We start from the raw sequence: 56191 nt of genomic DNA, 5'->3' as shown, positions 1-56191 counted from the left end.
CGGCGGAGCGGCATTGCGAACGGCGCGGCAGCAAACTGACCGCATTGCGCCGTCAGGTGCTGGAGTTGGTGCTGCGTTACAGCGGGGTGGTCAAGGCTTACCAGGTTCTGGCGGACTTGCAGCAAGAGCGCGGCGCCGCCGCGCCGCCCACCGTCTACCGCGCGCTGGATTTCCTGGTGGAGCACGGTCTGCTGCACAAGGTGGACGCCTTGAACGGCTTCATCGTCTGCGATCATTTCGAATGCCAGCACGAAGGGCTGATCCTGGTCTGCGGCGATTGCGGCCAGGTGCAGGAGATCGACGCCGCGCCGGCCTTGAGCGCGCTGCGCCAAGCCGCGCAAGCGGTGGCTTTTTCCCTGTGTCCGCAAAACCTGGTGCTGACCGGCCGTTGCCAGTCTTGCAGCGCCTGAATCCAAGAATTCCCTGATCCATGAAAAAAACCATAGTCAATTTGTTCACCGGCTTTCTCGGGGTGGGCAAGACCACGGCGTTGCGCCATTTGATCGATCGTCGTCCCGCGCATGAAAAGTGGGCGATCATCGTCAACGAGTTCGGCGAGGTCGGCATCGACGGCGCGGCGCTGAGCCAGGACGAGCTGGCGGTGGCGGAAATCGCCGGCGGCTGCCTGTGCTGCGTGGCCGGACCGCAGATGACCGCCACGGTGGCGACCTTGCTGCGCCGCGAACGCCCGGACCGTCTGCTGATCGAGGCCAGCGGCCTGGCGCACGCGGCCGGCGTCATCGACGAGCTGCGCGCCAAGCCCTTGGGCGAGGCGCTGGAGGTGGGCGCGGTGCTCACCCTGGTGGACCCGCGCCAGTTCATTCAGCCGGACTATCATCGCCAGCCGCTGTACCGCGACCAGATTTCCATCGCCGACGTGCTGGTGGCCAACAAGATAGACACCGCCGACGTGCCGACGATGGAGGCTTTCCGTCGGCAGGCGGCGGCCTTGTTCCCGCCCAAGTCCTTGGTGGGCGAGGTGCGCAACGGCGAGCTGGATCCGGCCTGGCTGGACGCCGCCGCCGCGCCCAAGCCGCGTTACCGGCCGGCGGTGCCGGACGACGCCGCCACGCAATGGCGTTCCATGGGCTGGACTTTCGAGCCGGAGCAGGCTTTCGACGGCGAGCGGCTGACCCGTTTCTTCGATGAGCTGCCCGCCTTGGTGCCGGGCCTGGTGCGCGCCAAGGGCGTGTTCAAAGTGCTGGACAGCTGGGTGTGGCTGAACTGGGCGGCCGGACAGTGGGGCGCGGCTCAGGTGTCCTGGAGACGCGATAGCCGCTTCGAACTGATCGCCGAGGATTTCGACGCCGCCGCGATCGAGAACACCTTGCAGAGGTGCTTCGAATGACGCCCAAACATCAACACACACACGCGCACCGGCATCTGACGCCGGACAATTTCAAAGCGCCGTTCAGCCTGCTGGCGCTGTCGGCCTGGCAGCGGCTGGGCCTGGCCGGCGCCGCGTTGGCGGTGCTCTGGTTCTTGGTGATCTGGGCTTTGCGGGAGGCGGCATGAGCGTCAGTCTGCAGAACCTGACGGTTTCCTATCAGCGCCATCCGGCGGTGCACCATGTCAGCGGTTGTTTCGCCGCCGGCGACGCCACCGCCATCTTCGGCCCCAACGGCGCCGGTAAGAGCACCTTGCTCAAGGCCATGATAGGCGCGTTGAAGCCGGACTCCGGCTCGGTGCAGTTGGGCGGCTTCCGGCGGCGGGACATCGCCTATCTGCCGCAGCAATCGGAGATCGACCGCTCCTTGCCGGTCAGCGTGCTGGACCTGGTGTGCACCGGGCTGTGGCACGACACCGGCGTGTTCGGCGGCGTCAGCCGCCGCGGCCGCGACCAGGCCTTGCTGGCCTTGGAGCAGGTGGGGCTGGCCGACTTCGCGCTGAGGCCGATCTCGGCGCTGTCCAGCGGCCAGTTCCAGCGCGTGCTGTTCGCCCGCATCCTGGTGCAGGACGCGCGGCTGATCCTGTTGGACGAACCGTTCAACGCGGTGGACGCCAAGACCACTTACGATCTGTTGGAGCTGGTGCGCCATTGGCGCGAGGAAGGCCGCACCGTGGTGGCGGTATTGCATGATTATGAGCAGGTGCGCGCGTATTTCCCGCATACCTTGTTATTGGCGCGCGAAGTGGTGGCCTGGGGCGATACCGCCGAGGTGCTGTGCGACGCCAATCTGAAACGCGCGGTGGACACCGCCGCGCATTGGCAATCCCAGGCCGCGGTCTGCGAAGTGGATGGAGCGCAAGCCTGATGCTGCACTTATACGATTTACTGGTGGCGCCGTTCGCCGAATTCGCCTTCATGCGCCGGGCGCTGGTGGGCTGCCTGGCCCTGGCCTTGGGCAGCGGCCCCATCGGCCTGTTCCTGGTGATGCGGCGCATGAGCCTGATGGGCGACGCAATGAGCCACGCAGTGCTGCCCGGCGCCGCGGTGGGTTTCATGATGGCCGGTCTCAGTCTGCCGGCGATGAGCTTGGGCGGTTTCTTCGCCGGCGTGCTGGTGGCCTTGCTGGCCGGCCTGGCCACGCGTTTCACCAGCATCAAGGAAGACGCCAGCTTCGCCGCCTTCTACCTGCTGTCTTTGTCCATCGGCGTCTTGCTGGTGTCGCGCGGCGGCAGCAATGTGGACTTGATGCACATCCTGTTCGGCTCGGTGCTGGCGGTGGACGACGCGGCGCTGTACCTGGTGGCCGGCGTCGCTTCCTTCACCCTGTTGGCGCTGGCCTTGATCTACCGCCCCTTGCTGCTGGAAAGCCTGGACCCGGTCTATCTGCGCGCCGTGGGCGCGCGCGGCGGCCTGTGGCACATGCTGTTCCTGATGCTGGTTGTGCTGAACCTGGTGGCCGGTTTCCAGGCGCTGGGCACCCTGATGGCGGTGGGCCTGATGATGTTGCCGGCGATCACCGCCCGCTTGTGGACCGAGCGCATCGAGGCCCTGCTCGGGCTGTCGGTGGCCATTGCCTTCCTGGCCGGCCTGGGCGGCCTCTTGCTGTCCTATCACTTCGAACTGCCTTCCGGGCCGGCCATCATTCTGCTGGCGGGCCTGGTCTATCTGCTGTCGCTGCTGTTGGCGCCGGTGGGCGGGGCTTTGCCGCGCTACATCCGCGCCCGGCATCTGGAATCCTGAACCCTTGATAAGGAAGTCGCCGATGAAGAAATCAATCATGGCCCTGCTGTTGCTGGGCCTGCCCTTGTCCGCCTGGGCCAAGCTGCCGGTGGTCGCCAGCTTCAGCATCGTCGCCGATATGACGCGCGAGATCGGCGGCGATCGCGTCGAAGTCTCCTCGCTGGTGGGGCCGGATCAGGACGCCCACGTGTTCCAGCCGTCGCCGGCCGACGTCAAGAAAGTGGCCGCCGCCAAGCTGCTGGTCACCAATGGCCTGGGCATGGAAGGCTGGATGGTGCGGCTGAGCAAGGCCGCTCATTTCAAGGGCGTGCAAGTGGAGGCGGGCAAGGGCATCAAGACCCGCGAAGCGGAAGACGAGGATCACCACGGGCACGACCACGGCCATGCCGGGCATGACCACGGGGCCGTCGATCCGCACGCCTGGCACGACCCCAAGCGCGTGCTGACCTATATCCGCAATATCGAGGCCGGCCTGAGCCAGGCGGACCCGGCCGGCAAGCCGGAGTACGCGCGCCGCGCCGCCGACTACGCGGCCAAGGTGAAGGAGATGGACGCCTGGGCGGCCAAGGCCTTCGCCGCCGTGCCCGCGGCCAAGCGCAAGATGCTGACCTCGCACGACGCCTTCGCTTATCTGGGCGAGCGTTACCAGCTGCAAGTGCTGGCCATCCAGGGCGTCAGCACCGAGTCCGAGGCGTCGGCCAAGGCGGTGGCGCGGCTGGTGCGCCAAGTGCGGCAGGAAAAAGTGGCGGCGGTATTCATGGAGAACATGACCGACAAGCGTCTGTTGGAGCAGCTGGCGCGCGAGGCCAAGGTGGCGATAGGCGGCAAGTTGTACGCCGACGCGCTGTCCGGCCCGTCCGGTCCGGCGCCCAGCTATTTGGCGATGTTCCGTTACAATGTGGACACCATTTTGAAATCGTTCAAATAAGCGCCCGCAGCAACTGCCAGGCGCCGATGCCCGCAACGACCAGTCCCGCCGTCAGGCGGACTGGTCGTTGTTGCATCCAGCGGCGCAAGCTGTCGGCGAAAGCGCCCATCAGCAGGAGATTGGGCAAGGTGCCGAGCCCGAAGGCGAGCATGGCCAGCGCGCCGCCGGACGCGCTGCCGGTGGCCAGTGCCGACAGTGAGGCGCTGTAAACCAGGCCGCAGGGCAGCCAGCCCCAGACCATGCCGGCCAGCAGCGCGGCTTGCGGCGAGCGGACCGGCAGCAGGGGGCCCAGCAGCGGCTGCAAGCGCCGCCAGATCGGCGCGCCCAGCCGTTCGATCAGATTGACCGCGCCGGACAGGCCGGCCAGGTACAGGCCCATGGCCACCAGCATCAGGTTGGCCAACAGCGCCAGCGCCAGTTGCAGGCCGCGGATGTCCAGCAGGGCGAGGCCGGTGGCGGCCAGGCCGCCCAGCAGCGCGCCTATCAGCGCGTAGCTGCCGACGCGTCCCAGATTGTAGGCCAGCATGATGCGCCAGCGGCTGGTCTCGGGGGGCAGATTCAGCGTCAGCGCGGCGACGATGCCGCCGCACATGCCCATGCAGTGGCCGCCGCCCAGCAAGCCCGCCAGAAACAATATCCACCCGCTCGTTTCAATCATGCCGCAACCTGTCTCAGAAAGCTCTATGGTAACAGAGTGGCGGCTCGCGCTTGCGCGCGCGGCGGTCATATTTGCTTTTGGCATTTATTGCCTTTATCAAAATTTTACTTGGCATCTCCTTAAAGAAAGTTATAAAAAAAATGATGGTCTAGCTGGCCGACTACTGGTCAAAAGGTCAGTTTGCAATGAGAATGCTGCTTTGGCTTCGGACCTATGCGCAATGGGTCCCCCGCTGAGGATCCAGGCGCTCGACCTGGTCAAAACATATGCATTAGCGATGTAATCCATGGGGATAGAGTGAGGAAAATATGGCCAAGTATCTGACACTTGAGCGGCTGGGCCAGTCAGCGATCGTGACTCTCAAAAACGCGCCGGCGAATTTGCTGACTACGGAGAGCCTGAATGAGCTGGCTACGACGATGCGGTCGCTGGATGCGGATCCGGCTGTGCGTTCGGTGGTGTTGACCGGGGCGGGCGACGCGTTTTTTTCCGCCGGCGCCGATTTGAAGCAATTCGCGTCCGGCGACGCGGCCGAGGCGGACAAGGTGTTCGACGCCTTCGCCGGCGCTTTGCGCAGTTTGCAGCAGTACCGCGGCGTCACGGTGGCCGCGATCAACGGCTACGCCCTGGGCGGCGGTCTGGAATTGGCGTTGGGCTGTGATTACATGGTGGCCGAGCGAGGAGCCAAGCTCGGGCTGCCGGAAGCCAAGGTGGGCATCATCCCGGCGGCGGGCGGCACCAAGACGCTGGCGGACAAGGTGGGCGTTTCCTGGGCCAAGCGCATTATTCTGGGCGGCGAAGTGGTGACGGCGGAGAAGGCCCTGACCATTGGGCTGATCGAGGAAGTGGTGGACCAGGGCTTCGCTAAGATCGTGGCGATCAGCCTGGCCAACAAAGTGGCGAACCAAGCGCCGGGCGCGGTGGCCGCCGCGCGTAGGCTGATCGAGGAGAGCGGCAATCTGACGCTGGCTCAGCATCTGGAGCGCGAGCGCGCCGCGGTGCGCCAGCTGATGGGCAGCGCGGAGCAGATCGAGGGCGTCAGCGCCTTCATCGCCAAGCGCAGCCCCAGCTGGGTCGAGTCCGGCGATGATTGAACGGTCCGCGTCCCATGCAAAACCGCCTGCCGCCGTTTCGGCCGCAGGCGGTTTGTTTTGATGCCCGCATCTGTTCCGCCGGGCCGGGCGGGTCAGCGCAGTTGGCGCAACAGGAAGGCGTATTCCATGGCCGCGATATCGGCTTCCTGTTGATGGTTGGCGGCGGCGCCGTGCCCGCCCTCGGTGCGCTCGAAATACTGCACCGGGGCGCCCATCGCCTGCATGGCCGCGAACATTTTGCGGGCGTGGCCGGGATGAACCCTGTCGTCCAGCGTCGAGGTCATGAACAGGGTGGCCGGGTAACGCGCGTCCGCTTTCAGGTTCTGATAGGGCGAGTAACGGCGGATATAAGCCCAGTCTTCCGGTAAATCGGGGTTGCCGTACTCGTCCATCCAGCTGGCGCCGGCCAATAAGCGGTTGAAGCGGCGCATATCCAGCAGCGGCACCTGGCAGACCACGGCGTTGAACAGCTCCGGACGCTGGGTCAGCATCACCCCCATCAACAGGCCGCCGTTGCTGCCGCCCTTGATGCCCAGATGACGGGCGTCGGCCACGCCGCGTTTGGCCAGGTCTTCCGCGATGGCGGCGAAGTCGTCGTAGGCGTTCTGGCGCAGCTGTTTGCGCGCCGCCTCGTGCCAGGCCGGACCATACTCGCCGCCGCCGCGGATATTGGCCAGCGCGTAGACGCCGCCGCGTTCCAGCCAGGCCTTGCCCAGCGCGCCGTTGTAGCGCGGGGTCAGCGACACTTCGAAGCCGCCGTAACCGTACAAGAGCGTGGGGTTGGAGCCGTCCAGCTTGATGTCTTTGCGGCTGACCAGGAAATAGGGCACGCGGGTGCCGTCGCGAGAGGCGGCGAACCACTGTTGGATGCGGTAGGGGCCGGCGTCGAAAAAGCCGGGCTGCTGTTTCAGCGTCCGGCGCTCATCGCTGCCGGTCTCGGCCAGGGCCAGCGTCGGCGGCGTCAGAAAATCGGTGAAGCTGTAGAAGTAGCGGTTGTCGCGGTCGGGATCGACCGCGCGCACGCTGATGCTGCCGAAGCTGGGCGTGGCCACCGGGCGCGACCGCCATTGGCCGTCCACGACCTTCCATTCCATTAAGCGACTGCCGACATTGTCCAGCATGGTCAGCAGCAAGCTGTCGCGAGTGGACGTCTGCTCCGCCAGCGAGACGGCGGCGCTGGGCTCGAACAGAGGGCTGAAGCCGCGTTCGCCGGCCAGGTAGGCGTCGGCCTTGATGGCTAGCAAGGAGCCGCCGCGCCAGGTCTTGCCGCCAGCGGTCCAGTCTTGCTTGGGCGTCAACAGCAGCCAGTCGCCGAAGAAATCGACGCCGACATGGTCGGGCTTGTCCAGCTTGCGCCATTTTCCATCCACCAGCAGCCGCGCCTCGGTGCTGAAGAAAGTGGGCGCGCGCGTGATCAGGTCGTAGCGGCGGCCTTGGGCGTCTATCCTGGCCGCGTGCACGGCGACGTCGGCCTGCTGGCCTTCGAACACGGTTTGCGCTTCGGCCAGCGGCTGGCCGCGGCGCCAGGTCTTGACGATGCGGGGATAGCCGGAGTCGGTCAGCGACCCGGGGCCGAAGTCGCTCATCACATAAAGGGTGTCGCGGTCCTGCCAGCTGACTTCGCTCTTCGCTTCGGGCAGTTGGAAGCCGTCCTTGACGAAGGCCTTGGCGGCCGGGTCGAATTCACGCACCACCGCGGCGTCGCCGCCGCCGCGGCTTAAGCGCAGCAGACAGCGTTCCTGATCGGGGCGCAGGCAGTCGGCCCCTTGCCACACCCAGTTTTCCCCCTCGTCCTTGGCCAAGCGGTCCAGGTCCAGCACGGTTTCCCATTGCGGTGCGGCCTTGCGGTATTCGTCCAGCGTCGCGCGTCGCCACAGTCCGCGCGGGTGGTCTTTGTCGCGCCAGAAGTTGTAGTAGAGCCCGCCTATCTTCTCCACGGAGGGGATGCGGTCGTTGGAGTCCAGGATGGTCAGCAGTTCGCGGCGCAGCGCCGGGTAGTCGGTTTGCCGGCCGAGGTCCTGGCGCGTGTTTTCGTTTTGGCGGCCGACCCAGGCCAGCGCTTCCTTGCCTTGAATCTCCTCCAGCCACAGATACGGGTCTTGCGCGGCGTTCGCCGCGGCGCAGAGCGCGAGCAGGGCGAAGGACAGTGGGGTGCCTAAGGTTTTCATCCGGACGGGTTCCCCTTAATTCAGCCAATGGCTGTAGACAGTGGATTTGTTTTGATGTGTCCGAATACTGTAACGTCCGAGAATTTGTTTGTCATCAAGCGCCGCGCAGGCGGAGAAGACGAACGGCGGCCATGTCCAGATGTGGCCGCCGTTGGCGGGGAGGGCGGGGGGCGGCGCCTTGGCAGCCGTTCACGGTAGGCTGCGCGGCCTAGGGCGCGACTCGGTGCGTGCCGCATTCGGAATGCTCATGCGTCCCATGAGCAAGGCCGCTTTTTCAGCGCTTGCTTTCACCAGGTCGCGCCCCTGCGCGCGGCTTTGAACAGGCGCTTAGCAGCCGTCCAGCCCGCACATCGGCGGCAGCTCGGCCGAGCCTGAGAGGGTGGCGGCACCGAGTTGCGCCAGGTGCTGGCTGAACATGTCCGGCTTGCCCAGATAGGAGCCCAGATCCAGGGCTTGGAAGCGGCCGTCCACTTCCAGCGCCGCGGACGGGAAGCCGCGCAAGCCCAGGCGGGTCATCAGCCGGCGGCTGTGGTCTATATGCTCGACGCTGCGCGCCAGACCGCCGGCGTAGGCGTCGGCGAAGCGGTCGGCGGACACGCCCAATTCGGCCGCTAGCCGGGCGAGCACCGCGACGTCGGCGATCTCAAGCCCGTGCAGGTAATGAGCGGCTTGCACGCGGGCCAGCATGGTCTGCGGCGCAATGCCCAGTTCCGGCGCGGCCAGGACGGCGGCGATGGGCGGCGTCGAGTCCAAACGCGCCTCGCTGCGCAGCAAGCCGTCGAAGTAGGCGTCGCCGAAGGGCTGGCCGCTGAGGGCGGCGATTCGGTGATCGTGCGGCATCACGTAGCCGCGCCACTCCAGGTTCACGCGGCGGTTGTGCGGCGCGCTGAGCATGCCGCCGCCGTGCAGCGCCAGTTCGACTTCCGGCCGCGCCGCGGCCGCCAGCAGCAGCGGCGAAGCGCCGTAGCACCAGCCGCACAGCGGATCGTAAAAGTAGTGCAGCCGGATCGTGGAGGCGCTTACCATTTCATCTCGCCCTTATTGACCTTGGCGCCGATCTCCAGCGACATGTCTTCGCCCGCTTGCGGGAAGGCTTGCTTCATCGCCTGGATCAACTGGGCGCTATTGGCCGATTTGGCCAGATTCAGTTCGAACTGCTGCAAGTACCGGCGGGTGAAGCGCACGGCGCTCAGATCGGTTTTGTCGCCCGCCTGCATGTGGCCGGGGACTACGATTTCCGGTTGCAGCGCTTCCATTTCGTCCAGCTGCTTGATCCAGGCCTGGCGTTCGGCCGGGCTCTGGGTGTCCGCGGTCCAGACGTGCATGCTGGGCGCGGTGACGCCGACATTGCCGACAATCGCGCGCAGGGACGGAATCCACACATAGCCGCGGTGCGCCAGCACGCCGCGCGCGCTCTTGATTTCCAGCGCCTTGCCTTCCAGTTCCAGACGTTCGCCTTTCAGCGCTTCGGGCAGCAGCGGCGCGCTGGGCGCGTTGACGCCCATTTGCGGGCCCCAGTAAGCGAGCTTGCCCTGGATATTGGCCTTGATCTTGGCCAGGGTCGGGCCGTTGCTGAGCACTTGGGCCTGAGGGAAGATCTTCTTCAGTTCGGCGGCGCCGAAGTAGTAGTCGGGATCGGCCTGGCTGATATAGATGGTTTTCAGTTGCTTGCCGCTGTCCAGCACCTTGGCGGCGATGCGGTGGGCGTCGGCGCGGGTGAAGCCGGTGTCGATCAGGATGGCGTCTTTCTCGCCGCTGACCAGGACCGAGCTGACATTGAAGCTATTGCCGTCGGCGTTGTAGATGGACAGTTTCAGCGGCGCGGCGACGGCGGCCGTTGCCGCCAGGGTCAGGGCGCCAGCGATCAGGGTTTGGCGGAACATCGATTCATTCTCCATATGGTCCGGCTTCTATCGCCGGCGGTGAGTAGGCTGGATTTCGACGCTCACTATAAAACGCGCGCTTAATGGGAATAAACCATCTAAATCGCAATAAATTGTTGCTTGTTTCGATCTAATTGGTCGGAGCCTCAGGGGCTTTCCGTCGTCTACTCAGGCGCTGGGCCACGACGGGGGAGGGGATGGACGCTTGTTCAGACCGGCTCCAGGGATCGCGAGCAAGGGCGAGAGCTTGGGCGGCGTCTTAGACAGTTGCAGCCAAGACGGACTGAATGGGCTATGTTTCAGCCATAAAAGCGCGGAGGCCGGAATGTCGGATGGGCGCTGTAGGCGATGGCCCTGTTCTTGCTTGATGTTTGATGCGCCGCGACATGCAATTTTTGTCGACTTGGGGCCTTATTTTGGGAGATTGTATCCATTCGAATCGCGAAAGCGAGCGAATGTTGTAATGCGAATTCTTTGATGGGTGTCTTTTCGAAAGCGAACATATTTTGCGCCGAAGCATGATCAAAATCTGAAAAACGACCTGCTGGCCCAGGGTTTTCCTTTATCCGGAGAAATTCAAAATTTCTTTGGCCGGTTTCGTCTTGTTTTTTGAAAAAACACATGAAAAACAATGTGTTGTATTGTTTTTAAATGGGCTTGATTTGGTGCCGTTTTAACCAATCTTTAAGATTGACAGTCGCTGGAATCCGCCTACATAATCCGTTCGCCTGTCTGACAGAATCCAAATAATCAAGGCTCGTCCGGGCACTCAAGAACAGGCAGCAGCCAATAAGAGGGGAAACCCCGCAAGCTGCCGGTCGTCAATACAAAGGAGATCTCCCAACGTGGACATTTTTCTGCAACAAATCCTGAACGGTCTCGTTCTGGGTAGCATTTATGCGTTGATCGCATTGGGCTACACCATGGTGTACGGGATCATGGGGCTCATCAACTTCGCCCACGGCGAAGTGGTGATGTTCGGCGCCATGGTCACCATCTCCGTCGTCAACGCCTTGTCCGGTTCCGGCCTGCCCGGTCCCGCCCTGGTGCTGATCGGATTGCTGGTGGCGATTGCGGCCTGCATGCTGCTGGGCTTCACCGTAGAGCGCATCGCTTACCGTCCGCTGCGCGGCAAGCAAAGACTGGCGCCGCTGATCACCGCGATCGGCCTGTCCATCGTGCTGCAGCAGGTGGCCATCCTGATCTGGGGCCGCAACTACATTCCCTTCCCGCAAATCCTGGACCACGACGTGGTGTCCTTCTTCGGCGCCAGCATCACCAAGCTGCAGATCACCATCATCGTGCTGTGTCTGGTGATCATGGCCGGCCTGCTGCTGATGGTGGAGCGCACCAAGCTGGGCCGCGCGATGCGCGCCACCAGTCAGAACCCGGCGGTGGCCGGCCTGATGGGCGTCAACGTCAACACCATCATTTCCGCCACCTTCGTCATCGGCTCCAGCCTGGGCGCGGTGGCCGGCGTGATGGTGGCCACCAACTACGAGCAAGCTCATTACTATATGGGCTTCATGATTGGTCTGAAGGCCTTCACCGCCGCGGTGCTGGGCGGCATCGGCAATCTGGGCGGCGCGGTGGCCGGCGGCTTGCTGCTGGGCATCATCGAAAGCCTGGGCGCCGGCTATATCGGCACGCTGACCGGCGGCTTCCTCGGCTCCAACTATCAGGACATCATCGCCTTCATGGTGTTGATCATGGTGCTGATTTTCCGTCCGTCCGGCCTGCTGGGCGAAAAGATGGCCGACCGTGCCTGATCCTGGAGACGACATATCATGACCATGGCACTCAATATCAACAAGATGGACACCGGCAAGAAAGTCGGCCTGTTCGTGCTGTCCGCGGTGGCGATGGCGGTACTGCCTTTCCTGGTGGGCGGCCTGCTGGGCAACTCCTGGGTCCGCATCGTCGACTTCGCCTTGCTCTACGTGATGCTGGCGTTGGGCCTCAACATCGTGGTGGGCTTCGCCGGCTTGCTGGACTTGGGCTTCATCGCCTTCTACGCGGTGGGCGCCTACACCTTCGCCTTGCTGGGCTCGCCGCATTTCGGCCTGCATCTGCCGTTCTACATCACCATCCCCTTGGGCGCGGTGCTGGCGGCTTTCTGCGGCATCTTGCTGGGCACGCCGGTATTGCGGCTCAAGGGCGACTATCTGGCCATCGTGACGCTGGGCTTCGGGGAGATCGTGCGCATCTTCATGAACAACCTGAACACCCCGGTCAACATCACCAACGGTCCGCAGGGCATCAACCTGATCGATCCGATCAAGGTGGGCGGCGTATCGCTGGGCGAGACGATGGAGCTGTTCGGCCTGAGCTTCCACAGCGTTTATCTCTACTACTATCTGTTCCTGGCCCTGACCGTGGGCGTGGTGATCATGGCCTGGCGCCTGCAGCATTCGCGCATCGGCCGCGCCTGGGTGGCCCTGCGCGAAGACGACATCGCCGCCGCGGCGATGGGCATCAACATCCGCAACATCAAGTTGCTGGCCTTCGCCTTGGGCGCCTTGTCCGGCGGCGTGGCCGGCGGCCTGTTCGCGTCCTTCCAGGGCTTCGTGTCGCCGGAATCGTTCAGCTTGCTGGAATCCATCATGATTCTGGCGATGATCGTGCTGGGCGGCATGGGTCACATCCCGGGCGTGATTCTCGGCGCCGTGGTGCTGACCATTGCGCCGGAGATCCTGCGCGAAGTGATAGGCCCGCTGCAGATGAAAACCTTCGGCAAAATGCTGATCGATCCGGAAAACGCCCGCATGCTGTTGTTCGGCTTGGCGATGGTGGTGATGATGCTGGTGCGGCCGGAGGGCATGTGGCCGTCCAAGCGCCGTAAAGCCGAGTTCCGTGACGATAGAGAAGCCGCAGGGCAGAAAGGTTGAGCCATGGCTGAAGTTTTGCTGAAGATAGAAGGCATCCATAAACGCTTTGGCGGCCTGCACGCGCTCAACAACGTGGCGCTGACCATCAACAAGGGCGAGATTTACGGCCTGATTGGCCCCAACGGCGCGGGCAAGACCACGCTGTTCAACGTGTTGACCGGCTTGTACGTGCCGGACGAAGGCGCGTTCGAGTTCGACGGCCACAATCTGTTCCAACAGAAGCCGCACGTGGTGGTGGCCGCCGGCATCGCCCGCACCTTTCAGAACATCCGTCTGTTCGCCGAAATGACGGCCTTGGAAAACGTGATGGTGGGGCGTCACATTCGCTCCAAGGCCGGCGCCTTGGGCGCGGTGCTGCGCGACAGACGCACCATGGCAGAAGAAAGGGCGATCACCGACAAGGCCTGGGAACTGCTGGAATACGTGGGCATCGCCGATGTGGCGCATGAGCGCGCCCGCAACCTGTCCTACGGCCATCAGCGCCGACTGGAAATCGCGCGCGCGCTGGCCACCGAGCCCAAGCTGCTGGCGCTGGACGAGCCGGCCGCCGGCATGAACCCGCGCGAGACCGAGGAACTGAAGACCCTGATGTCCAAAATCCGCGCCGGAGGCGTGACCGTGCTGCTGATCGAGCACGACGTCAAACTGATGATGGGCTTGTGCGACCGCATCGCGGTGCTGGACTACGGCAAGAAGATTGCCGAAGGCGTTCCCGAAGAGGTGCGCAAGAACCCGAAAGTGATTGAGGCCTACCTGGGAGCGGCACACGCATGAGCATTTTGGAAGTCAAAGACCTGCAAGTGGCCTATGGCGGCATTCAGGCGGTCAAGGGCGTCGATTTTCACATCGAGCAGGGCGAGTTGGTGACCCTGATCGGCGCCAACGGCGCCGGCAAGACCACCACGCTGAAAACCCTGGTGGGCATGGTGAAAAAATCCGGCGGCAGCATTCACTACGACGGCAAGGACATTTCCACCATCGCGCCGCACAACTTCGTGCGCCACGGCCTGGCCATGGTGCCGGAGGGCCGCGGGGTGTTCGCCAAGCTGACGGTGGAAGAGAACCTGCTGATGGGCGCTTATTATCGCGACGACAAGGCCGCGATCCTGAGCGAAGCCGAGCGGGTGTACGAGTTGTTCCCGCGCCTGAAGGAGCGGCAGAAGCAACTGGCCGGCACCTTGTCCGGCGGCGAACAGCAGATGGTGGCCATGGGCCGCGCCATGCTGTCCAAGCCCAAGCTGCTGCTGCTGGACGAACCGTCCATGGGCCTGGCGCCCATCATCGTGGAGAAGATCTTCGAGATCATCCAGATGGTGGCCAAGGAAGGCGTGACCATGCTGCTGGTGGAGCAGAACGCCAAGCTGGCGCTGGAGGTGTCGCAGCGCGGCTATGTGATGGAAAGCGGCCGCATCACCATGAGCGGCCAGGCCAAGGATCTGCTCAACGACGAGCGCGTGCGCAACGCCTATCTGGGCGAGTGAGTTCGCCGCGCGTCGCCAAACCCCGGACTTGTCCGGGGTTTTTTGTTTTCAGAGCGCGGCGTCGATGGCGGCTTGCAACATGGCCTGCACGCCCGGGTGCTGCATCCGGCGGCGGTTGGCGATGGCGTAATAATGCTCCCAGACCCCGTCGACCTCGCCCAGCGCCTGCGGCGCGTTCGCGTCGCCGGCGCTGGGCGCCGTGCTGGGAAACAGGCCGAAGCCTTGACGGCCGAAGGCGTCCAGCAAGGCGCCGTCGTCGAACTCCGCGACGATGTCCGGCTTGATCCGGCGCTCCTCGAACCACTGGTCCAACTGGCTGCGCAGCACATGGTGGCGGCTGGGCAAGAGTATGGGCGCCTGGTTCAGGCTGGCGGGGAAGCCTTCGGCGTAGCGCCGCCACAGTTCGGCCGCGCCGGCTATCATCACCGGGCAGCGCATCAGCAGCCAGGATTGAAAAGGCTGCGATCCGCCGGCCGCCATCGGCCGGTCCGCCAGCACCACGTCCAGCCGGTGGCGGGTCAGGTCGGCCAGCAACTCGTCGAAATCGCCCTCGCCGCATTGTAGCCTGACCTTGGCGTCCAGCCGCAGCGCCGGTTCCAGCAGCTTGAGCGCGATGGCCTTGGGCAGCACGTCCGAGATGCCCGCCGCCAGGCGAATGGTCTTGTCCAGCTGCGCGTCTTCCAGCGTTTCCTGCAATTCCTCGCCCAGCATGAAGATCTGATCGGCGTAGCGCAGCGTCACATGGCCGGCCTCGGTCAGAACCAGCTGGCGTCCCTGTTGTCGGAACAAGGTTCGCTCCAGGCTCTGTTCCAGCCGCGAAATCTGGCCGCTGACGGTTTGAGCGCTGACGCCCAATTGTTCCGCCGCGCGGGTGACGCCGCCGGCGTGGGCGACCGCCCAGAAGTAATGCAGATGCTTGAAGTTGATCCGTTCGGACATAATGGTTCGAAAAAACTTGATGTATTTTCTGATTATATTTGATTTTTTCCGAGGGACGCAGCGTCTAGAATGCACTGTGTCGGGCGTTCCTCGGAATGCCGTCGAATTCAACGCAAGGGCCAACACCATGAAACGAGTCATCCTATTAATCGCCACCAACATCGCCGTGATGGTGGTGCTGAGCATTGTGGCCAGCTTGTTGGGGCTGAACCGCTTCATGACGGGCAACAGCCTGAACCTGGGCACGCTGCTGGGCTTCGCCGCGGTGATGGGTTTCGGCGGCGCCTTCATCTCGCTGATGCTGTCCAAGACCATGGCCAAGTGGAGCACCGGCGCGCGCGTGATCGAAACCCCGAGCAACGACACCGAACGCTGGCTGGTGCACACCGTGCAGAAGCTGGCCAGCCGCGCCAATCTGCCGATGCCGGAAGTGGCGGTGTACGAGGGCGAGCCCAACGCCTTCGCCACCGGCCCGAGCAAATCCAACTCGCTGGTGGCGGTGTCCACCGGCCTGCTGGCCTCGATGACGGAAGAAGAAGTGGAAGCGGTGCTGGCGCACGAAGTCGCCCACATCCAGAACGGCGACATGGTGACGCTGACGCTGATCCAGGGCGTGGTCAACACCTTCGTGTTCTTCCTGGCGCGCGTGGTCGGCTATCTGGTGGACAACTTTTTGCGCCGCAACGACGAAGAATCCAGTGGCCCGGGCATTGGCTATATGGTCACTGTGATCGTCTGTGAGATCGTGTTCGGCATCCTGGCCTCCGCCATCGTGATGTATTTCTCGCGTCAGCGCGAATTCCGCGCCGACGCCGGCGCGGCCACCCTGCTGGGCGGCGCGCGTCCCATGGTCAACGCCTTGCGCCGTCTCGGCGGCGTCGCCGCCGGCGACCTGCCGCAGAATATGGCGGCCTCCGGCATCTCCGGCGGGCGCGGCGGCCTGATGGCGCTGTTCTCCAGCCATCCCAGCATCGAGGAGCGCATCGGCGCGCTGGAACACGGTCGTTAAGCTTTGATCCGCCTCCGCGGCAGCGGAGGCGGCTGATGTGAATTCAGGCCCCGGGGCGGCTCGCTCGGCCCGGGGCCTTTCTATTGCCTAAAGGAATGCTTATGGAATGGTTGAGCGCCGGCTTCGCCGGCTACCCCTTGTGGGTGTGGTTGATGTTCATGGCGATCGTGCTGGCTCTGCTGGCTTTCGATCTGGGCGTGCTGCACAAAGAGGAAAAGGAGATCGGGGTCAAGGAAAGCCTGATGCTGTCGGCTTTCTACATCGGCGTCGGCCTGGCTTTCGGTGGCTGGATCTGGTGGTATCAGGGCGCGGACGCCGGCATGCAGTACCTGACCGGCTATGTGGTGGAGAAGTCGCTGTCCATGGACAACGTCTTCGTGATGTCGCTGATCTTCTCCAGCCTGGCGGTGCCGCGCTTGTACCAGCACCGGGTGCTGTTCTGGGGCATTCTCGGCGTGATCGTGATGCGGGCCTTGATGATAGGCCTGGGCGCGGCGCTGGTGGCGCAGTTCCAGTGGGTGCTGGTTTTGTTCGGCCTGTTCCTGATCGCAACCGGGATCAAGATGCTGTTTTCCGACGACGAGCACGCGCCCATCCAGGAAAACCGCATGTACCAATGGCTGCGCGGCCACCTGCGGCTGACGCCGGACTTGCACGGCAAACAGTTTCTGGTGCGCGGCGAGGCGCATGGCTTGGCTCGCGGCTGGTGGGCGACGCCGCTGCTGTTGGCGCTGATCATGGTGGAGAGCGCCGACCTGGTGTTTGCGGTGGACAGCATACCGGCCATCTTCGCCATCACCCAGGACCCGTTCCTGGTCTACACCTCCAACATCTTCGCGATCCTGGGCCTGCGCGCGCTGTACTTCGCGCTGGCGGCGATGGTGCATCGCTTCCATTATCTGAAGTACGCCTTGTCGCTGGTATTGGTGATGATAGGCGTCAAAGTGGGTCTGGTGTTCTTCAACGACGTGGGCTGGGTGACGTTCAAGATCCCCACCGCCTGGTCCTTGGCGGCGACGCTGGGTCTGTTGCTGGCGGGGGTGCTGTATTCGCTGCACAAGACGCGCGATCAGAACCCCAACGATTGAGGCGGACGCATAAGTTCGCGCCGGAGCAGGGCTCCGGCGGGCAAGGGAAACCGGCCATGCGCGATGCGCGTGGCCGGTTTTTTGTAAACCTTCTGTAAACCTCTCTCATTTGGCCACGATTTCTCCCTCAGCCTGGCGGGCGGGCGCGGTATCCTTAGAGCCGCTAACCAAACCTCGCAGAGAAGCTGAGCCAAGGCGCGCCGACGCAGGCAGTACAAGTCGTACGGCCAGGAGGCGCAAGGCAGGGTCAGGGCTTGGGTTAGCGGGTCTTATAATAAAGCCGCAATGGAGGTGAGCTGTTATGACTGTCGAAGTGCCAAGATTGCTGGTGGTGGATGACGACCCCGACCTGCGCGACCTGCTGCGCGACTACCTGGGCAAGCAGGGTTTCGCCGTCGACGCCGTCGGCGACGGCCAGGCCATGCATCAGGCGATTGCCGCGCAGAACTACAATATGTTGATTCTGGACCTGATGTTGCCGGGCGAGGATGGCCTGACCCTGTGCCGCAATCTGCGCGAGCGCTCCTGCATGCCCATCCTGATGCTGACCGCGCGCGGCGACGAACTGGACCGCATCATCGGCCTGGAAATGGGGGCCGACGATTATCTGACCAAGCCGTTCAGCCCGCGCGAGCTGCTGGCGCGGATCAAGAGCATTTTGCGCCGGGTGTCGGATCAGCCGGCGAACGCGGCCAGCGTGCGCCGGCTGCGTTTCGCCGGCTGGACGCTGGACCTGAACGCCCAGCATCTGCTGGACGAGGCCGGGGTGGTCACTCCGCTGTCCGGCGGCGAATTCAAACTGCTGCAGGCCTTGGCGGAAAACGCCAACGCGGTGATGTCGCGCGATCAACTGATGGAGGCGATGAACGGCAAGGAGGCCGGACCGTTCGACCGCACCGTCGACGTGATGATAGGGCGGGTGCGCCGCCGGCTGGGCGAGGACGCGCGCGAGCCCGTGCTGCTCAAGACTATACGCAGCGGCGGCTATATGCTGGCCTGCGAGGTGGAAGCCTTGCGATGAGGTGGTTGCCGCGCACATTGTATGGCCAGATTTCGCTGACGCTGGTGGGGGGCTTGCTGCTGGCCAACGCCTTGGGCATTTATTTCATTCTCAGCGACCGCGACCGCTTGAGCAATTCCTTGCGCGTGCAATACACCGCGCAGCACATCGCCGACATCGTCAATCTATTGGACGAGTGTCCAAGCAAATATCGGGAACAGGTGATTTCCGCCCTGAACCAGCCCACGCTGCTGGTGCGCATGGACCGGTTCTGGGAGCAGCCAGAAAATACGCTGAGCCGGCATGGCCGCTCGTTTCAGCAATTGATCAAGCGCGACCTGATCAAGCCTTATCAGCTGCAGGTGTTGTCCAAGCAGCAGGACTCGTCGGCAGGCGGCCGCGCGGCCTTGATCGATAGGGTGGGCGGGCTGGGGATGAAAAATTTCACGCCCACGCGGGACGCCGGCCTTGCCGGCTCCATCGTCGGCGAAGAACTGACCGCCCTGGGCCCGCTGGCCGAATTCAAGACCCATCTGGCCACGGTGCAGGCCAGGCTGAGCGACGGCACGGTATTGACCTTCAACGCCTCGCGGCCCATTTCGCTGGCCGATCAGCCCATCCGCATCCTGGCCTGGCTGCTGCTGGTGGCCTTGACCGCCGCTATTCTGGGCGCCTGGGCGGTGCGGCAGCTGATCCGGCCGCTGGGCCTGTTCGCGCAGGCGGCCCGAGGCCTGGCCAGCAATCTTAATCAGGCGCCCTTGCCGGAAACCGGCTCCGAAGAAGTGGCGGAAGCCGCCCGAACCTTCAATCGGATGCAGACCGAGCTGCAGCGCCTGCTGAAAACCCGCAATCAGATGCTGGCCGGCGTGTCGCACGATCTGCGTTTGCCCATCACCCGTATCCGTCTGCGCCTGGAAGGGCTGGCCGAGTCGTCGGAAAAGCAGGCGATAGAGCGCGACCTGCTGGAAATGGACCAATTGATCAACGACTCGCTGACCTATCTGCGCGGCGGCTGCGGCAGCGAGCAGGTGGTGAAGCTGAATCTCAACGCTTTGCTGGAAAGCGTGGTGGAGGATATGGAGGCTTTCGGCGCCGACATCCAACTGCACAGCGAAGCGGTGGCGCCGGTCGCCGGCAAGGTCGGCGCCTTGCGCCGTTGCCTGGGCAATCTGCTGGAGAACGCGCGCCGTTACGGCGGCGCGGGGATCGAGGTCAGCCTGCGGCAGCGGGGAGACTGGGTGGAAGTGCGGATTCAGGACCAGGGGCCGGGCATCGCCGAGGCGGAGCTGGAACGGGTGATGGAGCCTTATGTCCGCTTGGAGGATTCCAGGGCGCGCCATACCGGGGGCAGCGGCCTGGGCCTGGCCATCGCGCGGGCGATTGCGCGCGACCATGGCGGCGATCTCAAACTGAACAACCGGCCTCAGGGCGGTTTGTGCGTGAAACTGAGTTTGCCGGCTGGACATTGAACGCATTGATCTTGTGGCGAGCCGCGCTAGCGCGGCTTTTTTTGTCCGTTCGCCGGGTTGCGATGAGAGAGGGGGCGGGTGAGCGGCTTTGTATCTGCCGAATTCTCAAAATTTACGATGTATTCACACTCTATTTACATTAAAGCCGTATTGTAAATGGACATTTACAAAGTGATTGATTACAATCAGTGTCAGAATTCACTGATACAGATTCTTTTTCGCTTCTTTGAATTCGAGTCAAGTCTATCCAATCTTCAGCCCGCCGCGTGCGGGCATTTTTTTGCTCAAATGCTTGTGGTTAATGAATTTTAACAAGTTGAGAGTGAAACTTCGCCTGAGTGTTTCAGTCTGATTGCCTGAAGTCTGATGTTGTTTTTTTGACACTACTGTTGTTTAATGACCACAAGTTTGCATGGCTAGTTGCAAATGTGAAACACAGCAACTAGTATTCGCTCACTTCCTAAGTAAACAAGAAGGATAGCCACATCATGAAAAAAAGTCTGATCGCTCTGATGGTTGCCACTCTGCCGGCAGCCGCTTTCGCCGACGTAACCGTGTTCGGTACCATCAAAGGTGGTGTTGAGTACGTTGATAACGCCTCCAACAAGCAAACCAATATCGACGACCTGGGTTCCCGTATCGGTTTCAAAGGCAATGAAGATCTGGGCAATGGCCTGAAAGCCATCTGGCAAGTTGAAACCGGCTTCGGCATCGACGGCCAGAGCCGCACCGGCGAAAGCAGCGGCACCTTCGGCAGCCGCGAATCCTTCGTGGGTCTGTCCTCCAACTTCGGTACTTTCCGTCTGGGTCACCTGGCCAACTACGGCGAGTCCGACATGGCTCAAGTTAACCCGTGGGAAAGCAGCAGCAACGCGCTGCAACTGAACGCCTTCACCCGCGGCGACGGCTATGTTAAGAACGCCGTGCGTTTCGACACCCCGGAATTCGCCGGCTTCCAAGCCGCCTTCCTGTACGGCACCAAGGAAGACAAGAGCAACGCTGCTGCTAACAAAGACCGCGAGACCTACAACCTGGGTCTGTCCTACGAGAACAGCGGCTTCTTCGGCAAGTACCAGTACATCCACGAAAGCCCGGTTACCGTTGGTCTGAACGCTAGCAGCAAGGCCAACAACAAGCACCGCATCGAAGCCGGCTACAACGCCAACAACATCTTCGTGGCGCTGGGCTACCGTAACGACAAGGGCGACGCTACTGTTACCCCGGGTTACTTCCTGTCCAATTCCGAGGCTGCTACCGATGGTCGCAAGTACGAATCGCAAGAATACGCGCTGACCGCCGGCTACCAGATCGGCGCCTTCATGCCCAAGTTCACCTACGCTCAGTCCAAAGACGTGAAGATTGACGGCGTGAAGCAAAACGATAGCGGCTACAAACAGTACCTGCTGGGCGTTGATTACAGCCTGTCCAAGCGCACCGTGGTTGGCGCTCAGTACGGCGAAATCAAGATGGACGGCAACGCCAAGGCTATGGTCAGCAACGGTGTTAACACCGACAAGATCAAGGCCTTCGGTCTGAACGTCGTACACAAGTTCTAAGCGTTACGGGCTAGACGTAAAGCTGCGAACAGTTTGGAATGCCGCCCCTGGCAACAGGGGCGGCATTTTTCATGTCCGGCGCTCGGCAAGCGGCTCGCCGTGGGCGGCGACGAGGTCGGCGACGAAGGCCTGCAGCGTCGGATTGGGATGGCCGCGTTTGCGGGTGACCAGTTGGAATTCGGCCAGATAGCGCCAGCGCGCCGGGTCCAGCGCTCGCAGCAAGTCCCGCTCCGCCAGCGGCGTGGCATAGTGTTCCGGCAAAAAGCCCAGATGATGGCCGGACAGAATCAGGGCGGCGATCGCCTCCATATTGTCGGCGCGGGCGCTGATGCGCCAATCCGCCACCGGCAGCCCGGTATCCGGCAGCGGATAGCTGCGCCAGGCCCAGTCATGGGCGGCCAGCTCGGCGGGGCCAAGCGCGCCGGCCTGCGGGAACAGCGGATGGTCGCGGCCGCAGTAGGCCAGCTGCCGTTCGACGAACAGCGGCCGGTACTCCAGTTGGGGCGCGCGATGCCAGCAATAGCCGATGCCCAGATGAATCCCGCTCGACAGCAGCGCTTCCTCCAGGCCGCCCGGCGGCAACATGGACAGAATCAACTCCACCGCTTGCGGCCGCGTGCGAAAGCGCCGGATCGCCGCCGACAGCCGCGCATTGGCGCCCAGAGCGGTGTGGCCGATCACGCCGATGCGCAATTGCCCGACCAACTGCCGGTCCAGCTGGCGGGCTTCCCGACAGAACAATTCCATCGATTCGGACAACTGCCGGCTGGCGGCCAGCAGGCGCTCGCCCTTGGCGGTCAGCGCGAAGCCGCCGCGGCCGCGCTCGCATAGCCTATAGCCCAGCCGGGTTTCCAGCGCCGCCAGCTGATTGCTGATGGTGGACTGGCTGATGTTCAGCGTGCCCTGCGCGGCGGAGACGCCGCCAGCCTCGACCACGGCCTGAAACACGCGGATCAGCCGCAAATCCATATTGCTTAAGGTATTGAGCATGGGCCTCCGCGCCGGCGGCGCAATGAGTGGGCACCCGCTGATTAATACATTCATTTTCATCCATGTAAACCGTGGCGTTTGGTGATGTTAGCCGGAGAGGCGGCCGCATAGACTGCGTGATCCCATCCATCAAGACGCAGGAGGTCTTATGTCCGCCCCTTTGCTCAACCAACCGCTGAGCGGCAATGTGATGCCGCGTTTCGGCGGCGTCGCCAGCATGATGCGCCTGCCTCTGCGCGACAGCGCCGCCGGTCTGGACGCCGCCTTCATCGGCCTGCCGCTGGATATCGGCACCTCAAACCGCAGCGGCACCCGCTTTGGCCCGCGTGAAATCCGCAGCCAGTCGGCGCTGCTGCGCCCCTACAACCTGGGCAGCGGCGCGGCGCCGTTCGAACGGCTGCAAGTGGCGGACCTCGGCGATGTCGCCACCAATCCCTATAACCTGGCGGACAGCGTGGCGCGGATCGAGGCCGCCTATGATCTGGCGCTGCGGCACCCGGTGCGTTTGCTGGGCATGGGCGGAGACCACACCGTCACCTTGCCGGCGCTGCGCGCGCTGGCGCGCAAGCATGGCCCGCTGGGCTTGGTGCACGTGGACGCTCATGCCGACGTCAACGACGAGATGTTCGGCGAGAAGATCGCGCACGGCACCACCTTCCGCCGCGCCTGGGAGGAGGGGCTGCTGGCCGAGGGGCGGGTGGTCCAGATTGGTCTGCGCGGCAGCGGCTACGGGGCGGCGGATTTCGACTGGTCACGCCAGCGCGGTTTTCGGGTGGAGACGGCGGAGCAATGCTGGCATCGCTCGCTGGTGCCGTTGATGGCCGAGGTGCGCGCGCAGCTGGGAGCGGCGCCGGCGTATCTGAGTTTCGATATCGACGGCATCGACCCGGCGTTCGCGCCCGGCACCGGCACGCCGGAAGTGGGCGGCCTGAGTTCGGCGCAGGCCTTGGAAATCGTGCGCGGCTGCCGGGGCCTGGATCTGGTGGGCGGCGATCTGGTCGAGGTGTCGCCGCCGTATGACGCCAGCGGCAACACCGCTTTGCTGGGCGCCAATCTGCTGTTCGAAATGCTGTGCGTTTTGCCCGTGCCGGCGCGCTAAGCCGCGCTGATTCCATGCCCGCGAGCGCCGGAGAATGCGCCGCGGTCCCGAGAACAAGAGGAGAACGAGATGAGTCTGGATCTATTGACGGTGGCCGCCTATATCGGCGCCATGTTGTGGCTGGGTTGGCTGGGCATGCGGCGGGCCAGCGACCGGGAGCAGTACCTGGTGGCGGGGCGCAATCTGGGGCCGATGATGTATATGGGCACCATGGCGGCGACGGTGCTGGGCGGCGCCTCCACCGTGGGCACGGTCCGGCTGGGCTATGTTTACGGCATTTCCGGCTTTTGGTTGTGCGCGGCGCTGGGCAGCGGCATCGTGGTGCTCAATCTGTTTCTGGCCAAGCCGTTGCTGCGTTTGCGGGTTTTCACGGTCACCCAGGTGCTGGAGCGCCGCTATCATCCGCTGGCGCGCAAGGCCAGCGCGCTGGTGATGTTGTCGTACGCGCTGATGATCTGCGTGACTTCGGTGTTGGCGATAGGCACGGTGATGCAAGTGCTGTTCGAGCTGCCGTTTTGGCTGGCCGTCGTCATCGGCGGCGGCGTGGTGGTGATTTACTCGGCGATAGGCGGCATGTGGTCGCTGACTTTGACCGACATCGTGCAATTCGTCATCAAGACGGTTGGCCTGATGCTGGTGCTGCTGCCCATCTGTCTGTGGCGGGTGGGCGGTTGGGAGCAGCTGGCCGTCCGGCTGCCGGCGTCCGCGTTCAGCTTCGAGGGCCTGGGCTGGGGCACGGTGCTGACGTATTTCCTGATCTATTTCTTCGGCATCCTTATCGGTCAGGACGTATGGCAGCGGGTGTTCACCGCGCGCGACGACAAGGTGGCGCGCTATGCCGGCAGCGCCGCCGGCCTGTATTGCCTGTTGTACGGTTTGGTCTGCGCGCTGATCGGCATGGCGGCGCGGGTATTGCTGCCGGAGCTGGAGAACCCTAACAACGCTTTCGCCGCCGTCGTCAAAGGGGTGTTGCCGGACGGCGTGCGCGGCTTGGTGATCGCGGCGGCGCTGGCGGCGATGATGTCCACCGCCAGCGCCGCCTTGCTGGCCGCGTCGACCACCTTGACGGAGGACTTGTTGCCGGGAGGGCGCGCCGGTTTACGCCGCAACCGGGCGGCCACCTTGCTGGCCGGGGTCTTGGTCCTGCTGCTGGCGATGCGGGTGAATGACGTGATCCAGGCGCTGACCCTGGCCTACAACCTGCTGGTGGGCAGCATGCTGGTGCCGTTGTTGGCGGCGATCTGCTGGCCGCGGGCGACGACCGCCGGCGCGGTGAGCGCCATGCTGGGCGGTTTGGGCGCGGCGGTGTTTTTCATGCTGCGGGACGGTCTGGACGCCAATACGCCGATTTATTTCAGCTTGCTGACCAGCGCCGGCCTGATGCTGGCGTTCAGCCTGGCGGACGGACGCGCGCGGCCGCGCCCGGCACGGGGGTAGCCGCCGGTCGTCGGCCGTTCAGGCTAGCAGCTTGGCCACCGCGCCGATGGCTTTGGCGGTCAGCTTGATGGCGTCGCCCACGCGTTGCAGCTGCCGCCCGGCGTGATCGGCCGCCTCGGTCGCCGCTTGCAGCGCGGCGATCGCGTTGCGGAAGTCGTCGGTGTCGGCGTTCAGATCCCGCGCGATCAGCGCCAGGGTCTGGTTGGCCAATTCATCCTGTTGCGCCAGCAAGGCGCGGCTGTCCGCGCCCAGGCTGGCGACGGCCAGATTGTTGATGCGGGATGCCAGGCCGCTGACAAGCTCGGTGACTCGGTGGCTGTCCATATGCTGCCTCCTTTATTTGGCGGGCAGGTCGCGATAAAAATTGCGCAGCCGCCTGGCTTCGGCGGCGAAGTCGCGCAGCGCTTGCAGCTTGGACTGGGGTGCGTCCAGGCTTTGCAGCAACTGGCGGTTGGTGTCGGGAAAACCCTGAATCGCCTTGTCGCTGGCTTGCAGCGCGGCCTCGATCTGCTCGAATTCGCGCAGCCGGTCGGAGATGGCGAGGTCGAATTGGTAGCGCTCCCAGCTGCCGTAGGGCGGTCGGCTGAAATTGGCGTGACGCAGCAGGCTGTCCCTGAGCACGCTCAGATAGCCGGGCAGCGCGCTCAAGACGCGGTGGCTGCTGACGGCCAGCCGGTCCAGTCCGGGCTGGGCGGTGGCCATGGTGTCGCGCAGCGCGTTCTTGCGTTGCGCGGTGGTGAGCTGGCGGCCCAGCGCATCGGCCGCGGTGGCCAGAATCTTGGCGGCGGCCTCGTCGCCGCCGCGCAGTTTGAGATCCTGAACGCTGTCGGCCAAGTCCTGGGCGGCGGCGTCGACCCGGGCCTCGGCCTCCCGGTCTCCAGCCAGGCTGCGCAGAGTTCGGGCGTATTTTTCCAGCGCGTCCAGCGTCGCCTGCAACTGCGCCAGCGCGGGGGCAAGATCGTAGCTGGCGCCGTTGCCGGCTTGCGGGCGGAAAGTGTCCGCGCGCAGCGGCGCGTTGGGCGCGGTGAGCACCGCGTTGAGCCGCGCATTCTGCTGGATGCGCGCAAAGGTGCCGGCGGAGCTTTGCGTGACGCTGCGGGCGGCGTTGTCGAAATCGGCGAATGGCGTGTCAGGGGCGTTGGCGCAGGCGGCCAGCAGCAGCGGCAGCAAAGGCAGCAGGCGGAAGAAGGGACTGTCGGACATGGCGCGGCTCCATCGGCAGGCGGGCGCTGGCGCGACCGCGCGGTTTGCGGGATGAAACGTGCGCGGACGCTATGGCGGGCGCATGTCCTTGTATAGACGATCCGCCGCCGCCGCATGCCTGTACCAAAGGCATGGGCAATGAAAAAGGGAGCCCTTAGGCTCCCTTCGATCTGGCATGTGAATGGCTTATACGCCGGCCTCGTGCGCCTGCACGTCGGCGTGGTAGCTGGAGCGCACCATCGCGCCCACGGCGGCATGGACGAAGCCCATTTCATAGGCTTTTTTCTCGAACATCTTGAATACGTCCGGGTGCACATAGCGCAGTACCGGCAGGTGGCCGTCGGACGGCTGCAGATACTGGCCTATGGTCAGCATGTCCACATTGTGGGCGCGCAGATCGCGCATCACTTCCAGGATCTCTTCGTCAGTCTCGCCCAGGCCCACCATCAGGCCGGACTTGGTGCGGACGTCGGGGTTCTTGGCCTTGTAGTCCTTCAGCAATTGCAGCGAGTGCGCGTAATCCGAACCCGGACGCGCCTGCTTGTACAGCCGCGGCACGGTTTCCAGATTGTGGTTCATCACGTCCGGCGGGGTCTGGCTCAGGATGTCGACGGCCACGTCCAGGCGGCCGCGGAAGTCCGGCACCAGGGTTTCGATCTGGGTGTTGGGCGACATTTCACGCACCGAGTTGATGCAGTCGGCGAAGTGCTGGGCGCCGCCGTCGCGCAGATCGTCACGGTCCACCGAGGTCACCACCACGTACTTCAGCTTCATCGCGGCCACGCTCTCCGCCAGGTGGCGAGGTTCGTCCGGATCCAGCGGATTGGGGCGGCCGTGGCCCACGTCGCAGAACGGGCAGCGACGGGTGCAGATATCGCCCATGATCATGAAGGTGGCGGTGCCTTTGCTGAAACATTCGCCGATGTTCGGGCAGGTGGCTTCCTCGCACACCGTGTGCAGCTTTTGTTCGCGCAGAATCTGCTTGATCTCGTGGAAGCGCTGGCCGTTGGGCAGCTTGGCGCGGATCCATTCCGGTTTTTTCAGTTTTTCGTCCAGCGGGACGATCTTGATGGGGATGCGGGCGGTTTTGGCCGCGCCCTTGTGTTTGACCCCAGCCTGGTTTTCCGGCTTCATGTCAGTTCCTTGGTGCTGTTCAGGAGGCGCTCCAGATGCGGCAGCAGCGTATCGGCGGCGGCGGCAAGGCTCAGCTCCACTCCCAGTTGTTTCAGGTCGGTCACCTTGAGGTTGGCGTAACCGCAAGGATTGATGGAATCGAAAGGCGCCAGGTCCATGTCCACATTGAAGCTGAGGCCATGGTAGACCGCGTGGTTCTTGATGCGCAGGCCCAGCGAGGCGATCTTGGCGCCGGCCACGTAAACGCCGGGCGCGTCCACATCGCCGTTGCCGTGTATGCCCAGTTCCGCCAGCGTGTCTATCACCGCCTGTTCGATGCGGCGCACCAGCTCGCGCACGCCTATGCCCATGCGCTTGAAATCCACCAGCAGATAAACCACCAACTGGCCCGGCCCGTGATAGGTGATCTGGCCGCCGCGGTCGGTTTTCACCACCGGAATGGCGGTGGCGTGCAGCAGGTGCTCCGGCTTGCCGGCCAGGCCCTGGGTGTAGACGGGCGGATGTTCGACCACCCACAGTTCATCGGGGGTATCGACGTTGCGGGCGTCGGTGAACGCCTGCATGGCGCGCCAGGTTGGTTCGTAATCCACCCGGCCCAGATGTTTGACGATGCGCGACACGGCAATCTCCAGGCGCTTAAAGCACCATTTTCACCATCGGATGGCCGGTCAGCGACAGATAGATATTGTCCAGCTGTTGACGCGAGGTGGCGGTGACGGTGACGGTCAGCGCGTAAAAGCGGCCGTTGGCGCTTTCGCGCAGCGTCACGTCGTGGTCGGCCAGGTCGGGCGCGTTGACGCGGACGACCTCGGTGATGGTGAGGACGAAATCCTCGTGACGCTCGCCCATCACCTTGATGGGGAAGCGACAGGGGAATTCCATGAGTTCCTGTTTTTCAGACATATTCAATCAAATCCGCTAAGAACGTGTTTACGATTGCGCGAGCATAGAGCGAGACAAGGCGAAAACAGTTGAGAAAGCGGAGTGTACACACGGTACATGAGCATTTCGAAGCGGTTTTCAACGCGGTATCGCCGAAGCGCAGCAGATCGTAAACAGGTTCTAAAGACGCCGAACCCGAAACGGGCAAAGGCGCAGCAGCCAGTTGTACTGCAAACCGGGCCGCCCGCGCCAATACATTTTACGGTCGTCTTTATTACTAAAACGTCACATCATAATACAGCCGCGGCGTCCGGGCGATGCCCGGCGCAGCGATTAACGGCAAACGCCGTTTATTTCCAGCCCAGCATCAGCTTGATGCTGTCCCACAGCCGGCTGAAGAAGCCGCCTTCTTCCACCGCCTTCAAGGCCACCACCGGGCGCTCGAACAGCGGCTTGCCGTCCAGCGACACCACCAGCTTGCCCACCACCTGGCCGGCTTTGACCGGGGCGATCAAGGGCTGCATGGTGGTCAGATCGGCCTTGAGCTTGGCGGCCTGGCCCTTGGCCACGGTGGCGTAGACGTCGCTGGCGAAGCCGACGGACACGGTTTTGGCCGCGCCCTTGTAGATGGGCAGCTCGGACACCGGCTTGGCGCCGCTATACAGTTTGGGCGTATCGTAAAACTGCAAGCCGTAGTTGAGCAGCTTGGAGCTTTCCACCGCGCGCGCCTCAGGGCTGGCGGTGCCCACCACCACCGAAATCACGCGACGGCCGTCGCGGTGGCTGGTGGTGATCATATTGTAGCCGGCGCTGTCGGTGTAGCCGGTCTTCATGCCGTCGACGTTGGGGTCGCGGTAGAGCAGCAGGTTGCGGTTGGGCTGCTTGATGTTGTTGTAGGTGAAGGACTTGATCGAGTAGATCGGGTAGAACTCCGGGAAGTCGCGGATCAGCGCGCCGGCCAGGATGCCCAGATCGTGCACGGTGGTGTAATGCTCGGGATTGGGCAGGCCGGTGGCGTTGCGGAACTGGGTGTTCTTCATGCCCAGTTTCTGCGCCTGCTGGGTCATCACCTGGGCGAAGACTTCCTCGCTGCCGGCGATGGCTTCAGCCAGCGTCACGCAGGCGTCGTTGCCGGATTGCACGATCATGCCCTTGATCAGGTCGTCGACCTTGGCCGGCACCTTGGGATCCAGGAACATGCGCGAGCCTTCGGTTTTCCAGCCTTTTTGCGACACCGTCAGCGTCTGTTCCAGAGTCAGCCGTTTTTCCTTCAGCGCCTTGAAGGTGAGGTAGGCGGTCATCAGCTTGGTCAGCGAGGCCGGCTCCACGCGGGAGTCCGGGTCGCGCTCGGCCAGCACTTGCCCGCTGTTGAAGTCGGTCAGGTAATAAGCCTTGCCGGCGATTTCGGGCGCAGGCGGCAGAAAGGCGGCGGAGGCGAAAGAGACGGACGGCAGCGCGATCGCCGCTGCCGTGAGAATGCTGGTGAATGTTTTCATTGTTCCTATGGGCAACGCTGGGGGTTGAGGTCCAAATAGTAGCCGTTGATTATACACGCGGATTGCCGTCCGGTTGCCGCGAAGTGGGGATTTTCTGCGGGCGGGGCGGGCGGAGCCGTTGCGATACCGCAATGCAACAATCCAATATTATCAAGGCTTCCCGTCTGCTTGGAGTTCCTGCTACTCTGGCAGTTCAAGCAAAATAATGATCGGGACAAAGGCTTTGCCATGCAAGAGAAGCAAGACTATCTGGAACGCATCCTGACGTCGCGGGTTTACGACGTCGCCATCGAAACGCCGCTGGAGCTGGCGCCCAATCTGTCGCGCCGCTATCGCAACACGATTCTGCTCAAGCGCGAGGATCTGCAGCCGGTGTTCTCCTTCAAGCTGCGCGGCGCTTACAACAAGATGGCCAAGCTCAGCGCGGAACAGCGCGCGCGCGGCGTGATCACCGCCAGCGCCGGCAACCACGCGCAGGGCGTGGCCTTGTCCGCCAGCCGGCTGGGCTGCGCGGCCACCATCGTGATGCCGGTGACCACGCCGCAGATCAAGATAGACGCGGTCAAGCAATACGGCGGCCAGGTGGTGCTGCATGGCGATTCCTTCAACGAAGCCTTCCACCACGCAACTGAATTGGCCGCGCAAAACGGCATGACTTATATTCCGCCGTTCGACGACCCGGACGTGATCGCCGGCCAGGGCACCATAGGCATGGAGATTCTGCGCCAGCACCCGGACGGCTTGAACGCCGTCTTCGTCGCCATCGGCGGCGGCGGCCTGGCCGCCGGCATCTCCAGCTTCATCAAGCGGCTGAAGCCGGAGATCAAGGTGATAGGCGTGCAGCCGGTGGATTCCGACGCCATGCGCCAATCCATCGCCAAGGGCGAGCGCGTGGAGTTGAAGGACGTGGGCCTGTTCGCCGACGGGGTGGCGGTCAAGCTGGTGGGGGAGGAGACTTTCCGCATTTGCCGCGAGCTGCTGGACGAGATCATCCTGGTGGACACCGACGCCATCTGCGCGGCGATCAAGGACATCTTCGAAGACACCCGCTCCATCGTGGAGCCGGCGGGCGCCTTGGCGGTGGCCGGCGCCAAGGCTTACGTGGAGCGCGAAGGCTGCGTGGACCAGACCCTGGTGGCGATTTCCTGCGGCGCCAATATGAATTTCGACCGCCTGCGCCATGTGTCCGAGCGTTCCGAACTGGGCGAGCGGCGCGAGGCCGTCATCGCGGTGACCATTCCGGAAAAGCCGGGCAGCTTCAAGCGCTTCTGTACCGTGATAGGCGGCCGCAACATCACCGAGTTCAATTACCGCTTCGCCGATCCCGGCACCGCCCATGTCTTCGTCGGCGTGCAGATCAGCGGCAAACAGGACCTGGAGAACATACTCTCCAGCCTGAACGCGCATGAGCTGGACAGCATCGATCTGACCGACAACGAATTGGCCAAGCTGCACATCCGCCATCTGGTGGGCGGTCACGCGCCGCAGCTCAAGGACGAGCGAGTGCTGCGCTTCGAGTTTCCGGACCGTCCGGGCGCGCTGATGCGTTTCCTGGAGGCGATGAGCGTGGACTGGAACATCAGCCTGTTCCATTATCGCAATCACGGCGCCGATTACGGCCGCGTGCTGGTGGGCATACAGGTGCCGGCCAGCGACGACGCGGAGTTCCAGCGCTTCCTCGACAATCTGGGCTATCCCTATGTCGAGGAAACCCAGAACCCGGCTTACAAGCTGTTCCTGGGCAAGACCATACGTTGAACCGGGCCGGCGGGCTGCTCGTGGTCGGCAGCCTGACGCCGCGCTCCTTCTTTGAAGCGAATCATGATCAAGGCAGTTCTATTCGATCTGGACGGCACCTTGGCCGACACCGCGCGCGATCTGGGCGCCGCGCTCAACCGCCTGCTGGCCGAGGAGGGGCTGCCGCCGCAGCCGTACGCGGCGGTGCGTCCCATCGCCAGCCACGGCGCGCGCGGGCTGGTCAGCCTGGGCTTCGGCATCGACCGCGAGCACCCGCGTTTCGAGGAATATCGCTTGCGCTTTCTGGATCACTACGAGCACAGCTTCGCCGACGAGACCGTCCTGTTCGACGGCGTCAACGGCCTGATCCAGGGCTTGATGGACAAGGGCTTGCTGTGGGGCATCATCACCAATAAGCCGATGCGCTTCACCGACCGTCTGGTGCCTTCGCTGCCTTTCATCGCGGCGCCGGCGGTGACGGTCAGCGGCGACACGGTGGGCGTGCCCAAACCGGACCCGCGGCCGATGCGCTTCGCCGCCGAGCGGATAGGCATCGCGCCCGAGCATTGCCTGTACGTGGGCGACGCTGAGCGCGACATCGCCGCCGGCCGCAGCGTGGGCATGAAGACGGTGTTGGCCAATTGGGGTTACATCGCCGACAGCGACCGGCCGGCGGAGTGGGGCGCCGACATCGCCATCGATCATCCGCTGCAATTGCTCGACCACGTTTGAGCGACGGCGGGCATGAAAAAAGCCACGGTTCTCCGTGGCTTTTTTGGTTTCGGCCTGGTGGTTCTCAGGCGCGCAGGTTCTGCGCAATCGCATAGATGGGCGACAAGGCCGCCTCGCCCAGGCGCAGGCTGCGCTGGCCGCTCCAGCCGAAGTCGTCGTCCGGCAGATTGGCGTTGTCCTTGAACGGCATCTCCAGCGTGAAGGCGAGACAGCCGAAGTGTTCGCATACCCAGTTGGTGGCGATGGTCATATTGGCCTTGCCCGGCGCGTTGCGCGGGTAGCCGTGTTCGGTCTGGTAGTCCGGGCTGGCCAGCAGCAGGTGGTGGCGGAACTGATCGGCCAGGGTTTCCAGGCGCTCGTTCCACGACGGCACGCCTTCGGTGCCGGCCAGGAACACATAGGGAATGTTCTCGTCGCCGTGGATGTCCAGGAACAGGTCCACGCCGATTTCCTGCATCTTGTTGCGCACCGCCAGCACTTCCGGGCTGGTCTCCGCGCTGGGGGCCGCCCATTCGCGGTTCAGGTTGGCGCCGGCGGCGTTGGTGCGCAGATTGCCCAGCACCGAGCCGTCCGGGTTCATATTGGGCACCACGTAGAAAGTAGCGCGGTCCAGCAGCGCGCGGCTGGTGGGGTCCTGCGGGTCCAGCAGGCGGTTGAGCAGGCCTTCGATGAACCATTCGGCCATGGTTTCGCCCGGATGCTGACGGGCGATGATCCAGATCTTGAGATCCGATTCCACCTCGTGGCCTATGGTCAGCAGATTGATGTCGCGCTGCTGCACGGTAAAGCCCAGGTCGCTGACCTGGCACAGGCCGGAGCCCTGCGCCTGACCGATCAGGTTCAGATGCTGGTCGTAGGAATAGGGTTCGAAATAGGCGTAGTAGATGCTGCCGGACAGCGGCACGTGATCTATCGTCATCACGCCGTTTTCGTAGTGGGTGGGCACGCGGAACCAGTTGATGCGGTCGTAGGAGGCCACCGCCTGGTAGTCGACCCAGCCGTCCGGATAGGCGCTTTCGCCGGCGTTCAGGAAATTGAAGGTGCAGTGCTGATAAGCGGCGCCTTGCACGCGGAAGTAGAACCACTGGGCGAAATCGGCCGCATTGTCGCGGCGGATGCGCAGTTGGATGTCTTCGTAGTTGTCGGCGGAGACGATCTCGATGCTGCCGGCGTCAAAATTGCTGCTGATTTTCATGCGCTGAACCTATTGGTTTCCTGAAACGTGCTTAAGGCGGAGATTGTAAACCTGTCGCCGCTCACATGCCATCCTCAGGCGCAAGGCAAAGAAAAACCCCGTCGGCTGGACGGGGTTGCGCTTTAGCCTGAAACTGGACTTAAGCGGTGGGCGCGCGCTTGCTGGCGGTCTTCACCGCGTCGGCGGTGGCGCTGGTGGCGGCCTTGACGCTGCTGTCGGTGAACTCCACCACTTGCTGGGCGGCTTTGCTGAAGGTGTTGACCGCGGCGGCGGCGGCGGCTACCGAGCTTTTCACCGCGTTCAGCGCGGCGTCGGAGCCGGCCGGAGCGTTTTTGGCTGCGGATTCGATCGCGCCGATCAGCGACTTGTTGAAGCTGCCCAGGTTTTCTTCGGCCAGCTTGGTCAGTTCGCTTTGAGCGGAGGAGACGATGTCGTACAGATTGCGGGAATTGGCCAGAGCGGTATCGATGTTCTGGGTGGCCAGCTTGTTCAGGTGGCTAACCGCTTCTTGCGGGTCGGTCACGCCGCTCAGCTGCTTGGCGATTTTGACGTTTTCTTCCAGCGACTGCTTGGAGATTTCCAGGTTCAGCTTGACCAGGCGCTCGGCGCTATCCAGAGTGATTTGCGAAAAGCGGAAAATGGTTTCCAGACCGTTCAGGGACAGCTTGTTCAGTTGCTCATTGCTGATGGACATAATGTATTCCTCCGCTGTGGGGTGAGACCTTAAAAGGAGATAGTCTGAATCAAAAATTTTGCACTGCACAATGACGAGTAAATGTATCATGCATTGCAGCAAAATTGGGAGCACTGACTGAAGATTTACTCTAGCGTGTTGTATTTATGATAAATTGCCGGCACACGGCACACCGTACCAAAATAAACCGGGAGCGTTACATGAGTGTTGAAAAGCGGGTCATCAAAAAGTACCCGAACCGCCGGCTGTACGATACCGCCACCAGTTCCTACATCACCTTGGGGGATGTGAAGCAATTGGTGCTTGATAATGTGGACATTCAAGTCGTCGACGCCAAGAGCCAAGAGGACATCACCCGCAGTGTGCTGTTGCAGATCATCCTGGAGGAGGAGAACGGCGGCATGCCGATGTTCAGCTACGAGGTGCTGACCCAGTTTATCCGCTCCTACGGCCAGGCCATGCAGGGCATGATGGGGCCCTTCCTGGAGAACAATCTGCAACTGTTCGCCCAGCTGCAGCAGAAAATGCAGGAACAAACCCGCGCGATTTACGGCGACAACACCATGTTGAACGCCAATCTGTGGGGCGAGTTCATGAAATTTCAGGGGCCGGCGGTGCAGAACATGATGGCCAACTACATGGAACAGAGCACCAGCATGTTCCTGGACATGCAGAACCGGATGCAGGAACAGACCAAGCAACTGTTCGGCGGTTTCGCCTTCCCGGCTTACAAGCAGGGCGAGGACGACAAGGACCCGTCCTAAAGAGCGCGTGTACGATCTCGCGAGCCAGCGAGACAAGGCGTTTTCAACGTCGTATCGCGCGCAGCGCAGCAGATCGCAAACAGACTCTAAGGCGCAGGCGGCCGGTTGGAACGGCCGCCTGTCCGTTTCCATCCGCCGCTTGCCCCCGGAGGGCTTGCCATGCCGATTCCCGCATGTTGGATGCCGGGCGCCGTTAGCGGCGCCCGCTACTCTTGCACGGCGTCCGCCGTGTTTCGATTTTTCCCATTTCCCATTGACGACTCTAGCCGGCCGGGCCGGCAAGGCGCCGCGCCATGTCCGCCGAAGCGCTGAGCGCCCGCCTGCGCGCGGCGCAGCGCAGCCATCTGGACGGCGACTGGGCCGAGGCGGAGCGGGCTTATCGCGCCTGCCTGCGCGATTGGCCCGCGTGCGCCGCGGCCAAATCCTTTCTGGCTTTCCTCTTGCTGCAGACGCAGCGCCCGGCCGAGGCCGAAGTCTGGCTGAGCGAGGCGATCGCCGCGGAGGCGTGCCATGCGGACTGGCATTTCAGCCTGGGCATGGCGCAGGCGCGGCAGGGCCGTTCGGGCGACGCGCGGCGAGCTTTCGCCGCGGCCGCGGAGCTGGACGGCGGCCAGCCCATGTATTGGACCAATCTGGCCGCCGCCTGCGAGCAGGACGGCGATTTCGCCGCCGCGGAACAGGCGTGCCGGCAAGCGCTGAGCGCGGACGCCGGCTGCGCCGACGCGCACTTCCTGCTGGCCGGCCTGTGTTTGCGACAGGAGCGCCATGCCGAGGCGCGGCGCCACAATGCGTTGGGCATTGTGGCCCAGCCGGCCGCGCATGGGCCGATCGCGCGCATCGAGGCGCATTGTGAGCTGGATCAGCGCGACGCGGCCCTGGCCTTGTTGCATGACTGGCTGGCGCAAGCGCCGGACGATCCGGTGGCCTTGCATCTGTTGGCCGCCTGCGGCGGCGCGGAGCCGCCGCCGCAGTGCAGCCCGGAATTCATCCGGCGGACTTTCGACGCCAACGCCGAGGCGTTTGACGCCACCCTGACCAACCTGCATTACCAGGGGCCGCAGTGGCTGGCGCAATGTCTGGAACGATTGGCGCCGCCGCCGGCCGCTCTGGACGCGCTGGATCTGGGCTGCGGCACCGGCCTGGCCGGCGGGGTCTTGCGGCCGTATGCGCGTCGCTTGCTGGGGGTGGATCTCAGCGGCGAAATGCTGGCGCGCGCCGCGGACAAGGGCGTGTACGACGTCTTGACCCAGGGCGACATCATCGAATTCCTGGCGACGGCTCCATTGCCGGTCGATCTGATCTGCTGCCTGGACACGCTCAGCTATTTTGGCGATCTGGAGCCGGCCCTGAGCTGGATGGCGCGTGCGCTCAAACCGGGCGGCTTGCTGCTGTTCAGCATAGAGCGCGCGCCGCGGGCTTTGCCGGGCGGCCACCGGCTGCAGCCCTGCGGGCGCTATCTGCACGATCCGGACTGGGTGGAGGGGCTGCTGGCGGCGTGCGGGTTGGCGTTGCGGGAGCGCCGGGACATGATGTTGCGGGAGGAGGCGGGGTGTCCGGTGCCCGGCGCTTTCTATTGCGCCGAGCGCATGCCTTAGTCAGGCCTCTGCGGGCGCCGGCGCTCAGTGCTTGCTTTGCATCAGCTTGTCGGTCCAGGCCATCACCAGAGCGGACAGCAGGAAGGTGCAATGGATCACCACCTGCCACATCACGCCCTGCTCGGTGAGCGGATTGCCGGGGCTGCCCAGATTGGACGCGCTGATGAAGGTTTTCAGCAGATGGATGGAGGAGATGCTGATCAGCGCCAGCGACAGCTTGGTCTTCAGCACGCCGGCGTTGACATGGGACAGCCATTCCGGCCGGTCCTCGTGGCTGTTCAGACTGTCGATCTTGGAGACGAAGGTTTCGTAGCCGCCCACCACCACCATGATCAGTAGATTGGCGATCATCACCACGTCGATCAGGCCCAGCACGATCAGCATGATCTGGGTTTCCGTCATGCTGGAGGCGTCGGCGACCAAGTGGATCAGTTCGAGCAGAAACTTATAGACGTACACCCCCTGGGCGACGATGAGGCCAAGGTAGAGCGGAGCCTGCAGCCAGCGGCTGGCGAAAATCAGGGACTCCATGCGTGAAACGAGAGTTTTCATATTGGTATCGTGTGAGGGGTTGACGGCTCAGAAGCTGTTCAAAGTCTGCGGCACGGCGGCGGGATTTTAGACCAGGGCGTTGAAACCGGCTTCGAAATGCTCATGCATCACTGCCACATTCCGCTTTACAGCCGTTGTCGCCTTGTCTCGCCCCAGCTCGCGAGACTTTGAACCGGCTCTCAGGCCTATATGGAGGCGTCGGATTTTACTATCAAGTGAGGTCTGAAAGGAGAGCGTCGCTCGGCGGCGTCCGCATCCGGCCCTGCGCCGGCGGGGTGAAAACGAATCGGGGAGCCCGCGGCGCAAACCCCTCCGAACGCTGCGCATCGCCTGTCAAATCGTTGTATACTCTCGCGTTTTTCTTCAGCAAGGCCATCATCATGGCAGACAAGATTCCAAGCATCGGCTTCGTGTCGCTGGGCTGTCCCAAAGCCTCCAGCGACTCCGAGCAGATCCTGACCCGCCTTCGCGCCGAAGGCTACGATATTTCCGGCAGTTACGCCGGCGCCGACCTGGTGGTGGTCAACACCTGCGGCTTCATCGATTCCGCCGTGGCCGAGTCCCTGGACGCGATCGGCGAAGCCCTGAACGAGAACGGCAAGGTCATCGTCACCGGCTGTCTGGGGGCCAAGGGCGATGTGGTGCGCGACGCGCATCCGTCGGTCTTGGCCGTGACCGGCCCGCACGCCACCGACGAGGTGATGAGCGCGGTGCACGCGCATCTGCCCAAGCCTCACGATCCCTTCGTCGATCTGGTGCCGGACATCGGCGTGCGGCTGACGCCCAAGCATTACGCCTATCTGAAGATTTCCGAAGGCTGCAACCATCGCTGCACCTTCTGCATCATCCCGTCCATGCGCGGCGATCTGGAAAGCCGGCCGATTCACGATGTGCTGCGCGAAGCGGAGAACCTGGCCAAGGCCGGGGTCAAGGAAATCCTGGTGATCTCGCAGGACACCTCGGCTTACGGCGTGGACACCAAGTACAAGCTGGGCTTCCACAACGGCCGTCCGGTGAAGACCCGGATGACCGAGCTGTGCGAGGAACTGGGCCGCCACGGCATTTGGGTGCGTCTGCATTACGTCTACCCGTATCCGCATGTGGACGAGGTGATTCCGCTGATGCGCGACGGCAAGATCCTGCCCTATCTGGATATCCCGTTCCAGCACGCCAGCCAGAAGGTGCTGAAGCTGATGAAGCGTCCGGCCAATAGCGACAATGTGTTGGCGCGCATCAAGAAATGGCGCGAGATCTGTCCGGAACTGGTGATCCGCTCCACCTTCATCGTCGGTTTCCCCGGCGAGACCGAAGAAGACTTCGAAGAATTGCTGAGCTTTATCCGCGAGGCGGAACTGGACCGCGTAGGCTGTTTCACCTATTCGCCGGTGGAAGGCGCCACGGCCAACGATTTGCCGAACCCGGTGCCGGAAGCGGTGAAGGAGGCGCGCAAAGAGCGTTTCATGGCGGTGCAGGAAGAGATCAGCGCGCGTCGCCTGGAGCGCCGCGTCGGCCAGACCATGCAGGTGCTGGTGGACGAGATCGACGACGAAGGCACGGCGATTTGCCGCAGCTACGCGGACGCGCCGGAGATAGACGGCCTGGTGTTCGTCGAGGACGCCGCCGGCATGCGCGCGGGCGAGTTCTATTCGGTGAAGATCGTCGATTGCAGCGAGCACGATCTGTGGGGCGAGCGCCTGTCGTCCTGATTCGCCGACAAGAGCCGATCCACGCGGCGCGTCGCTTTCTGGCGACGCGCCGTTTTCATTTCAGCTCCGGCGCAGCAGGCGCTGGCGCGCCACCCAGGCCTGGCCCAGGCTCAGGCCGCCGTCGTTGGGCGGCAGCTGCTCCGCGGTCAGTGGACGCAGGCCGGCCTGCTCCAGCAGCGGCAGCAGTTGCGCCATCAACTGGCGATTGCCGCAGCAGCCGCCGGCCAGCGCCACGATGCGGGTGCCGGTGGTGCGCGCCGCCTTGATCGCCCAGTCCGCCAGCGCGGCGGCCAGCGTGGCGTGCCACAGGCTGGCGATGGCCTGGTCGTCGTCCAGCCCGCAAAGATGGCGCGCCAGCGGCATCAGGTCCAGCAGATTGGCGCGGGTGCGCCAGCCGCCGGCCAGCGGCTCGGCCGGTCCGGCCTGAGCCTCCAGTCTTTGCGCGGCTTCGCTTTCGAAGGTTTCCACCCCGCATTGGCGGGTCAGGCCGGCGATGGCGCCGAACCAGCGGCCCAGACTGGTGCTGTCCTGGCAATCGCGGCGGATGGCGAGCTGCTTCTCCAATTGCTGGGCGCCGGGCTGGGCCGCCAGCCGCGGCGGCAGCGGTCCCAGTTCCAGGGTTTGCCACAAGGCCACGGCCAGCTTCCACGGCGGCAGCCGGCTGCGTCCCACGCCGGGCAGCGGCAGCGGCGAGATGTGGCCGATGCGCTCGCAGCTGTCGCCGTCCACCAGCATCATTTCACCGCCCCAGGCGCCGTTGTTGTGGCCTAGGCCATAGCCGTCCAGCGCCAGGCCCAGCGCCGGCTCGGTCACGCCGTGTTCGGCCAGCACCGCGCCCAGGTGGGCGTGATGGTGCTGGACCCGGATCAGCGGCACCTCCCATTGCTTGGACAGGTGTTCGGCCAACAGGCTGGAATAGGTGCCGGTTTCCAGATCGCAGGCTACCGCCTGCGGGGCGACGCCGGTGAGGTCGAGCAGATGGTCGGCCGCCTGCTGCAGCGCTTCGCAGGTCAGCGGATGGTTGAGCGCGCCGATGTATTGCGACACGAAGGCGTCCTTGCCGCGCAGCACGGTGGCGGTGGCCTTCATATAGGCGCCCAGCGCCAGCACCGGCGGGCCGTCCAGCGCCAGCGGCACCGGGTCCGGCACGAAGCCGCGCGCGCGGCGGAACAGCAGCGGCCGCCGCCGTTCCAGCGACACCACGCTGTCGTCGCAACGGGTGACGATGGCGCGGTTGTGCAGCAGGAAGACGTCGGCGACCTGGTTCAGCCGCTCGCGCGCTTCCTGGTTGCCGGTGACGATGGGCTCGCCGGACAGATTGGCGCTGCTCATCACCCACAGCCGCGAGCAGGGCTGGCGCAGCCAGCTGGCGCCGCCCGGGCGGCCCAGCGCTTCGTGGAACAGCAGCCATTGCAGCGGGGTGTAGGGCAGCATCACGCCCAGCGCGGACAGGCCGGGGGCGATGTCCGGCAGCAGCTGGTCGGCTTCGGGCTTCTTGTTCAACAGCACGATGGGGCGTTCCGGGCGCTGCAGCCAGGCGGCTTCTTCCTCGCTGACGTGGCAGAGCGCGCGGATGGATTCCACGTTCAAGGCCATGATGGCCAGCGGTTTGCCGGGGCGATGCTTGAGTTGGCGCAGCCGCGACACCGCCGCCGGGCTGGCCGCGTCGCAGACCAGATGGAAGCCGCCCAGGCCTTTCATTGCGATGCTGCGGCCCATATTGAGGATTTGCACCGCGCCGACGATGGGGTCGCCGTTCAGGCTTTGGCCGAAGCGGTCGGTCAGTTGCAGCTTGGGGCCGCACACCGGGCAGGCGGTGGGCTCGGCGTGAAAGCGGCGGCTGTTCGGGTCCAGGTATTCCTGGCGGCAGACCGGGCACAGCGGAAAGGCCAGCATGCTGGTGTTGGCGCGGTCGTAAGGCAGCCGGTGGGTGACGGTGTAGCGCGGCCCGCAATCGGTGCAGTTGATGAAGGGAAAGCGGTAGCGGCGGTCGCCGGGGGTGAACAACTCCTCCACGCAGCGCGGACAGGTGGCCACGTCGGCCGGCAGCCGGGCGTGGGTGACCGCGCCGCTGCTTTCTTCTATTTGAAAGCGTTGTTCGGCGTCGCGCAGCGGGATGTCGCGTTCTTGCAGCGCGTCGATGTGCGCCAGCGGCGGCAGCCGGGTTCGCAGCGCTTGCCGGAAGGCGCTCAGCGCCTGCGGTTCGCCCTGCAGTTCCAGCGTCACGCCTTCGCCGCTGTTGCGGACAAAGCCGGTGAGGCCGCATTCGCTGGCCGTGCGCCAGATGAAGGGACGGAAGCCGACGCCTTGAACCCGGCCCTGAACCGATAGGTGGATGCGTTGTTGGCTCATGGTGCTTGTGTCGCTGTGTGGGTGGTAGGGCAGGTCATGCGCAATGCCGCCAGTCCGAGAGGCCGTTCACGATCCGCTGCGCGGTGAGTGCTGCGTTGGGAATGCCGATGTGCTAAGCATGCATTCCGCTGTCTCCGCCGCAACGCCTGGTCCCGCTCCGGCTTGAGGGATCGTCAACAGGCTCTGAGAGGTTTTGCTGCGATGCGCAATACCTTTGTCATTTCCTTGGCGAATTTAAATTCGCCGATTCTGTTGCCAGCCTAGCAGCGCTCCCCGGTCTCGCGCTTTGTCCTAGATCATGTATATGAGTATTTGACGATTTACTGAATGCAAAGGGAATGCGCTGCGGCAGAGCGGGGCGGGAGCGGAGCGGAGATCTCGGGTCTCGACGCCGCTGCGGGGCGGGGCTGTTGCAATCCGACTACATGACGGCGGTTTGCATCGTTATAATGCCATTTGGAATTTTTACGTGAACAGCCCGGCTTGGATTGTTAATGTATTACTTAAAACAGTGTATAAAAGAAATCTCTAGCCCTGACATCCTGGCGTGCGCGGCGGATACGCCGCTGGCGGAAGCGGCGCGGCGCATGTTGCTGGCGGGCTGCGGCTCCATCGTGGTGCAGGATGAGGCGGGACGGCCGCTGGGGATTTGGACCGAGGCCGACGCGCTGGCGCTGGACCGGCTGGACGGCGCGGCAGGCATGCGGCCGGTGGGCGGCGCGATGAGCGCGCCCTTGGTGGTGCTGCCGCATGACCTGCCGGTGAGCGAGGCGGTGGCGCTATTCCGCGAGCGCGGCATCCGGCATGCGCTGGTGGAACAGGCCGGCAAGCCGTGCGGCGTGGTGTCGCTGACCGATATCGTATTGAGTCAGGGCAGCGAATCCTTTCTGGGCGTGCGGCGGGTGGTGGCGGACCGCGCGGCGCCCTTGTGCCAGCTGGGGGCGGCGGACTCGCCGGAGCAAGCGCTGGCCCTGATGCGGCTGCAGGGCGCCACCGCCTTGGCGGTGCGCTTCGACAACGGCGACTACGGCATCCTGACCCTGCGCGACCTATTGCGGCTGCTGGCCGAGGGGCGCGCGCCGGCGACCTTGGCCGAAGCCTGCTCCTGGCCGCTGTTGGGCGTGCGCGACGGCAGCAGCCTGCTGCAGGCCAGGCAGTTGATCCTGCAGCACAAGATCCGTCATCTGGCGGTGTACGACGCCGACGGCGTTCTGCTGCAGCTGCTGGGTTTTCGCGACATCATCCAGATGGTGGAGCAGGAGTTTCTGCAGGAATTGCACTCCGCCTTGCGCGAGCGCGACGACGCGCTGCTGCATTCGCGGCGCAGCTTGTTGCTGGCGGACAAGGTGTTCGAATCGACGCTGGAAGGCATTCTGATCACCGACGGCAACGGGGTGATCCAGATGGTGAACCCGGCGTTCAGCCGCATCACCGGCTATAGCAGCCAGGAGGCGCTGGGCCGCACGCCCGCCTTGCTCAAGTCCGGCCGACAGCCGGCGGATTTCTACCAGAAACTGTGGCAAAGCCTGAAAGAGAGCGGAGTCTGGCAAGGCGAGGTGGTCAACCGCCGTAAGGGCGGCTTGCTGTACACCGAGCATCTGAGCATTACCGCCATCCGCGACGCGGACGGCGAATGCCTGCATTACGTGGCGGTGTTCTCCGACATCACCCAGCGCAAGCAGTCCGAGGAGCGGCTGCATTTTCTGGCCAATCACGACGCGCTGACCGGCTTGCCGAACCGGACGCTGTTTCTGGAGCGCTTGCAGGAGGCGATAGAGCGGGCGCCGCCGACCCAGGTCCAGTTCGCCTTGTTGTTCGTCGATCTGGACCGCTTCAAGCTGGTCAACGACACCCTGGGCCATCACGCCGGCGACGAATTGCTGGTGCGCATCGCCTCGGTGCTGTTGCAGCACGCGCCGCCGCACTCCACCGTGGCCAGGCTGTCCGGCGACGAGTTCATCCTCTTGCTGCCGACGGTGGAACGGGTCACCCAGGTGGCGGCGCTGGCGCAGCAACTGCTGGACGGCGTCACCGAGCAGTCCGGCCTGACCGGCCACGAACTGTTCATCTCGGCCAGCATAGGCATCAGCATGTATCCGGAGGACGGGGTCAGCGCGGACGCCCTGTTGGTGAACGCGGACTCGGCGATGTACCAGGCCAAGGAGCGCGGCAAGAACAATTTCCAGTTCTACACCTCGGACATGAACGCGCGGGCGATGGAGAGGCTGAAGCTGGAGTACAGCCTGCACCGCGCGCTGGCGCAGGAAGAACTGGAAGTGTGGTATCAGCCCAAGGTGGAATTGGCCACGCGGCGGGTGGTGGGGGCCGAGGCCTTGCTGCGTTGGCGTCATCCTGAGCTGGGCCTGATGGCGCCGGCCAAGTTCATCCCCATTGCCGAGGACGGCTCGCTGATGGTGCCGATGGGCGAATGGGTGCTGGACACCGCTTGCCGGGACTGGGCGCTGTGGCGGAGACAGGGCCTGACCCCGGGGCGGATCGCGGTCAATGTGTCCGGCCGCCAGCTCAAGTACGGCAGCTTCGCCGACACGGTGGCGCACACGCTGCGCCGGCATGGCCTGGATAGCGGCGAACTGGAGCTGGAAATCACCGAGAGCGTGGCGATGGATGAGGACTGCGGCATGGTGGAAGCCTTGCAGCGGCTGCGCGAGCTGGGCGTCTATCTGTCCATCGACGATTTCGGCACCGGCTATTCCTCGCTGTCCTATTTGAAGCGGCTGCCGGTCAAGGGCTTGAAGATAGACCGCTCCTTCATCATGGATTTGCACCATGACGGCGACGACGCCGCCATCACCCGCGCCATCATTTCCATCGGCCGCAGCCTGGGCCTGGAGTTGGTGGCCGAGGGGGTGGAGCTGGAATCGCAGCGAGACTTTCTGTTGCAGCAGGGCTGCCGTTTGGGACAGGGTTATCTGTTCAGCAAGCCGCTGCCGCGAGCCGAATTCGAGGCGTTGTTGGCGGCGCGGGCATGAAAAACGGCGCCCATGGCGGGCGCCGTTGTCTTCCTGCGGCGGAGGGTCAACCGGGGCTTAGCCGCCGATCTTGTCGCGGCCGCCGAAGTAAGGCCGCAGCACGGCCGGAATGGTCACGCTGCCGTCGGCGTTCTGGTAGTTTTCCAGCACCGCCACCAGGGTGCGGCCCACCGCCAGGCCGGAGCCGTTCAGCGTGTGCACCAGCTGGTTCTTGCCGTTTTCGTCCTTGTAGCGCGCCATCATGCGGCGCGACTGGAAGGCCTCGCAGTTGGAGCAGCTGGAGATTTCGCGATAGGTGTTCTGCGCTGGCAGCCAGACTTCCAGATCGTAAGTCTTGGCGGCGCCGAAGCCCATGTCGCCGGTGCACAGCGTGATCACGCGGTAGGGCAGTTCCAGCGCCTTGAGGATGTTCTCGGCGTGGCCGACCATGTCTTCCAGCGCGGCGTAGGAGTCTTCCGGCTTCTCGATGCGCACCATCTCCACCTTGTCGAACTGGTGCTGGCGGATCATGCCGCGGGTGTCGCGGCCGTAGCTGCCGGCTTCCGAACGGAAGCAGGGCGAGTGCGCGGTCAGTTTCAGCGGCAGCTCCTCGGCCTTGAGGATGCTGTTGCTGACGGTGTTGGTCAGGGTGATTTCCGAGGTGGAGATCAGGTACTGGTCCACATTGCCTTCTTCGCCGCCCTTGGTCACCTTGAACATGTCTTCGGCGAACTTGGGCAGTTGGCCGGTGCCCAGCAGCGCGCTGTCGTTGACGATGTAGGGGGTGTAGTGCTCGACGTAGCCGTGATCGCCGGTATGGGTGTTCAGCATGAACTGGGCGATGGCGCGGTGCAGCCGGGCGATGTCGCCCTTGAGCACGGTGAAGCGCGCGCCGGACAGCTTGGCGCCGGTGTCGAAATCCAGGCCCAGCGGCGCGCCCACGTCGACATGGTCTTTCACTTCGAAGTCGAACTGGCGCGGCGCGCCCACGCGGCGCACTTCCACATTGTCGTTTTCGTCCTTGCCCGCCGGCACCGATTCGTGCGGCAGGTTGGGGATGGACATCAGCCAGGCGTCCAGCTGTTTTTGCACCGCGTCGAAACCTTGTTCGGCGGCTTTCAATTCGTCGCCCAGCGTCGCCACTTCGGCCAGGATGGCTGACACGTCTTCGCCCTTGCCCTTGGCCACGCCGATCTGCTTGGAGGAGGCGTTGCGCTTGGCTTGCAGTTCCTGCATGCGGGTTTGCAGGGATTTGCGTTCGGACTCCAGCTGGTTGAAGGCTGCGGTGTCCAGGGTATAGCCGCGGCCGGCCAGACGGGCGGCGACGGCTTCGATGTCGTTGCGAAGCAGATTGATGTCGAGCATGGTTAGGTTGGTCCTGTTTCTTTCACTTATTCGGAGTCTTGCCGGGCGTCGTCGTCGAGCTGACGCAGGAAATCCAGCTTGTCCCTTATTTTGCTTTCCAGTCCGCGCGGAGTCGGCTGATACCAGCGCATGTCTTCCAATCCTTCCGGCAGATAGGTCTCGCCGGCGGCGTAGGCATGGGGTTCGTCATGGGCGTAACGGTATTCGTGGCCGTAGCCCAACTCCTTCATCAGCCGAGTGGGCGCATTGCGCAAGTGTACCGGCACCGGCCGGGATTTGTCCTGCTTGATGAAGGCGCGGGCCTCATTATACGCCTTGTAGCCGGCGTTGCTCTTGGCGGCCACGGCCAAATACAGCGCGGCTTGAGCCAGCGCAAGTTCGCCTTCCGGGCTGCCCAGGCGCTCGTAGGTGGCGGCGGCGTCGTTGGCGATCTGCATCGCGCGCGGATCGGCCAGGCCGATGTCCTCCCAGGCCATGCGCACCAGCCGGCGCGCCAGATAGCGCGCGTCGGCGCCGCCGTCCAGCATCCGCGTCAGCCAGTACAGCGCCGCGTCCGGATTGGAGCCGCGCACCGATTTGTGCAGCGCGGAGATCTGGTCGTAGAAATCGTCGCCGCCCTTGTCGAAGCGGCGCGCGTTGACGGTCAGCACCTCGGACAGGAAGTCACGGTCTATCTGGCCGGTCTTGCGCGCGTAGGCGGCGGTGCGGGTCTGTTCCAGCAGGTTGAGGAAGCGGCGGGCGTCGCCGTCGGCGTAGCCGGTCAGGGTGTCGATGGCGGCGTCGTCGAAGCTCAGCCCCTCCAGCGCGCCGTTGGCGGCGGCGCGTTCGAACAACTGGCGCAGCTCCTCCTCGTCCAGGCTGTTGAGCACATAGACCTGGGCGCGGGACAAGAGCGCGGAATTGACCTCGAAAGAGGGGTTTTCCGTCGTGGCGCCGATGAAGGTCAGCAGGCCGGATTCGACGAAGGGCAGGAAGGCGTCCTGCTGGCTCTTGTTGAAGCGGTGCACCTCGTCGACGAACAAGATGGTGTGGCGGCCGGAGCGCTGCAGCGCGGCGTGCGCGCGCTCCACCGCCTCGCGGATGTCCTTGACGCCGGAGAACACCGCCGACAGCGGGATGAATTCAGCGTCGAAGCTGGCGGCGAGTATGCGCGCCAGCGTGGTTTTGCCTACGCCGGGTGGGCCCCACAGAATCATCGAGTGCGGGGTGCTCGCTTCCACCGCCAGCCGCAGCGGCTTGCCGGGGCCGATCAGGTGCCGCTGGCCGATCACCTCGTCGAGGCGGCCGGGACGCAGCGCTTCAGCCAGCGGTTTTTTCGGTTCATTGGCAAACAGATCGTTCATGGCGGGGTTCTGCGGCGGGGAAAATCAAAGCGACAGTATATCAGTTGATCTGTCGGGCGCGGCTGTCGCGCGGATTTGTTGCGGCGCAAAAAATCTGGCGGGGACGGGGGATTGCTGGCAAATTGTTTCCATCGTCATGAGACGGGGAACAAAGGGGATAAACAATGCAAGCCATGGATACCGGCCGCCTGATTCTGCGGCCCTTCGACGAAAACGACCTGGACGCTTTTTACCGGCTCGGCACCGTGGCCGAGGCCATCCGCTATGTCGGCAATACGCCCTTCGGCTCGCGCGAACAGGCTTTGCAAGCGATGCGCGACGGCCCGCTGGCGGACTACGAAAAACACGGTTTCGGCCGAGTGGCCTGCGTGTGGAAGGACAGCGGCGAGGTGATCGGCTTCAGCGGTCTGAAATACATGGCGGCGGTGGACGCGGTGGAGCTGGGCTATCGCTTTCTGCCCGAGTACTGGGGCCTGGGCCTCGCCACCGAGTCCGGCCGCGCCTGTCTGCGTCTGGCGCGGGACGTCTACGCGCTGGATAGGCTGGTGGGCCTGGTGCACCCCGACAACGCCGGGTCCGCGCGCGTGCTGGGCAAACTGGGTTTCGCGGTGGAGGGGAGGGTGAGTTTGGACTTCATTCCGGACACGCCGGTGGAGGTGTTCGCCAGGCGCTTGCTGGCTGACGAGGCCTTGTGAAGCGAGCGCCCGAAGATCTGACCCGAATTCTGCAACCCGCCGCGCCGGCGGGTTTTTTCATTGGGCGCCGCCAGGGTGGAATCTGGCGGTTTTGCCGAATTTGACGCGCGTCAAATGCGCTCGTGGTTGCGCATGACATGGGTGAAATCTGATGCATAGAATCTCGCCGTGATAATTTTTTTGTCATCGCCATGAAACTGCATCTAGACGCCGAAGTGCTCGCCGACTTCGTATCCGCCCTGTTGGGGCCGGACAGCGAGGTGGCGGTGCACGATCTGTCCAATCCCAGCGCTTCGCTCAAAATCATCCGCAACGGGCATGTGTCCGGCCGCAGCGTCGGCGCGCCGGCCACCGATCTCGCCTTGAGCATGGCGCGGGAGTGTTCCGGCAAGGGCGGCGAGGATTACCGGCTGAACTACCGCAGCAAGACCCGGAGCGGCGTATCGCTGCGCTCGTCCACCCTGGTGATCAAGGACGAGGCCGGCCGCGCGCAGGCCATGCTCTGCGTCAACTCCGACGACAGCCGCTACAAGCGCGCGCTGGAGGCGGTGCAGGCGCTGCTGCCGGCGGAACTGTCTCACGATCCGCACCAGGAAACGCTGTCGCAGGGTATCGACGATGTGGGCGTGGGCATCATGCAAAGCGTGTTGGAGCAATACGCGATCGATCCGGCGCGCTTGTCCGGCGATGAAAAATTGGAGGCGATCCGGGAATTGAATCAGCGCGGCTTGTTTTCCGTCCGCGGATTCGTCGGCAAGGCCGCGCAGGCGCTGGAGATTTCCGAGCCCACGCTTTACCGCTATCTGAAGCAGTGTCGTGACTGAGGGCTTCTGATTCGCGTCCGTCGTCCCTTCCCGCGCTGTTGGCGCAGCGCGGCGGGGACATCCAAGCATCCGGTTGGCGCCGGAGCGCTTGGGACAGCAATGAAACCACTAAAGGATCAACGAGTATGGACATCACCCAGGTGGGCGTCAAGCCCAGGGCAAGCGCTGCCGAGCGCGCGGGAATGAGCGAGGCGGAGTGGCGGGAGGCGGTGCGTTTCGACGGCATCGACCGCGGTTGGGTCGTGATGAGCATAGGCATGGCGATAGGCGCCGGCATTGTGTTCCTGCCGGTGCAGGTGGGGCTGATGGGCTTGTGGGTTTTCCTGTTGTCGTCCGTCATCGGCTATCCGGCGATGTATCTGTTTCAGCGTCTGTTCATCAACACCCTGGCGGAGTCCCCCGAGTGCAAGGACTACCCTAGCGTGATCAGCGGCTACCTGGGCAAGAACTGGGGCATTTTGCTGGGCGCGTTGTACTTCATCATGTTGGTGATCTGGGTCTTTGTGTATTCGACCGCCATCACCAACGACAGCGCCTCCTTTCTGCACAGCTTCGGCGTCACCGAGACCTTGTTGTCCGCCAACCCCTTCTACGGACTGGGCCTGATCTGTCTCTTGGTGGCGCTGGCCTCCCGCGGCGAGCAACTGCTGTTCAAGATTTCCACCGGCATGGTGTTGACCAAGCTGGGCGTGGTGGCGGTGCTGGGCCTGGCCATGGTGTCGGAATGGAAGCTGGTCAATGTGGGCGCTTTTCCGTCCGTGGGCAGCCTGATCAAGGACGCCATCATCATGCTGCCGTTCACGCTGACCTCCATTCTGTTCATCCAGAGCCTGAGCCCGATGGTGATTTCCTACCGCGCGCGGGAAAAGTCGCGCAAGGTGGCGCAATACAAGGCGATGCGGGCGATGAACATCGCCTTTGGCATCCTCTTCGTCACCGTCTTTTTCTATGCGGTGTCCTTCACTCTGGCGATGGGGCATGAGCAGGCGGTCAAGGCCTCGCATGAAAACATCTCGGCCCTGGCCATGGTGGCCAGCAGCATGCCGGGCGATATGGTCAAGCTGTTCAGCCTGATCCTGAATATTTTCGCGGTGATGACCGCGTACTTCGGCGTTTATCTGGGCTTCCGCGAGGCCTGCCAGGGCCTGGCGATGAATCTGCTGCGCCGGGTGATGCCGGAGGAGCGCATCCGTCCGGATTGGGTGGCCAAGGGCATCATGGTGTTCACCGTTTTGCTGTCCTGGGGCGCCATCGTGCTGAACGCGCCGGTGCTGAGTTTCACCTCGATCTGCAGCCCGGTCTTCGGCCTGGTGGGCTGCTTGATCCCGGCCTACCTGGTCTACCAAGTGCCCTTCCTGCACAAATACAAGGGCGGCGCGCTCAAGATCATCATCGCCACCGGCCTGCTGCTGTGCGTGTCGCCCTTCCTGGCCTTCTCCTGAATTTCCGCCGCCGTTCCATTTTGCGGGCGGCGGCAAGACTTTGATTTAATTTGATTGGAAAGCGTAATCACCATGTGTACATCGACTCTCAACACTGATCTGTGGCCGAAGTTCGTCAAGGCGGCGCGCGCGGAAGTGGCGCCGGCGCTGGGTTGCACCGAGCCGATTTCATTGGCCTTGGCCTGTGCCATCGCCGCCAAGACGCTGGGCCGCGCGCCTGAGCGCATCGAGGCGCGGGTATCGCCCAATCTGATGAAGAACGGCATGGGCGTGACCGTGCCGGGCACCGGCGCCGTGGGCCTGCAGATCGCCGCCGCGGTGGGCGCGCTGGGCGGCGATCCGGACGGCAAGCTGGAAGTGCTCAAGGGTTTGAGCGGTGAAACGGTGGACGCGGCCAAGCGCATGCTCGCCGAGCATCGCGTGACGCTGAGCATCGCGGACGTGCCCAACATCCTCTATTCGGAAGCCCGGGTTTTCGCCGGCGAGGAGACGGCCCGCGTCTGCATCGCCGATTCGCACACCCATGTGGTGCTGATCGAACGCAATGGCGCGGCGTTGTTCCGCGCCCAAGCCGACGCCTTGGGCCAGGCCGGCGCCGCGTACGATTTTTCCGACGCGACGGCGCGGGATGTCTACGATTTCGCCACCCAGGCGCCGCTGGAGACCATGGACTTCATCCACGAGGCGGCCACCTTGAACGAGGCGCTGTCGCGGGCGGGCATGGGAGGGCAGTTCGGCCTGCATATCGGCGCGACCTTGCACAAGCAGGTGAGCGCCGGCTTGCTGTCGGATAATCTGCTGACCCGCATTCTCACCCGCACCACGGCGGCGTCCGACGCCCGTATGGGCGGCGCCACCCTGCCGGCGATGAGCAATTCCGGTTCCGGCAACCAGGGCATCGCCGCCACCATGCCGGTGGTGGTGGTGGCCGAGCACGTCGGCGCCGACCGGGAAACCCTGACGCGGGCGCTGATGCTGTCTCACTTGATGGCGATTTACATCCACGCCCGCTTGCCCAAGCTGTCCGCGCTGTGCGCGGTCACCACCGCGTCCATGGGCGCGGCGGCGGGCATGGCCCATCTGTTGGGCGGCGGCTACGCGGTGGCCGGCATGGCCATTTCGAGCATGATAGGCGACCTGGCCGGCATGATCTGCGACGGCGCGTCCAATAGCTGCGCGATGAAGGTGTCCACCTCGGCCGGCTCGGCCTACAAGGCGGTGTTGATGGCGCTGGACGGCGTGTGCGTGGCCGGCAGCGACGGCATCGTCGAGTGCGAACTGGACGCCTCCATCGCCAACCTGGGCAAGCTGGCCAGCCAGGGCATGGTGCAGACCGATGTGCAGATTCTGAAAATCATGATGGACAAGCAGGCGGCCGCCGCGAGCTGATGCGGCGGCGGGTTTGCGCGCGGCCGGCGTCCGGCTTGACGCCCTCGAAGCGTAACGGTTTCGGGGGCGTTTCTCATGGCGTGGCGTGTTTGCGTTTGCAGCGTCCAGCACGCGAATCGGGCAGGCGATGGCGCAAAACGACAGTGTCTTGCGGCGCGTGCGTGGTGATTCCGGACGCGGGAAATCGCCGCTGTGCGGGTTTTTAAGGGGAGGGCCGCGGCGCTGCGCCGCTAGGAGCTAAAACCAGGAGATGGTGCGAAAGGAGAGACTCGAACTCTCACGCCTTGCGGCGCTGGAACCTAAATCCAGTGCGTCTACCAATTCCGCCACTTTCGCTTTGATGCCGCTTGCAAATCCGGCCAGAAGCCCTAATTTGCAAGGGAGTGCAAGAATACCCGAAGCGCTTTCCCGGCGCAAGCCGGCCCGCCTGGAAACTTATTGCCACGGCGGCGGTCACTGTCGGTACAATTTGATAAAAATCCCTTTGGAGAAAGGCTTAATTATGCACCCGAACCTTGAGACGGCCTATCAGACGACCGGTATGGCCGAGGTACGCCATAAGGTTCTTCGCAATACTTATGGTTTGCTGGGCTTGTCGATGATCCCCACGGTGATGGGGGCCATCGTCGGCACCAATATGAATTTCGGCTTCCTGGCCGGCAGCCCCATCATCGGCATGCTGGCGATCCTGGCCGTGTTTTACGGCCTGGTGTTCGCCATCGAGAAAAACCGCTACAGCTCGGCCGGCGTGTTCCTGATGCTGGGCTTCACCTTCCTGATGGGCTTGCTGTTGGGGCCCTTGCTGCAACTGGCGTTCAAGTTTTCCAACGGCGGCCAGCTGATCATGACCGCGGGCGCGGCCACCGCGCTGGTGTTTTTCGTGATGGCGGGCATCGCCACCACCACCAAGCGCGATCTGAGCGGGCTGGGCAACTTCCTGACCGTGGGCGCCATCGTGCTGATGGTGGCGGTGGTGGCCAACATCTTCCTGCGCATGCCGGCCTTCCATCTGATGATCTCGGCGGCCTTCGCGCTGTTCAGCTCGCTGATGATTCTGTGGCAGGTCAAGGTGGTGGTGGACGGCGGCGAGGACAGCTATATTTCCGCCGCGCTGTCCATCTACATCAGCATCTACAATCTGTTCACCAGCTTGCTGCAACTGCTGCTGGCCTTCGCCGGCGAGCGCGACTAAAACCCGCGCCGGCATCGCCTTCCAATCAAAACGCCCCGTCCGGGGCGTTTTTTTGTTCCTTTTTTTTCCTTCCCTAGCGCTTCTGTCTGACAAATCCTGACGCCCGCCCACCGGTCCGGCGGCGCTTTCGGCTGGCCGCTCGGGGCGTGGCTGGCGGTGGCTTGTCTAGTCCTTTCCCTGCTAAGCGGTTGATTTTGACAAGATTTTTCGGGCTTTGTTGCTTCGTGTTGTCATATTTGCGAATGGGAATTATTGCATTTTGTATTATGAAGTTTTTATATACGATAAAAATAAATAGGACTTTGGCATTTTTGGTTTTGATGATTCACTGCTTAGGCAGGCGCCGCTTGGGCCGGCTGAACGCGGCGACGGACGCCGCCTCGGCGGCCCGGCGCGAGCGCCGACGCAGGTTCGCCGCATGGCGCCCGGAGCAGGGCGGCTAGTGTTCCGGGTTTGGGCGCCGGCGAAGAACCGAGGATTTCACCGCCGCTGGCAGGCGGCGGCGAATGGCCGGGAGCGATGGGGTGGCAGCCCCGGACTCACGGCGGTTGTTCCCTATCGACAGCAGTTTCGACACTTAGGAGATGCAATGCGTATCCATATCACGGTGGGCGCGGTTTCGCTGGCCCTGGCGTCCCTGGCCGGTCAGGCCGCAACGCCCTTGCAAGCGGGAGATCCGCTGGTGTCCCAGCAATGGTTCCTGCAAAACACGGGGCAGAACGCGTTCTCGCAGCGCGGCGGCGTGGCCGGCATCGATCTGAACCTGGCGCTTAGCCATTCGCGCAGCATCCAGGGCCGCGGCGTGACGGTGACCGTCATCGACGACGGCTTGGAAATCCGCCATCCGGACCTGGCGGGCAATGTGGTGCCCGGTTCCAAGAACCTGGCCAACAATAGCGACGACCCGACCCCCAGCTCGGCCACCGACAGCCACGGCACGGCCGTGGCCGGCATCGCCGCCGCGGTGGGTTTCAACAATCTGGGCGGCCGCGGCGTGGCGCCAGCGGCCAGCCTGAACGGCTTCAACTGGCTGAAGGCGCAAACCACCGCCGGTTGGATGTTGTCTCATGGCAAGTCGCCGAGCGACAGCGCCGGCCAGTCGTCCACCCTCTCCCGCGTGTTCAACCAGAGCTACGGCAGCTCGGCGATCCGCTCGATCCCGGGCAATCCGGACACCGATATGACGCTGCGGGTGCGCGACGAAGCGCACGAGGACGTCAGCCTGCGCAGCAACGGCGGCAAGGGCGCGGTCTTCGTCAAGTCGGCGGGCAACGCCTACGTCAGCTTCCAGTCCGGCTCTGACGACGACGGCAAGCCCACTTATGTCTTGGCCAAGGCCGGCAACGACGGCCTGCCGATCCAGGACTCCAACCTGACCACCGACAACAGCAATTACTGGAACGTGGTGGTGTCGGCCTTGAACGCCGACGGCGTGCGCTCGTCCTACTCCTCGGTGGGCGCCAACGTGCTCTTGACCTCGCCGGGCGGCGAGTACGGCACCGCCAGCCCGGCGATGGTGACCACCGATCTGGTGGGTTGCGACCGCGGCTCCAACTCCACGCTGCGTCCGTCCACCAATCAGTTGCACGGCGGCACTGCGCTGGACCCGAATTGCGATTACCGCGGCACCATGAACGGCACTTCCGCCGCGGCGCCGGCCGCCTCCGGTTCGTTTGCGGTGTTGATGTCGGCGTATCCCAATCTGAGCGCGCGCGATGTGCGCGATCTGCTGATCAAATCGGCGCGCAAAGTGGACGCCAATCATGCCGGCGTGACTCTGGCGTTCAAGGACGCCAAGGGCGGCGCGCACAGCTACCAGGCTTTGCCGGGATGGCAGAACAACGCCGCCGGCCTTGCTTTCCACCCGTTCTACGGCTTCGGCCTGATCGATGTGGACAAGGCGGTGGAACTGGGTCGCAATCACAAGCCGCTGACGGCGCTGGAGAAGACGCGCTGGCAGACGGTGTCGGTGATGAAGGCGATTCCGGACGCCAGCGAAGCCGGCCTGGACAGCGCGTACACCCATGCCGAGGATTTGACGGTGGAAGCGGTGCAGGTGCTGGTGGACGCGAAACACGGCCGCGCCAACGACCTGGCGGTGGAGCTGATCTCGCCGGCCGGCACCCGCTCGGTATTGCTGTCGCCGCGCACCGGCCTGGTGAATGAGAGCTACGGCCTGAACCAGCAGCGCCTGTTGTCCAACCACTTCTACGGCGAATCGGCGCGCGGCCAATGGCGGCTGCGCGTGATCGACACCAACGGCGCCGAGTACTATTACGACTACCGCGACGCTCAGGGTCAGCGCACGCTGAGCCTGCCCAACGCCGCCGGCACCCTGCGGTCTTGGTCCATCCGCTTCATCGGCCACAAAGGAGCATAACGATGAAACATTCCCTGATTCTGGCCGGCCTGCTGGCCCTGGCCGCCGGCGCCCAAGCCGCCGACGTTCCGTCCTTCAAGCAGAAGCCGGGCGGTCAGCCGCTGGTGATCAACGGCAAGACTTATTACAAACAAGCGGCGCCGGCCGGCAAGCTGCCGCTGGGCGTCAGCGCCCGCTCGGCGGCGAGCGAAGGCGGCGCGACGCTGAAGCGCGGCGACGTGCTGCGTTCCGAAGGCGAACTGGCGCCGTCCAAGGTCAGCGGCGTGGTGATGGTGAAGCTGGCTTCGCCGCGCGACGAGGCCGCGCTGGCGCGCGATCACAGCCTGAGCGTGCGCTACCGCACCCAGAGCGTGGTGGTGTTCGACGCGCCGGCCCAGGCCGAGCTGCTGTCCTTGCAGCAGCGTCTGGCCGCGGACAAGCGGGTCAAGCAGGTGCAGTTGGAGGTGTTCAGCAATAGCGAGTTGCCGCAGTAAGGGCGTTCGCCAGTCCAAAGGACGACGCCGGCCCAGGGCCGGCGTTTTTCATGCCTCGGCGGTGTGCGGCTGCAGGTGGCGGGTGTTTTGGCCCAGTTCCACCAGCAAGCGATCCAGCCGCGCGATGGCGTCGGCGATGGCCTGGGTTTCGCCGGACAGGCTGCGCGTGGATTCGCCCACCGCGGTGATGTCGTGGGCGAACTGGGCGAAACCCTGGTTCTGATTGGCTTCCGCTTGAGACATCTGGCTGAGCAGGCTGGCCAGCTCGCCGGTTTCGCGGATGATGCCGGATAGTTTTTGCTGGGCGTCCACCGAGTGGTCGCGGCCGGTCCGCATCTGCTGATTGCCGTCCCGCATCGCCACCAGCGCCTGATTGGTGCCGTCGACGATCAGCCGGATCTTCTGCTCAATGTCCAAGGTGGCGTTCTGGGTGCGCTCGGCCAGCTTGCGCACCTCGTCGGCCACTACGGCGAAGCCGCGGCCCAGCTCGCCGGCGCGCGCCGCCTCGATGGCGGCGTTGAGCGCCAGCAGATTGGTCTGGTCGGCGATGTCGCGGATCAGCTGCACGATGCCGCTGACCTCGGCGCTGCGTTCGCCCAATTGTTCCAGCCGGCCGGAGGCCAGCGCAATCACCTCGCCGGCCTTGCTCAACTGGCGCACCGCCTGGTCCATCGCCTCGCCGCCGCCCAAGGCCGCCTGGCCCGCGGTGTGCGCCAGCTGGGTGGCGGTCACCGATTGCTCGGCGTTCTGGCTGGTGACCACCGCCATCTGCTGGGCGATCACCACCATGTCCTCGGAGCGTTCGCGCTGGCTGGCCATGGTGTCGGCCATATTGCCGGTGCTGCCGGCGATGTCCCGGCTGGCGCTGGAGGCGGCCTGGATGGACTGGGTCAGCTGGGCCATCAGCTGCCGCATCGCCTGTTGCGCCTGTTCGGCCTCGCGCCGCGCGCTTTCCAGTTTCTCGAAGCTTTTGACCTTGGCCTTGTCGAAAGCCAGCGCCAGGGCCAGCACCACCAGGGACAGGCCGGCCAGAGACTTGGCTTGCAGCTTGGGGATTTCCGCGTGGGGAATCGGGTTGGCCGGCAGCAGGCCGCGGGCGCTCAGCCACAGAAAGAGGCTGATGGCGGCCGCGGTCAGCGCCAGCCAGACCATGCCGGAGACGCGGGTGGCGACGAAGACGGCGGTGAAGGGAATGGCGGCGAACCAGACAATGCTGGTGGATTGGATGCCGCCGTTGACGTAGACCATCCAGCACACCAT

At 63.9% G+C, this 56191-nt stretch carries 51 protein-coding genes and 1 tRNA gene (2 of these 52 running past the window's edge); 31 read left to right on the top strand and 21 right to left on the bottom strand.

Annotation, left to right across the window (positions count from 1 at the left end; translation table 11 throughout):
* The 6 genes in view from JC616_RS16655 to JC616_RS16630 are tightly spaced (at most 22 nt apart) and all read left to right on the top strand, a layout consistent with a single transcriptional unit that may run on beyond the window.
* Positions 1–410: the 3' portion of a Fur family transcriptional regulator gene (locus JC616_RS16655; protein WP_019101166.1), read on the top strand. The gene continues 25 nt to the left of window position 1, outside the view; the window shows 410 of its 435 coding nt (coding positions 26–435); its start codon lies beyond the left edge, outside the window; the stop codon is at positions 408–410.
* Positions 411–430: 20 nt separating this feature from the next.
* Positions 431–1348 carry a CobW family GTP-binding protein gene (locus JC616_RS16650; protein WP_227104336.1) on the top strand — a complete coding sequence of 306 codons (918 nt, stop codon included), beginning with the start codon at positions 431–433 and terminating at the stop codon, positions 1346–1348.
* A complete protein-coding gene (locus JC616_RS16645) occupies positions 1345–1515 on the top strand; it encodes a hypothetical protein (RefSeq protein ID WP_227104334.1) in 171 nt (56 codons plus the stop codon). The genes JC616_RS16650 and JC616_RS16645 overlap by 4 nt, the downstream gene beginning before the upstream one ends.
* Entirely contained in the window at positions 1512–2255 is a 744-nt protein-coding gene (locus JC616_RS16640; RefSeq protein ID WP_227104332.1) for a metal ABC transporter ATP-binding protein, read from the top strand. Before JC616_RS16645 ends, JC616_RS16640 begins: the two co-directional genes overlap by 4 nt.
* A gap of 2 nt (positions 2256–2257) precedes the next feature.
* Complete coding sequence (locus tag JC616_RS16635) at positions 2258–3130, top strand: metal ABC transporter permease (RefSeq protein WP_199225997.1); 873 nt, start codon at positions 2258–2260, stop codon at positions 3128–3130.
* 22 nt (positions 3131–3152) lie between these two features.
* Positions 3153–4058, top strand: coding sequence for a metal ABC transporter solute-binding protein, Zn/Mn family (locus JC616_RS16630; protein ID WP_107798606.1), 906 nt, complete (start codon positions 3153–3155; stop codon positions 4056–4058).
* On the opposite strand, the gene JC616_RS16625 is transcribed toward JC616_RS16630, so the two are convergent.
* Entirely contained in the window at positions 4051–4716 is a 666-nt protein-coding gene (locus tag JC616_RS16625) for a sulfite exporter TauE/SafE family protein (RefSeq protein ID WP_227104330.1), read from the bottom strand. The genes JC616_RS16630 and JC616_RS16625 overlap by 8 nt on opposite strands.
* A 308-nt stretch (positions 4717–5024) precedes the next feature.
* Here JC616_RS16625 and JC616_RS16620 point away from each other — a divergent pair, with 308 nt between their 5' ends.
* Positions 5025–5810 carry an enoyl-CoA hydratase gene (locus tag JC616_RS16620; protein ID WP_107798608.1) on the top strand — a complete coding sequence of 262 codons (786 nt, stop codon included), beginning with the start codon at positions 5025–5027 and terminating at the stop codon, positions 5808–5810.
* Between the two features lie 92 nt (positions 5811–5902).
* On the opposite strand, the gene JC616_RS16615 is transcribed toward JC616_RS16620, so the two are convergent.
* The 4 genes from JC616_RS16615 to JC616_RS16600 form a co-directional block, all read right to left on the bottom strand.
* Complete coding sequence (locus tag JC616_RS16615) at positions 5903–7978, bottom strand: prolyl oligopeptidase family serine peptidase (RefSeq protein ID WP_227104328.1); 2076 nt, start codon at positions 7976–7978, stop codon at positions 5903–5905.
* A 327-nt stretch (positions 7979–8305) separates the two neighbouring features.
* On the bottom strand, positions 8306–9004 hold the full coding sequence (locus JC616_RS16610; protein ID WP_107798610.1) for a DsbA family protein: 699 nt from the start codon (positions 9002–9004) through the stop codon (positions 8306–8308).
* Positions 8998–9861 carry an MBL fold metallo-hydrolase gene (locus JC616_RS16605; protein ID WP_227104326.1) on the bottom strand — a complete coding sequence of 288 codons (864 nt, stop codon included), beginning with the start codon at positions 9859–9861 and terminating at the stop codon, positions 8998–9000. The genes JC616_RS16610 and JC616_RS16605 overlap by 7 nt, the downstream gene beginning before the upstream one ends.
* Before the next feature lie 299 nt (positions 9862–10160).
* Complete coding sequence (locus tag JC616_RS16600) at positions 10161–10484, bottom strand: hypothetical protein (protein WP_227104324.1); 324 nt, start codon at positions 10482–10484, stop codon at positions 10161–10163.
* Between the two features lie 222 nt (positions 10485–10706).
* On the opposite strand from JC616_RS16600, the gene JC616_RS16595 reads away from it, so the two are divergent.
* Genes JC616_RS16595 through JC616_RS16580 form a run of 4 tightly spaced genes read left to right on the top strand, consistent with a single transcriptional unit; the run spans position 10707 to position 14230 of the window.
* Positions 10707–11630 (top strand): branched-chain amino acid ABC transporter permease, encoded by a 924-nt coding sequence (locus tag JC616_RS16595; protein WP_107798612.1) that lies wholly within the window; start codon positions 10707–10709, stop codon positions 11628–11630.
* An 18-nt stretch (positions 11631–11648) separates the two neighbouring features.
* The gene (locus tag JC616_RS16590) at positions 11649–12749 is read left to right on the top strand and encodes an ABC transporter permease subunit (protein ID WP_107798613.1); all 1101 of its coding nucleotides are present in this window, start codon (positions 11649–11651) and stop codon (positions 12747–12749) included.
* A 3-nt stretch (positions 12750–12752) separates the two neighbouring features.
* A complete protein-coding gene (locus JC616_RS16585) occupies positions 12753–13523 on the top strand; it encodes an ABC transporter ATP-binding protein (protein ID WP_227104323.1) in 771 nt (256 codons plus the stop codon).
* Positions 13520–14230: an ABC transporter ATP-binding protein gene (locus JC616_RS16580; protein WP_227104321.1), complete on the top strand. Its 711-nt coding sequence runs from the start codon at positions 13520–13522 to the stop codon at positions 14228–14230. Before JC616_RS16585 ends, JC616_RS16580 begins: the two co-directional genes overlap by 4 nt.
* Before the next feature lie 48 nt (positions 14231–14278).
* Here JC616_RS16580 and JC616_RS16575 read toward each other — a convergent pair whose 3' ends face one another.
* The gene (locus JC616_RS16575; RefSeq protein ID WP_227104318.1) at positions 14279–15169 is read right to left on the bottom strand and encodes a LysR family transcriptional regulator; all 891 of its coding nucleotides are present in this window, start codon (positions 15167–15169) and stop codon (positions 14279–14281) included.
* 127 nt (positions 15170–15296) lie between these two features.
* Between JC616_RS16575 and htpX the strand changes: the two genes are divergently transcribed.
* The 5 genes from htpX to JC616_RS16550 all read left to right on the top strand — a co-directional run bounded on the left by htpX (position 15297) and on the right by JC616_RS16550 (position 21291).
* The gene (htpX, locus tag JC616_RS16570) at positions 15297–16178 is read left to right on the top strand and encodes a protease HtpX (protein WP_227104316.1); all 882 of its coding nucleotides are present in this window, start codon (positions 15297–15299) and stop codon (positions 16176–16178) included.
* A gap of 101 nt (positions 16179–16279) precedes the next feature.
* Entirely contained in the window at positions 16280–17266 is a 987-nt protein-coding gene (locus JC616_RS16565; protein WP_107732454.1) for a TerC family protein, read from the top strand.
* Positions 17267–17567: 301 nt separating this feature from the next.
* Positions 17568–18287 carry a response regulator gene (locus JC616_RS16560; RefSeq protein WP_107798618.1) on the top strand — a complete coding sequence of 240 codons (720 nt, stop codon included), beginning with the start codon at positions 17568–17570 and terminating at the stop codon, positions 18285–18287.
* On the top strand, positions 18284–19735 hold the full coding sequence (locus JC616_RS16555; protein WP_107798619.1) for an ATP-binding protein: 1452 nt from the start codon (positions 18284–18286) through the stop codon (positions 19733–19735). The genes JC616_RS16560 and JC616_RS16555 overlap by 4 nt, the downstream gene beginning before the upstream one ends.
* Positions 19736–20223: 488 nt before the next feature.
* Positions 20224–21291, top strand: a complete 1068-nt coding sequence (locus tag JC616_RS16550; protein WP_118266751.1) for a porin — start codon at positions 20224–20226, stop codon at positions 21289–21291.
* A 69-nt stretch (positions 21292–21360) separates the two neighbouring features.
* On the opposite strand, the gene JC616_RS16545 is transcribed toward JC616_RS16550, so the two are convergent.
* Positions 21361–22281 carry a LysR family transcriptional regulator gene (locus tag JC616_RS16545; RefSeq protein ID WP_227104315.1) on the bottom strand — a complete coding sequence of 307 codons (921 nt, stop codon included), beginning with the start codon at positions 22279–22281 and terminating at the stop codon, positions 21361–21363.
* A gap of 148 nt (positions 22282–22429) precedes the next feature.
* On the opposite strand from JC616_RS16545, the gene speB reads away from it, so the two are divergent.
* The gene (speB, locus tag JC616_RS16540; protein WP_227104312.1) at positions 22430–23380 is read left to right on the top strand and encodes an agmatinase; all 951 of its coding nucleotides are present in this window, start codon (positions 22430–22432) and stop codon (positions 23378–23380) included.
* Positions 23381–23449: 69 nt separating this feature from the next.
* A complete protein-coding gene (locus tag JC616_RS16535) occupies positions 23450–24817 on the top strand; it encodes a sodium:solute symporter (protein ID WP_227104310.1) in 1368 nt (455 codons plus the stop codon).
* Positions 24818–24835: 18 nt separating this feature from the next.
* Here JC616_RS16535 and JC616_RS16530 read toward each other — a convergent pair whose 3' ends face one another.
* From JC616_RS16530 to JC616_RS16505, 6 genes are all read right to left on the bottom strand, one after another.
* Complete coding sequence (locus JC616_RS16530; protein ID WP_227104308.1) at positions 24836–25141, bottom strand: hypothetical protein; 306 nt, start codon at positions 25139–25141, stop codon at positions 24836–24838.
* Positions 25142–25153: 12 nt separating this feature from the next.
* Positions 25154–26020 carry a hypothetical protein gene (locus JC616_RS16525; protein WP_227104306.1) on the bottom strand — a complete coding sequence of 289 codons (867 nt, stop codon included), beginning with the start codon at positions 26018–26020 and terminating at the stop codon, positions 25154–25156.
* A gap of 186 nt (positions 26021–26206) precedes the next feature.
* On the bottom strand, positions 26207–27154 hold the full coding sequence (lipA, locus tag JC616_RS16520) for a lipoyl synthase (RefSeq protein WP_166452149.1): 948 nt from the start codon (positions 27152–27154) through the stop codon (positions 26207–26209).
* Positions 27151–27774, bottom strand: coding sequence for a lipoyl(octanoyl) transferase LipB (gene lipB, locus JC616_RS16515; protein WP_227104304.1), 624 nt, complete (start codon positions 27772–27774; stop codon positions 27151–27153). The genes lipA and lipB overlap by 4 nt, the downstream gene beginning before the upstream one ends.
* A 16-nt stretch (positions 27775–27790) precedes the next feature.
* A complete protein-coding gene (locus tag JC616_RS16510) occupies positions 27791–28057 on the bottom strand; it encodes an HP0495 family protein (protein ID WP_107798628.1) in 267 nt (88 codons plus the stop codon).
* Between the two features lie 329 nt (positions 28058–28386).
* On the bottom strand, positions 28387–29532 hold the full coding sequence (locus JC616_RS16505) for a D-alanyl-D-alanine carboxypeptidase family protein (RefSeq protein ID WP_107798629.1): 1146 nt from the start codon (positions 29530–29532) through the stop codon (positions 28387–28389).
* A gap of 228 nt (positions 29533–29760) precedes the next feature.
* Here JC616_RS16505 and ilvA point away from each other — a divergent pair, with 228 nt between their 5' ends.
* Entirely contained in the window at positions 29761–31290 is a 1530-nt protein-coding gene (gene ilvA, locus JC616_RS16500) for a threonine ammonia-lyase, biosynthetic (protein ID WP_227104302.1), read from the top strand.
* Positions 31291–31353: 63 nt separating this feature from the next.
* A complete protein-coding gene (locus tag JC616_RS16495; protein WP_107798630.1) occupies positions 31354–32001 on the top strand; it encodes an HAD family hydrolase in 648 nt (215 codons plus the stop codon).
* Between the two features lie 64 nt (positions 32002–32065).
* Here the strand turns inward: JC616_RS16495 and JC616_RS16490 are convergent, their stop codons facing one another.
* Together JC616_RS16490 and JC616_RS16485 are read right to left on the bottom strand one after the other, a co-directional pair.
* The gene (locus tag JC616_RS16490) at positions 32066–33196 is read right to left on the bottom strand and encodes a M14 family metallopeptidase (protein WP_227104300.1); all 1131 of its coding nucleotides are present in this window, start codon (positions 33194–33196) and stop codon (positions 32066–32068) included.
* Positions 33197–33335: 139 nt separating this feature from the next.
* A complete protein-coding gene (locus tag JC616_RS16485; RefSeq protein ID WP_019101299.1) occupies positions 33336–33890 on the bottom strand; it encodes a phasin family protein in 555 nt (184 codons plus the stop codon).
* Between the two features lie 200 nt (positions 33891–34090).
* Here JC616_RS16485 and phaR point away from each other — a divergent pair, with 200 nt between their 5' ends.
* Positions 34091–34654, top strand: coding sequence for a polyhydroxyalkanoate synthesis repressor PhaR (gene phaR, locus JC616_RS16480; RefSeq protein ID WP_107798632.1), 564 nt, complete (start codon positions 34091–34093; stop codon positions 34652–34654).
* Between the two features lie 293 nt (positions 34655–34947).
* Positions 34948–36249 carry a tetratricopeptide repeat protein gene (locus tag JC616_RS16475; RefSeq protein ID WP_227104298.1) on the top strand — a complete coding sequence of 434 codons (1302 nt, stop codon included), beginning with the start codon at positions 34948–34950 and terminating at the stop codon, positions 36247–36249.
* Positions 36250–36273: 24 nt separating this feature from the next.
* On the opposite strand, the gene JC616_RS16470 is transcribed toward JC616_RS16475, so the two are convergent.
* Positions 36274–36801, bottom strand: coding sequence for a TIGR00645 family protein (locus JC616_RS16470; protein ID WP_107798634.1), 528 nt, complete (start codon positions 36799–36801; stop codon positions 36274–36276).
* Positions 36802–37181: 380 nt separating this feature from the next.
* Here JC616_RS16470 and rimO point away from each other — a divergent pair, with 380 nt between their 5' ends.
* Positions 37182–38507: a 30S ribosomal protein S12 methylthiotransferase RimO gene (gene rimO / locus JC616_RS16465; RefSeq protein WP_107801704.1), complete on the top strand. Its 1326-nt coding sequence runs from the start codon at positions 37182–37184 to the stop codon at positions 38505–38507.
* 60 nt (positions 38508–38567) lie between these two features.
* On the opposite strand, the gene hypF is transcribed toward rimO, so the two are convergent.
* Positions 38568–40859, bottom strand: a complete 2292-nt coding sequence (hypF, locus tag JC616_RS16460) for a carbamoyltransferase HypF (RefSeq protein ID WP_227104296.1) — start codon at positions 40857–40859, stop codon at positions 38568–38570.
* A gap of 494 nt (positions 40860–41353) precedes the next feature.
* On the opposite strand from hypF, the gene JC616_RS16455 reads away from it, so the two are divergent.
* Complete coding sequence (locus tag JC616_RS16455) at positions 41354–43849, top strand: EAL domain-containing protein (RefSeq protein ID WP_227104294.1); 2496 nt, start codon at positions 41354–41356, stop codon at positions 43847–43849.
* A gap of 57 nt (positions 43850–43906) precedes the next feature.
* Here JC616_RS16455 and serS read toward each other — a convergent pair whose 3' ends face one another.
* Both serS and JC616_RS16445 read right to left on the bottom strand, forming a co-directional pair.
* Positions 43907–45193, bottom strand: coding sequence for a serine--tRNA ligase (serS, locus tag JC616_RS16450; protein ID WP_107798636.1), 1287 nt, complete (start codon positions 45191–45193; stop codon positions 43907–43909).
* 26 nt (positions 45194–45219) lie between these two features.
* Positions 45220–46536: a replication-associated recombination protein A gene (locus tag JC616_RS16445; protein ID WP_227104292.1), complete on the bottom strand. Its 1317-nt coding sequence runs from the start codon at positions 46534–46536 to the stop codon at positions 45220–45222.
* A 164-nt stretch (positions 46537–46700) separates the two neighbouring features.
* On the opposite strand from JC616_RS16445, the gene JC616_RS16440 reads away from it, so the two are divergent.
* The 4 genes from JC616_RS16440 to JC616_RS16425 all read left to right on the top strand — a co-directional run bounded on the left by JC616_RS16440 (position 46701) and on the right by JC616_RS16425 (position 50886).
* Positions 46701–47231, top strand: a complete 531-nt coding sequence (locus JC616_RS16440) for a GNAT family N-acetyltransferase (protein WP_107798638.1) — start codon at positions 46701–46703, stop codon at positions 47229–47231.
* A 191-nt stretch (positions 47232–47422) separates the two neighbouring features.
* Complete coding sequence (locus JC616_RS16435; protein WP_227104290.1) at positions 47423–48055, top strand: helix-turn-helix transcriptional regulator; 633 nt, start codon at positions 47423–47425, stop codon at positions 48053–48055.
* A gap of 125 nt (positions 48056–48180) precedes the next feature.
* On the top strand, positions 48181–49497 hold the full coding sequence (locus JC616_RS16430) for an amino acid permease (protein ID WP_227104288.1): 1317 nt from the start codon (positions 48181–48183) through the stop codon (positions 49495–49497).
* Between the two features lie 72 nt (positions 49498–49569).
* Positions 49570–50886, top strand: coding sequence for an L-cysteine desulfidase family protein (locus tag JC616_RS16425; RefSeq protein WP_227104286.1), 1317 nt, complete (start codon positions 49570–49572; stop codon positions 50884–50886).
* A 251-nt stretch (positions 50887–51137) separates the two neighbouring features.
* Here the strand turns inward: JC616_RS16425 and JC616_RS16420 are convergent.
* Positions 51138–51222, bottom strand: a tRNA-Leu gene (locus JC616_RS16420).
* Positions 51223–51388: 166 nt separating this feature from the next.
* On the opposite strand from JC616_RS16420, the gene JC616_RS16415 reads away from it, so the two are divergent.
* The 3 genes from JC616_RS16415 to JC616_RS16405 all read left to right on the top strand — a co-directional run bounded on the left by JC616_RS16415 (position 51389) and on the right by JC616_RS16405 (position 54931).
* Entirely contained in the window at positions 51389–52078 is a 690-nt protein-coding gene (locus JC616_RS16415) for a Bax inhibitor-1/YccA family protein (RefSeq protein ID WP_039753556.1), read from the top strand.
* A gap of 589 nt (positions 52079–52667) precedes the next feature.
* Entirely contained in the window at positions 52668–54458 is a 1791-nt protein-coding gene (locus JC616_RS16410) for a S8 family serine peptidase (RefSeq protein WP_227104284.1), read from the top strand.
* 2 nt (positions 54459–54460) lie between these two features.
* A complete protein-coding gene (locus JC616_RS16405; RefSeq protein WP_107800096.1) occupies positions 54461–54931 on the top strand; it encodes a hypothetical protein in 471 nt (156 codons plus the stop codon).
* Positions 54932–54979: 48 nt separating this feature from the next.
* On the opposite strand, the gene JC616_RS16400 is transcribed toward JC616_RS16405, so the two are convergent.
* Positions 54980–56191 carry the 3' portion of a methyl-accepting chemotaxis protein gene (locus JC616_RS16400; protein ID WP_227104282.1) on the bottom strand. 273 nt of this gene lie beyond the right edge of the window, so the window shows 1212 of its 1485 coding nt (coding positions 274–1485); the start codon falls outside the window, past its right edge; the stop codon is at positions 54980–54982.

The organism is Chromobacterium rhizoryzae (assembly GCF_020544465.1).
Lineage (GTDB): Bacteria > Pseudomonadota > Gammaproteobacteria > Burkholderiales > Chromobacteriaceae > Chromobacterium.
This window is presented reverse-complemented; position numbering and strand designations above follow the sequence as displayed.

Coding starts and splice junctions, on each gene's coding strand:
- JC616_RS16650 (WP_227104336.1), top strand. CDS start 431: ATGAAAAAAACCATAGTCAATTTGTTCACCGGCTTTCTCGGGGTGGGC.
- JC616_RS16645 (WP_227104334.1), top strand. CDS start 1,345: ATGACGCCCAAACATCAACACACACACGCGCACCGGCATCTGACGCCG.
- JC616_RS16640 (WP_227104332.1), top strand. CDS start 1,512: ATGAGCGTCAGTCTGCAGAACCTGACGGTTTCCTATCAGCGCCATCCG.
- JC616_RS16630 (WP_107798606.1), top strand. CDS start 3,153: ATGAAGAAATCAATCATGGCCCTGCTGTTGCTGGGCCTGCCCTTGTCC.
- JC616_RS16625 (WP_227104330.1), bottom strand. CDS start 4,716: ATGATTGAAACGAGCGGGTGGATATTGTTTCTGGCGGGCTTGCTGGGC.
- JC616_RS16620 (WP_107798608.1), top strand. CDS start 5,025: ATGGCCAAGTATCTGACACTTGAGCGGCTGGGCCAGTCAGCGATCGTG.
- JC616_RS16615 (WP_227104328.1), bottom strand. CDS start 7,978: ATGAAAACCTTAGGCACCCCACTGTCCTTCGCCCTGCTCGCGCTCTGC.
- JC616_RS16610 (WP_107798610.1), bottom strand. CDS start 9,004: ATGGTAAGCGCCTCCACGATCCGGCTGCACTACTTTTACGATCCGCTG.
- JC616_RS16605 (WP_227104326.1), bottom strand. CDS start 9,861: ATGTTCCGCCAAACCCTGATCGCTGGCGCCCTGACCCTGGCGGCAACG.
- JC616_RS16600 (WP_227104324.1), bottom strand. CDS start 10,484: ATGTGTTTTTTCAAAAAACAAGACGAAACCGGCCAAAGAAATTTTGAA.
- JC616_RS16590 (WP_107798613.1), top strand. CDS start 11,649: ATGACCATGGCACTCAATATCAACAAGATGGACACCGGCAAGAAAGTC.
- JC616_RS16585 (WP_227104323.1), top strand. CDS start 12,753: ATGGCTGAAGTTTTGCTGAAGATAGAAGGCATCCATAAACGCTTTGGC.
- JC616_RS16580 (WP_227104321.1), top strand. CDS start 13,520: ATGAGCATTTTGGAAGTCAAAGACCTGCAAGTGGCCTATGGCGGCATT.
- JC616_RS16575 (WP_227104318.1), bottom strand. CDS start 15,169: ATGTCCGAACGGATCAACTTCAAGCATCTGCATTACTTCTGGGCGGTC.
- htpX (WP_227104316.1), top strand. CDS start 15,297: ATGAAACGAGTCATCCTATTAATCGCCACCAACATCGCCGTGATGGTG.
- JC616_RS16565 (WP_107732454.1), top strand. CDS start 16,280: ATGGAATGGTTGAGCGCCGGCTTCGCCGGCTACCCCTTGTGGGTGTGG.
- JC616_RS16560 (WP_107798618.1), top strand. CDS start 17,568: ATGACTGTCGAAGTGCCAAGATTGCTGGTGGTGGATGACGACCCCGAC.
- JC616_RS16555 (WP_107798619.1), top strand. CDS start 18,284: ATGAGGTGGTTGCCGCGCACATTGTATGGCCAGATTTCGCTGACGCTG.
- JC616_RS16550 (WP_118266751.1), top strand. CDS start 20,224: ATGAAAAAAAGTCTGATCGCTCTGATGGTTGCCACTCTGCCGGCAGCC.
- JC616_RS16545 (WP_227104315.1), bottom strand. CDS start 22,281: ATGCTCAATACCTTAAGCAATATGGATTTGCGGCTGATCCGCGTGTTT.
- speB (WP_227104312.1), top strand. CDS start 22,430: ATGTCCGCCCCTTTGCTCAACCAACCGCTGAGCGGCAATGTGATGCCG.
- JC616_RS16535 (WP_227104310.1), top strand. CDS start 23,450: ATGAGTCTGGATCTATTGACGGTGGCCGCCTATATCGGCGCCATGTTG.
- JC616_RS16530 (WP_227104308.1), bottom strand. CDS start 25,141: ATGGACAGCCACCGAGTCACCGAGCTTGTCAGCGGCCTGGCATCCCGC.
- JC616_RS16525 (WP_227104306.1), bottom strand. CDS start 26,020: ATGTCCGACAGTCCCTTCTTCCGCCTGCTGCCTTTGCTGCCGCTGCTG.
- lipA (WP_166452149.1), bottom strand. CDS start 27,154: ATGAAGCCGGAAAACCAGGCTGGGGTCAAACACAAGGGCGCGGCCAAA.
- JC616_RS16510 (WP_107798628.1), bottom strand. CDS start 28,057: ATGTCTGAAAAACAGGAACTCATGGAATTCCCCTGTCGCTTCCCCATC.
- JC616_RS16505 (WP_107798629.1), bottom strand. CDS start 29,532: ATGAAAACATTCACCAGCATTCTCACGGCAGCGGCGATCGCGCTGCCG.
- ilvA (WP_227104302.1), top strand. CDS start 29,761: ATGCAAGAGAAGCAAGACTATCTGGAACGCATCCTGACGTCGCGGGTT.
- JC616_RS16495 (WP_107798630.1), top strand. CDS start 31,354: ATGATCAAGGCAGTTCTATTCGATCTGGACGGCACCTTGGCCGACACC.
- JC616_RS16490 (WP_227104300.1), bottom strand. CDS start 33,196: ATGAAAATCAGCAGCAATTTTGACGCCGGCAGCATCGAGATCGTCTCC.
- JC616_RS16485 (WP_019101299.1), bottom strand. CDS start 33,890: ATGTCCATCAGCAATGAGCAACTGAACAAGCTGTCCCTGAACGGTCTG.
- phaR (WP_107798632.1), top strand. CDS start 34,091: ATGAGTGTTGAAAAGCGGGTCATCAAAAAGTACCCGAACCGCCGGCTG.
- JC616_RS16475 (WP_227104298.1), top strand. CDS start 34,948: ATGTCCGCCGAAGCGCTGAGCGCCCGCCTGCGCGCGGCGCAGCGCAGC.
- JC616_RS16470 (WP_107798634.1), bottom strand. CDS start 36,801: ATGAAAACTCTCGTTTCACGCATGGAGTCCCTGATTTTCGCCAGCCGC.
- rimO (WP_107801704.1), top strand. CDS start 37,182: ATGGCAGACAAGATTCCAAGCATCGGCTTCGTGTCGCTGGGCTGTCCC.
- hypF (WP_227104296.1), bottom strand. CDS start 40,859: ATGAGCCAACAACGCATCCACCTATCGGTTCAGGGCCGGGTTCAAGGC.
- JC616_RS16455 (WP_227104294.1), top strand. CDS start 41,354: ATGTATTACTTAAAACAGTGTATAAAAGAAATCTCTAGCCCTGACATC.
- serS (WP_107798636.1), bottom strand. CDS start 45,193: ATGCTCGACATCAATCTGCTTCGCAACGACATCGAAGCCGTCGCCGCC.
- JC616_RS16445 (WP_227104292.1), bottom strand. CDS start 46,536: ATGAACGATCTGTTTGCCAATGAACCGAAAAAACCGCTGGCTGAAGCG.
- JC616_RS16440 (WP_107798638.1), top strand. CDS start 46,701: ATGCAAGCCATGGATACCGGCCGCCTGATTCTGCGGCCCTTCGACGAA.
- JC616_RS16435 (WP_227104290.1), top strand. CDS start 47,423: ATGAAACTGCATCTAGACGCCGAAGTGCTCGCCGACTTCGTATCCGCC.
- JC616_RS16430 (WP_227104288.1), top strand. CDS start 48,181: ATGGACATCACCCAGGTGGGCGTCAAGCCCAGGGCAAGCGCTGCCGAG.
- JC616_RS16425 (WP_227104286.1), top strand. CDS start 49,570: ATGTGTACATCGACTCTCAACACTGATCTGTGGCCGAAGTTCGTCAAG.
- JC616_RS16415 (WP_039753556.1), top strand. CDS start 51,389: ATGCACCCGAACCTTGAGACGGCCTATCAGACGACCGGTATGGCCGAG.
- JC616_RS16410 (WP_227104284.1), top strand. CDS start 52,668: ATGCGTATCCATATCACGGTGGGCGCGGTTTCGCTGGCCCTGGCGTCC.
- JC616_RS16405 (WP_107800096.1), top strand. CDS start 54,461: ATGAAACATTCCCTGATTCTGGCCGGCCTGCTGGCCCTGGCCGCCGGC.